Annotated in this window: 58 protein-coding genes, 1 tRNA gene and 1 other RNA gene (2 of these 60 cut by a window edge); 22 read left to right on the top strand and 38 right to left on the bottom strand. The window is 56.5% G+C overall.

Annotated elements, in window-relative coordinates; genetic code table 11:
* From rny to GF1_RS11060, 5 genes are all read right to left on the bottom strand, one after another.
* Positions 1-105: the start of a ribonuclease Y gene (rny, locus tag GF1_RS11040; protein ID WP_267929140.1), read on the bottom strand. 1419 nt of this gene lie to the left of the window's left edge; only the first 105 of its 1524 coding nucleotides appear in the window; its start codon is at positions 103-105; its stop codon lies off the left edge, out of view.
* A 476-nt stretch (positions 106-581) separates the two neighbouring features.
* A non-coding RNA gene (gene ssrS, locus GF1_RS11045) (6S RNA) lies at positions 582-754 on the bottom strand.
* 78 nt (positions 755-832) lie between these two features.
* Positions 833-1117 (bottom strand): cell division protein ZapA, encoded by a 285-nt coding sequence (locus GF1_RS11050; RefSeq protein ID WP_267926608.1) that lies wholly within the window; start codon positions 1115-1117, stop codon positions 833-835.
* A gap of 15 nt (positions 1118-1132) precedes the next feature.
* Positions 1133-1465, bottom strand: a complete 333-nt coding sequence (locus GF1_RS11055) for a cell division protein ZapB (protein WP_267926609.1) — start codon at positions 1463-1465, stop codon at positions 1133-1135.
* Between the two features lie 191 nt (positions 1466-1656).
* A complete protein-coding gene (locus tag GF1_RS11060; RefSeq protein ID WP_267926610.1) occupies positions 1657-2142 on the bottom strand; it encodes an NUDIX hydrolase in 486 nt (161 codons plus the stop codon).
* A 192-nt stretch (positions 2143-2334) separates the two neighbouring features.
* On the opposite strand from GF1_RS11060, the gene GF1_RS11065 reads away from it, so the two are divergent.
* The 7 genes from GF1_RS11065 to GF1_RS11095 all read left to right on the top strand — a co-directional run bounded on the left by GF1_RS11065 (position 2335) and on the right by GF1_RS11095 (position 11150).
* Entirely contained in the window at positions 2335-3702 is a 1368-nt protein-coding gene (locus GF1_RS11065; protein WP_267926611.1) for a lytic transglycosylase domain-containing protein, read from the top strand.
* 147 nt (positions 3703-3849) lie between these two features.
* Positions 3850-4212: a molybdenum cofactor biosynthesis protein MoaE gene (locus tag GF1_RS11070; protein WP_267926612.1), complete on the top strand. Its 363-nt coding sequence runs from the start codon at positions 3850-3852 to the stop codon at positions 4210-4212.
* A 110-nt stretch (positions 4213-4322) separates the two neighbouring features.
* Entirely contained in the window at positions 4323-5168 is an 846-nt protein-coding gene (locus tag GF1_RS11075; protein WP_267926613.1) for an HDOD domain-containing protein, read from the top strand.
* 10 nt (positions 5169-5178) lie between these two features.
* Complete coding sequence (locus tag GF1_RS11080) at positions 5179-7338, top strand: response regulator (protein ID WP_267926614.1); 2160 nt, start codon at positions 5179-5181, stop codon at positions 7336-7338.
* The gene (locus GF1_RS11085) at positions 7335-8798 is read left to right on the top strand and encodes a YihY/virulence factor BrkB family protein (RefSeq protein WP_267926615.1); all 1464 of its coding nucleotides are present in this window, start codon (positions 7335-7337) and stop codon (positions 8796-8798) included. The genes GF1_RS11080 and GF1_RS11085 overlap by 4 nt, the downstream gene beginning before the upstream one ends.
* Positions 8776-10509, top strand: a complete 1734-nt coding sequence (locus GF1_RS11090) for a ParB/RepB/Spo0J family partition protein (RefSeq protein WP_267926616.1) — start codon at positions 8776-8778, stop codon at positions 10507-10509. Before GF1_RS11085 ends, GF1_RS11090 begins: the two co-directional genes overlap by 23 nt.
* Before the next feature lie 47 nt (positions 10510-10556).
* The gene (locus GF1_RS11095; protein WP_267926617.1) at positions 10557-11150 is read left to right on the top strand and encodes a tetratricopeptide repeat protein; all 594 of its coding nucleotides are present in this window, start codon (positions 10557-10559) and stop codon (positions 11148-11150) included.
* Here GF1_RS11095 and GF1_RS11100 read toward each other — a convergent pair.
* From GF1_RS11100 to urtA, 14 genes are all read right to left on the bottom strand, one after another.
* Entirely contained in the window at positions 11083-12273 is a 1191-nt protein-coding gene (locus GF1_RS11100) for an aldo/keto reductase (RefSeq protein WP_267926618.1), read from the bottom strand. The two genes, GF1_RS11095 and GF1_RS11100, sit on opposite strands and share 68 nt — an antisense overlap.
* A 48-nt stretch (positions 12274-12321) precedes the next feature.
* A complete protein-coding gene (locus tag GF1_RS11105; protein ID WP_267926619.1) occupies positions 12322-14289 on the bottom strand; it encodes an ASKHA domain-containing protein in 1968 nt (655 codons plus the stop codon).
* A gap of 353 nt (positions 14290-14642) precedes the next feature.
* A complete protein-coding gene (gene ureG, locus GF1_RS11110) occupies positions 14643-15257 on the bottom strand; it encodes an urease accessory protein UreG (protein WP_267929141.1) in 615 nt (204 codons plus the stop codon).
* Positions 15258-15269: 12 nt separating this feature from the next.
* Entirely contained in the window at positions 15270-15977 is a 708-nt protein-coding gene (locus GF1_RS11115; RefSeq protein WP_267926620.1) for an urease accessory protein UreF, read from the bottom strand.
* On the bottom strand, positions 15934-16386 hold the full coding sequence (gene ureE / locus GF1_RS11120; RefSeq protein ID WP_267926621.1) for an urease accessory protein UreE: 453 nt from the start codon (positions 16384-16386) through the stop codon (positions 15934-15936). The genes GF1_RS11115 and ureE overlap by 44 nt, the downstream gene beginning before the upstream one ends.
* 2 nt (positions 16387-16388) lie before the next feature.
* Positions 16389-18092, bottom strand: a complete 1704-nt coding sequence (gene ureC, locus GF1_RS11125) for an urease subunit alpha (RefSeq protein ID WP_267926623.1) — start codon at positions 18090-18092, stop codon at positions 16389-16391.
* Entirely contained in the window at positions 18089-18406 is a 318-nt protein-coding gene (locus GF1_RS11130) for an urease subunit beta (RefSeq protein ID WP_267929142.1), read from the bottom strand. Before GF1_RS11130 ends, ureC begins: the two co-directional genes overlap by 4 nt.
* A 17-nt stretch (positions 18407-18423) precedes the next feature.
* Positions 18424-18726 (bottom strand): urease subunit gamma, encoded by a 303-nt coding sequence (gene ureA / locus GF1_RS11135; protein ID WP_267926624.1) that lies wholly within the window; start codon positions 18724-18726, stop codon positions 18424-18426.
* 155 nt (positions 18727-18881) lie between these two features.
* Entirely contained in the window at positions 18882-19718 is an 837-nt protein-coding gene (locus GF1_RS11140) for an urease accessory protein UreD (protein WP_267926625.1), read from the bottom strand.
* 13 nt (positions 19719-19731) lie between these two features.
* Complete coding sequence (gene urtE, locus GF1_RS11145) at positions 19732-20427, bottom strand: urea ABC transporter ATP-binding subunit UrtE (RefSeq protein ID WP_267926626.1); 696 nt, start codon at positions 20425-20427, stop codon at positions 19732-19734.
* Between the two features lie 2 nt (positions 20428-20429).
* Positions 20430-21260 carry an urea ABC transporter ATP-binding protein UrtD gene (urtD, locus tag GF1_RS11150; protein WP_267926627.1) on the bottom strand — a complete coding sequence of 277 codons (831 nt, stop codon included), beginning with the start codon at positions 21258-21260 and terminating at the stop codon, positions 20430-20432.
* Positions 21257-22345 carry an urea ABC transporter permease subunit UrtC gene (urtC, locus tag GF1_RS11155; protein ID WP_353740412.1) on the bottom strand — a complete coding sequence of 363 codons (1089 nt, stop codon included), beginning with the start codon at positions 22343-22345 and terminating at the stop codon, positions 21257-21259. Before urtC ends, urtD begins: the two co-directional genes overlap by 4 nt.
* Positions 22243-23985 carry an urea ABC transporter permease subunit UrtB gene (urtB, locus tag GF1_RS11160; protein ID WP_435051699.1) on the bottom strand — a complete coding sequence of 581 codons (1743 nt, stop codon included), beginning with the start codon at positions 23983-23985 and terminating at the stop codon, positions 22243-22245. Before urtB ends, urtC begins: the two co-directional genes overlap by 103 nt.
* 91 nt (positions 23986-24076) lie before the next feature.
* On the bottom strand, positions 24077-25363 hold the full coding sequence (urtA, locus tag GF1_RS11165; RefSeq protein ID WP_267926630.1) for an urea ABC transporter substrate-binding protein: 1287 nt from the start codon (positions 25361-25363) through the stop codon (positions 24077-24079).
* 711 nt (positions 25364-26074) lie between these two features.
* On the opposite strand from urtA, the gene GF1_RS11170 reads away from it, so the two are divergent.
* From GF1_RS11170 to GF1_RS11195, 6 genes are all read left to right on the top strand, one after another.
* Positions 26075-29191 (top strand): DEAD/DEAH box helicase, encoded by a 3117-nt coding sequence (locus GF1_RS11170; RefSeq protein WP_267926631.1) that lies wholly within the window; start codon positions 26075-26077, stop codon positions 29189-29191.
* Positions 29192-29193: 2 nt separating this feature from the next.
* Positions 29194-29616 carry an 8-oxo-dGTP diphosphatase MutT gene (gene mutT / locus GF1_RS11175; RefSeq protein ID WP_267926632.1) on the top strand — a complete coding sequence of 141 codons (423 nt, stop codon included), beginning with the start codon at positions 29194-29196 and terminating at the stop codon, positions 29614-29616.
* Between the two features lie 675 nt (positions 29617-30291).
* On the top strand, positions 30292-31848 hold the full coding sequence (gene istA, locus GF1_RS11180) for an IS21 family transposase (RefSeq protein ID WP_267926633.1): 1557 nt from the start codon (positions 30292-30294) through the stop codon (positions 31846-31848).
* Entirely contained in the window at positions 31827-32612 is a 786-nt protein-coding gene (gene istB, locus GF1_RS11185; protein WP_267926634.1) for an IS21-like element helper ATPase IstB, read from the top strand. The genes istA and istB overlap by 22 nt, the downstream gene beginning before the upstream one ends.
* A 799-nt stretch (positions 32613-33411) precedes the next feature.
* Positions 33412-34059, top strand: a complete 648-nt coding sequence (locus tag GF1_RS11190) for a class I SAM-dependent methyltransferase (RefSeq protein WP_267926635.1) — start codon at positions 33412-33414, stop codon at positions 34057-34059.
* Between the two features lies 1 nt (position 34060).
* Positions 34061-35050 carry an HNH endonuclease gene (locus tag GF1_RS11195; RefSeq protein WP_267926636.1) on the top strand — a complete coding sequence of 330 codons (990 nt, stop codon included), beginning with the start codon at positions 34061-34063 and terminating at the stop codon, positions 35048-35050.
* A gap of 240 nt (positions 35051-35290) precedes the next feature.
* On the opposite strand, the gene GF1_RS11200 is transcribed toward GF1_RS11195, so the two are convergent.
* Both GF1_RS11200 and GF1_RS11205 read right to left on the bottom strand, forming a co-directional pair.
* On the bottom strand, positions 35291-35590 hold the full coding sequence (locus GF1_RS11200; RefSeq protein WP_267926637.1) for a hypothetical protein: 300 nt from the start codon (positions 35588-35590) through the stop codon (positions 35291-35293).
* Positions 35580-36230, bottom strand: a complete 651-nt coding sequence (locus GF1_RS11205; RefSeq protein WP_267926638.1) for a nucleotide-binding protein — start codon at positions 36228-36230, stop codon at positions 35580-35582. The genes GF1_RS11200 and GF1_RS11205 overlap by 11 nt, the downstream gene beginning before the upstream one ends.
* Before the next feature lie 260 nt (positions 36231-36490).
* Between GF1_RS11205 and GF1_RS11210 the strand changes: the two genes are divergently transcribed.
* The gene (locus tag GF1_RS11210) at positions 36491-37015 is read left to right on the top strand and encodes a BCAM0308 family protein (RefSeq protein WP_267926639.1); all 525 of its coding nucleotides are present in this window, start codon (positions 36491-36493) and stop codon (positions 37013-37015) included.
* 278 nt (positions 37016-37293) lie between these two features.
* Here the strand turns inward: GF1_RS11210 and GF1_RS11215 are convergent, their stop codons facing one another.
* The 8 genes from GF1_RS11215 to GF1_RS11250 form a co-directional block, all read right to left on the bottom strand.
* Positions 37294-37704: a regulatory protein GemA gene (locus GF1_RS11215; protein ID WP_267926640.1), complete on the bottom strand. Its 411-nt coding sequence runs from the start codon at positions 37702-37704 to the stop codon at positions 37294-37296.
* A gap of 39 nt (positions 37705-37743) precedes the next feature.
* Entirely contained in the window at positions 37744-38253 is a 510-nt protein-coding gene (locus GF1_RS11220) for a DJ-1/PfpI/YhbO family deglycase/protease (RefSeq protein WP_267926641.1), read from the bottom strand.
* A 144-nt stretch (positions 38254-38397) separates the two neighbouring features.
* A complete protein-coding gene (locus tag GF1_RS11225) occupies positions 38398-39171 on the bottom strand; it encodes a slipin family protein (RefSeq protein ID WP_267926643.1) in 774 nt (257 codons plus the stop codon).
* A gap of 1 nt (position 39172) precedes the next feature.
* Positions 39173-40621 (bottom strand): NfeD family protein, encoded by a 1449-nt coding sequence (locus GF1_RS11230; protein WP_267926644.1) that lies wholly within the window; start codon positions 40619-40621, stop codon positions 39173-39175.
* A gap of 41 nt (positions 40622-40662) precedes the next feature.
* A complete protein-coding gene (locus tag GF1_RS11235) occupies positions 40663-41928 on the bottom strand; it encodes a TRAP transporter large permease (RefSeq protein WP_267926646.1) in 1266 nt (421 codons plus the stop codon).
* On the bottom strand, positions 41925-42452 hold the full coding sequence (locus GF1_RS11240) for a TRAP transporter small permease (protein WP_267926648.1): 528 nt from the start codon (positions 42450-42452) through the stop codon (positions 41925-41927). Before GF1_RS11240 ends, GF1_RS11235 begins: the two co-directional genes overlap by 4 nt.
* A 49-nt stretch (positions 42453-42501) precedes the next feature.
* Complete coding sequence (locus GF1_RS11245; RefSeq protein ID WP_267926650.1) at positions 42502-43530, bottom strand: TRAP transporter substrate-binding protein; 1029 nt, start codon at positions 43528-43530, stop codon at positions 42502-42504.
* A 9-nt stretch (positions 43531-43539) separates the two neighbouring features.
* A complete protein-coding gene (locus GF1_RS11250) occupies positions 43540-44397 on the bottom strand; it encodes a TRAP transporter TatT component family protein (protein ID WP_267926651.1) in 858 nt (285 codons plus the stop codon).
* 24 nt (positions 44398-44421) lie between these two features.
* On the opposite strand from GF1_RS11250, the gene GF1_RS11255 reads away from it, so the two are divergent.
* Positions 44422-44643 (top strand): hypothetical protein, encoded by a 222-nt coding sequence (locus GF1_RS11255; protein ID WP_267926652.1) that lies wholly within the window; start codon positions 44422-44424, stop codon positions 44641-44643.
* Between the two features lie 181 nt (positions 44644-44824).
* Here GF1_RS11255 and GF1_RS11260 read toward each other — a convergent pair whose 3' ends face one another.
* Positions 44825-45859 (bottom strand): M28 family peptidase, encoded by a 1035-nt coding sequence (locus GF1_RS11260; RefSeq protein ID WP_267926653.1) that lies wholly within the window; start codon positions 45857-45859, stop codon positions 44825-44827.
* The gene (locus GF1_RS11265; protein ID WP_267926654.1) at positions 45856-46680 is read right to left on the bottom strand and encodes an alpha/beta hydrolase; all 825 of its coding nucleotides are present in this window, start codon (positions 46678-46680) and stop codon (positions 45856-45858) included. The genes GF1_RS11260 and GF1_RS11265 overlap by 4 nt, the downstream gene beginning before the upstream one ends.
* A gap of 329 nt (positions 46681-47009) precedes the next feature.
* On the opposite strand from GF1_RS11265, the gene GF1_RS11270 reads away from it, so the two are divergent.
* Both GF1_RS11270 and GF1_RS11275 read left to right on the top strand, forming a co-directional pair.
* Entirely contained in the window at positions 47010-47459 is a 450-nt protein-coding gene (locus GF1_RS11270; protein WP_267926655.1) for a CBS domain-containing protein, read from the top strand.
* Between the two features lie 93 nt (positions 47460-47552).
* Positions 47553-47900 carry a TraR/DksA family transcriptional regulator gene (locus GF1_RS11275; RefSeq protein ID WP_267926656.1) on the top strand — a complete coding sequence of 116 codons (348 nt, stop codon included), beginning with the start codon at positions 47553-47555 and terminating at the stop codon, positions 47898-47900.
* Between the two features lie 21 nt (positions 47901-47921).
* Here GF1_RS11275 and GF1_RS11280 read toward each other — a convergent pair whose 3' ends face one another.
* The 7 genes from GF1_RS11280 to GF1_RS11310 all read right to left on the bottom strand — a co-directional run bounded on the left by GF1_RS11280 (position 47922) and on the right by GF1_RS11310 (position 54861).
* On the bottom strand, positions 47922-48509 hold the full coding sequence (locus tag GF1_RS11280; protein ID WP_267926657.1) for a VIT1/CCC1 transporter family protein: 588 nt from the start codon (positions 48507-48509) through the stop codon (positions 47922-47924).
* Between the two features lie 14 nt (positions 48510-48523).
* Positions 48524-48796, bottom strand: coding sequence for a DUF211 domain-containing protein (locus tag GF1_RS11285; protein ID WP_267926658.1), 273 nt, complete (start codon positions 48794-48796; stop codon positions 48524-48526).
* A 213-nt stretch (positions 48797-49009) separates the two neighbouring features.
* Positions 49010-49084, bottom strand: a tRNA-Arg gene (locus GF1_RS11290).
* A 79-nt stretch (positions 49085-49163) separates the two neighbouring features.
* Positions 49164-50453 carry a glucose-1-phosphate adenylyltransferase family protein gene (locus tag GF1_RS11295; RefSeq protein ID WP_267926659.1) on the bottom strand — a complete coding sequence of 430 codons (1290 nt, stop codon included), beginning with the start codon at positions 50451-50453 and terminating at the stop codon, positions 49164-49166.
* Positions 50450-51709: a glucose-1-phosphate adenylyltransferase family protein gene (locus GF1_RS11300; protein WP_267926660.1), complete on the bottom strand. Its 1260-nt coding sequence runs from the start codon at positions 51707-51709 to the stop codon at positions 50450-50452. Before GF1_RS11300 ends, GF1_RS11295 begins: the two co-directional genes overlap by 4 nt.
* 255 nt (positions 51710-51964) lie before the next feature.
* Complete coding sequence (locus tag GF1_RS11305) at positions 51965-52993, bottom strand: DHH family phosphoesterase (protein WP_267926661.1); 1029 nt, start codon at positions 52991-52993, stop codon at positions 51965-51967.
* A gap of 266 nt (positions 52994-53259) precedes the next feature.
* Complete coding sequence (locus GF1_RS11310; protein ID WP_267926662.1) at positions 53260-54861, bottom strand: ASKHA domain-containing protein; 1602 nt, start codon at positions 54859-54861, stop codon at positions 53260-53262.
* A 154-nt stretch (positions 54862-55015) separates the two neighbouring features.
* On the opposite strand from GF1_RS11310, the gene GF1_RS11315 reads away from it, so the two are divergent.
* The 5 genes in view from GF1_RS11315 to GF1_RS11335 are tightly spaced (at most 5 nt apart) and all read left to right on the top strand, a layout consistent with a single transcriptional unit that may run on beyond the window.
* Positions 55016-56098, top strand: coding sequence for an LptF/LptG family permease (locus GF1_RS11315; protein WP_267926663.1), 1083 nt, complete (start codon positions 55016-55018; stop codon positions 56096-56098).
* Positions 56095-56643 (top strand): hypothetical protein, encoded by a 549-nt coding sequence (locus tag GF1_RS11320; RefSeq protein ID WP_267926664.1) that lies wholly within the window; start codon positions 56095-56097, stop codon positions 56641-56643. Before GF1_RS11315 ends, GF1_RS11320 begins: the two co-directional genes overlap by 4 nt.
* A complete protein-coding gene (locus GF1_RS11325; RefSeq protein WP_267926665.1) occupies positions 56616-56849 on the top strand; it encodes a hypothetical protein in 234 nt (77 codons plus the stop codon). Before GF1_RS11320 ends, GF1_RS11325 begins: the two co-directional genes overlap by 28 nt.
* 5 nt (positions 56850-56854) lie before the next feature.
* Positions 56855-57520 carry an ATPase gene (locus tag GF1_RS11330; protein WP_267929143.1) on the top strand — a complete coding sequence of 222 codons (666 nt, stop codon included), beginning with the start codon at positions 56855-56857 and terminating at the stop codon, positions 57518-57520.
* Positions 57501-57671, top strand: partial view of a DUF362 domain-containing protein gene (locus GF1_RS11335; RefSeq protein ID WP_267926666.1) — the 5' end (the start) only. It continues 687 nt past the right edge of the window; only the first 171 of its 858 coding nucleotides appear in the window; its start codon is at positions 57501-57503; the stop codon falls past the right edge of the window. The genes GF1_RS11330 and GF1_RS11335 overlap by 20 nt, the downstream gene beginning before the upstream one ends.

Genomic DNA, 57671 nt, shown 5'->3' on the forward strand with positions numbered 1-57671 from the left:
TATGGCATTTTCAATGATCTGCCGGCTCTGCGCCTCGACATTGGCCTGATTCCCCTCGACCAGTTTCTTGCGCAGCAGAAAACCGATAACCGCGCCTGCAACCAGGCCTCCCCCAGAAAAAGCAGTATTGAGCCACTTAGTCCCATATGATACACCGTTATGTTATGCAGCGGATAGACCGAGCCCAGACCTCCGGCCTGGCATGCTCAATCGGCTGCGGACAATAAAAGAAAGAGGATGGAAAGGAAGGAGTGAGAACCGGCGCGAATACGGACCGGACAGGATGAGGCCGTCTCAGACGGTGCCCCGGAGGCAGGTCGAAAGCCGTACCATACTGCTCATCATACAAACCTGTTCAGGTGACGGGCAAAAAGTTCATCTGGGCCAGCACCCGGAATGTACCCACGGACGAAAAAGCCCACTGGACGGGTTACGCATATATGGAAAACCTGATCGTATCAGAATTATCGTACAGTTACCGGACCTGCGTCCGCCTGTGTCACTCGCAACCATCCTGTTTCGTAAAAAAACCAGCGATGGCCGTATATATTTACAGCAGTCCCGCTGCTGACCGTATGTAAAAAATCCCCGCCCTGCCGTGTCAACAAAATGATTAAACCTAATGGCAATTAGGTGGGCAATGCCATGCCTTGCGCAGGGAATCAGTGAAGATTTCCATTACAAGGCAGTGAGGCTGCCCTATCAATGAGTGTTTGGCTCAATACTTTGCTGATCACCAACAGCGCAGGGAAACTTTAACCTAGCTTTCTGTTTGCCTGTATTATAAGCAGAACTCAGGCAAAAGCAAAGAGTTATTTATCCATTGTCATTGTCACTCAATTCCGGAAGAGACCTTGTCTATGAGCTTGTCAATGGAACTTTCCTGGCTGCGCCGGAAGGCTTCGAATTCCTTTTCCAACTGCACGTAGCGTGCCGCTATCTGCAGGCAGCCAAGAACCAGTATCTTGCTCGACGGCACCGTGCTGCGGGAGGCCCCGTCCACGGATTCCAACTCTTCCCGGACCATCTCCACGACCCTGTCCACTTCTTCGGGCGAGGCATCACTGTAGAAGGTGAATTCCTGGCCAAACAGCGTGAAGCTGACAAGTCGTTCCATGGAGCAGATCTATGCCTACTGTTCCTCGGCCCGAAAAAGCGAGCCCTGTACGCCGGCCTGGCCCTCGTCGCCGGATTCGTTGCCAGTCTCCACGTCTTCGCCGGCCGGCTCCTCATCCTGCTCGGACTCCCACCGGGCAATCCGGTCGATGAGCCCGCTGACCCGCTGACCGACCTCGGACCGCTCGGTCTGCAACTCTTCAATGGTGGCTTTCAGCTCGACGATTTCCGCGTCACGGTCACGCAGGGTATCCTCCAGCCGGAAGAAGCGCTCTTTCAGGTCATTGTATTTACTCAGCAGTTTATCAACAAACTGTTCCAGGCGAATAAGTTCCGCGTTATTCTCCATGACATATGCTCCTGTGCGTACTGCCAGCCGCCCGGAACACACCAGACAACCAGCTGATTTTATAGTAAAACATATTCAATCTGTAACTATACAGAGGGTAGAGTGCAATGGCAAGTTTTTTAGGCCTCGATCAGCCGATTGGCCCGGGTTTTTTTACCAGTTGCCCTTTCCCCTCTCAGGATTCACGTTCCTCACATCCGACTGTAGCTCCAGGAGAGCGGACGCCCGTTCTCATAGGGCATATGACCATGAAAGATACGCGGATCCCCATCAAAAACCAGGGGAATGAAGTAGCGGTCCCCCTCCCACATGGGCAGTGAAAGCAGTGAATCCACCGGATGCCAGGCCAGATCACCCTCCTCGTTGCGACTCGAAGGCTCGCCGGTAAAACCGGTAACCAGAAAGATAAACCCCAGCCAGTCCTGGCCGTCCGGACCAAACCCCGGCCAGTTCACCGTGCCGCGGAGAACCGCTTCTGTTACGACAATGCCTGCCTCCTCCCGGATCTCCCGCACCAGGCAGGAATAGACATCTTCCCCAGGTTCCAGCTTGCCGCCCAGACCATTATATTTGCCCAGATGATGGTCGTCGCTGCGGGCGGTACGGTGTACGAGCAGGGTATTGTTTCCATCGGGTGAGAGGATATAACCAAGGGTTCCAAGGATGGGTCTATACATATTTTTCCTTTTTTTTCTTCGGTTACAAAGAAAGATCCCGCCGGATGCCGGTCTTGTGACCTCGAAAACCGTACATCTTTGTTGCCACAAGGACGGGACAATATGCTACAATAGCAGAGCATCGACTTCAGAGGCAACACTCCACTTGCCCTGAACCCCTCGCCCCCATTTTTCGCTGGACAGATACGTACCGTGCTCCTGCAACGACTTTCCATAGCCGTTCTCTGTCTCTTCTGCGCCCTGACCGGTCTTCTCGCGGCCACGGCCATGGCCGCTGAACCCTTTCCCGTCTACCCGGCCATCAGAGACAACATCCGGTTCTGGGAAAAAGTGTACAGCCAATATTCCACCCGCCAGGGAATCCTCCACGACAAGGAGGACCTGACCCGAATCTACGACGTCATCGAGCTTGTTGACTGGCAGACGCCGGGCGCGGCACGAATCAACCGGAAGATGATCAAAATGGCCCGCAAGCGCTACAAGGCCATCCTTGCTGACCTGGCGGCCGGAAAAAAACCGCTCACCAGGGAGGCCAGACGAGTCCGGGCCCTGTTTCCGGCCAGGACATCCCACAAGACCTTCCGTCGGGCCCGCAACAACATCCGGCTGCAGATCGGCCAGAAGGACCGTTTCCTCGAAGGGGTTATCCGCTCCGGCGCCTACATGGGGACCATCAGGAAAATTCTTCGTGCCCACGGCCTGCCCCTGGAGATCGCCTACCTCCCGCACGTGGAATCCTCCTTTAATCCCAAAGCCCACAGCAAGGCCGGAGCAGCCGGACTCTGGCAATTCACCCGGGCCACAGGCAAGAATTACCTGACCATCAACGAGGTCGTGGACGAACGCTACGATCCCGTTCTCTCCACAGTAGCGGCAGCCAGATTCCTTAAAAAAATCTATGCGGATCTGGAGGACTGGCCCCTGGCCCTGACCGCTTATAACTATGGACCTGCCGGGATGGCCCGGGCAAAGAAGCTCTATGGCAGCTATGAAAAAATCTTCTACAATCACAACGCCAGCCGGTTTCAGTTCGCCTCCCGCAACTTCTACTCCGAGTTTCTGGCCGCCATGCGGGTGGCCAGAAAGCTGGAAAAAGACCCGAGCGTCATCGTCGACCGACCCGAGGCTACCATAACCACCCGGCTGCCGGGTTACGCTCGGGCCAGTGACCTGCAACGTTATTTCCACCTCTCCCGGCAGGACTTCAGGCGGCTCAACCCGGCCCTGCGCCGTCCCGTGCTCGAGGGCAAAAAGTACGTGCCTGCCAAATACCTGCTCCGGCTGCCGGCGACCAAAAGAATCCGTCGACTGGTAGCCTCCATGCCCGGCAGCCTGTTCCACAGCCGGCAGATTCGTGACACCACCTACCGGGTCCGGCGTGGGGACACGGCCAGCGGGATCGCCAGGCGCTACCGGATCAGCCTCCGGGAACTCATCCGGGCCAATAGCCTGGACCGAAAAGCCACCATCCGGGTCGGCCAGAAACTCAAGATCCCGGATCCGCACCGACGCGGAGGCAGAATCATCATCCTCAAGGACAGCGCCAAGCGAAAACCCTGATTCCAACCCGGAGCGGATCCCCGGCAAGGCGATATTCTTCAGCGAGCCGGCCGCATATCCTACTTGCCTTTCTCCCGGCTTCCGGCGTACAATCAACATGTAACCTCTGGCAGCAGATGCTTTTTTTCCCACAAACGGAGCCTTTTCATGGATATTTCAAAAACCATTGCCGAACTGAAAAAACGTCCTGATTTCACTGAAAACGTTGGCATGATCCTGATCCACAACGGAGTGGTGCGCAACTGGTCGCGCCAGGACCACCGCCGGGTCCAGGCCCTGGAGGTCCAGGTCAACCAGGAGCTCATTGAGGAGTTACGTCAGCAATATCTCAAAAAGCCTGGCATCTATGAAATAATTATCCAGGCCAGATCAGGAAGGTTTCAACCCGGGGATGACCTGCTCTTCATCATCGTTGCCGGGGACCTGCGCGAGCACATCAAGCCGGTGCTTTCCGAACTGCTGGACCGGGTCAAGGCCGAAGCGGTTAGCAAAAAGGAAATCACAGTGTAACTGTCTGTTGAAAAACGCAGCGAGCGCAGTAGTTTTTCAACGGTCTGGTGAACGCATGGAATCCCGGCCTGGCAACATGCCCCATGTCCCGGAACCGGGAGGAGCCGCCCATGAACACAGCTGAAAAATTGATCAACAAATTCAATGAAATTAAAACGTTACCCCACATAGTTACCCGGCTTGCCGAACTGATAAACGACCCTGATTCCACCCTGCACGATTTCGAAGAGGTGATCCGGACCGATCCGGCCCTGGTGGCCCGGTTGCTGACCCTGGTCAACAGTTCCTACTACGGCCTGATGCGTAAGGTGGATTCCATCTCCCGGGCCGTGGCCCTGCTGGGGATGAAAAACCTGCACAATATCGCGGTCACCGATGCCTTAAACGAGATGTTCCGCTCCACCCGGGATGACTCCGACGGCTTTTCCCCCTCCCGCCTCTGGCTCCATTGTGCCGGCACAGCCATCTGCAGCAAGATGATCGCCGAACGCATCTTCTCCATCAACGGGGATGACGCCTATCTCTGCGGCATTCTCCACGACATCGGCCTGCTGGTGGAAAGCCAGGTGGCAACAGAAGAATTTCTTCAGGCTTACGAGGCCTGGGACGCCGAAACCTCCAGTATCATCATAGAGGAAAAAAGATGGTTGGGCACCGATCATGGTGTGATCGGCTACCTGCTTGCCAGGAGCTGGCAGCTGCCCGAGCCGCTGGCCGAGGCGGTGCGGAATCATCACACCTTAGCTGATGATATCCAGCCCCGGTCCCTGCTGGGGATCCTGCAGATGAGTCAGTACATCCTCGCCCAGCTCGATCTCACGGTGAAACCAGGGGAAACCATGCACCTGCCCCCTTCCCTGGCCACCCATATCCAGGAAAATGTCGAAGAATACCGTGTCCTGGCCGCCGACCTTCCCGAAGAGATCGAACGCATCCAGCAAATGTACAACCTGTGAGAGAGCGCCTATGTCCCCCCAGCCCCTGTTTACCGATCTTGTCGACCCGGCTGCCGAGCTCGCGGAGCTGTGCCGTCACCTGGAACAGGAGATAGAAACGGTTCTCTTCCTCTGCCTGGCCCAGGACAACCGCCATGTCGCCACCAGGGGCTTTCCCCTGGAGCCGGACGTGGCAGCCGCCCTTATCGAACAGCAGGCCAGATACTCCTCCGAGTCCTCCTTTGCCCACGGGGAGCGGCCATTCTTCTTTCTTGCCATCCCGGACCTGAACACCTCGCTGCTGGGCACCCCGGCCCGACCTGAAGAAGGGGACCAGGATAACCGGTGGCTGGCCACCTGTATCCGGCTGGCGGTCCAGCTTTTTCTCTCCCGGCTGGAAACCCGGGAGACACTCAGCCGCCTGCGGATCCAGAAAAAACAGTTTGAGCGTAAATTCGCGGTTCTGGAAAGCAAGTTCCAGGATATCATGGCCGAGAACGAACAGAACTATCTCAAGATCCAGGAACAGCAGCAAAGCTACAACAAGACCCTGCAGTCGGAGATCCGCCGGCAGACCGCGGAGCTGCGCAAGGCAAAGATTGCCGCCGAGGCGGCCAATGTGGCCAAGAGCGAATTCCTTGCCGCCATGAGCCATGAGATCCGAACCCCCATGAACGGGGTCATCGGCTTCACCGACATGCTGCTCGACACCAACCTGGATCCGGAACAGGAAGAGTTCGCCCGGACCATCAAGCGCAGCGCCGAGGCCCTCCTCTCTCTGATTAACGATATCCTGGATTTCTCCAAGATCGAGGCCGGCAAGCTGGACCTGGAATGGATCGAGTTTGACCCGGAGATAACGGCCCAGGATGTCTGCGACCTCATCCGCCCCAGGGTAGCCACCAAGCCGGTGGAAGTTTTATGCCGGATCGACAGCCGCCTGCCGGCCAACGTGGTCGGCGACCCGGGACGGTTCCGCCAGGTTCTGATCAACCTGATGGGCAATGCGGCCAAGTTCACGGAAAAGGGCGAAATAGAACTGGCCATCAAGGTGGAGGAGGAGGGAGACGAGACCATCACCCTGCACACCACCATCCGTGATACCGGCATCGGTATTCCACCCGAAAAGCAGGAGAGCATCTTCGAGGCCTTCCGCCAGGCCGACGGTTCCACCACCCGGAAATTCGGCGGCACCGGTCTGGGCCTGTCCATCTGCCGCAAGATCGCCCAGCTCATGGGCGGTCATGTCTGGGTCGAAAGCGAGCCGGGCCAGGGGTCTGTCTTCCATTTCACCGCAGTCTTCAAAAAGGCTGCCAAACGGCAGGCCAAGACCTTCCGCAAGGTCTCCCTGGAGGGCAAACGGATCCTGGTGGTGGATGACAACCGCACCAACCTGAGCATTGTCTCCCACATACTGGAAGCCGGCGGGCTCCATGTCACGGCCCTGGACGAGTCCGCCCGGGTCGAGGAGGTAGTGGGCAAGGCCATTGCCGCCGGTACGCCATTTGACCTGGCGGTACTCGATATCCAGATGCCGGCCCCGGATGGATACACCCTGGCCCGCTGGTTCCGGGACCACAGCGAAACCGCCACCCTGCCCCTGCTCGCATACACCTCATCCACGGAACGCAACGCCAACCGGTGCCGGGAAGCCGGTTTTGACGCCTTTCTCACCAAACCGGTGCGAAGGGAAATACTCTTCCGGACCATTGAAAAACTGCTGGCCCGGGAAGAGACCCCCGATGCGGCCAAGAGACAGGACAAGCTCATCACCCAGTACTCGGTGCGCGAAGAGATGAAACAGTCGGTGCGGATCCTGCTCGCCGAGGACAACCTGGTCAACCAGAAGCTGGCCACACTGATCCTGAGCAAGGCCGGCTACCAGGTGGAAGTGGCAGGAAACGGCCTTGAGGCGGTGGAGATGGTGAGCCAGGATCCGGATCGGTTCGACCTCGTCCTCATGGATGTGCAGATGCCGGAAATGGATGGTCTGGAGGCCACCCGGGAAATACGACGGCGCGGGTTCACGGATCTGCCCATTGTGGCCATGACGGCCAATGCCATGAAAGGGGATAAGGAAAAATGCCTGGAGGCGGGCATGAACGATTATATTTCCAAGCCGATCAAGCGGGAGATCGTCTTTGAAATCATCGAAAAATGGCTCCTGAGCGAGCTTGGCCGGCGGGCATGAAAGAAGACTGTTTTCCAGGCGCGAGCGGAGTCGGAACCAGAGAGAGACAACCCCCTGAAGGCGGACTGCGCGCCTATGCCTTTGCCAGGGTCCAGGACGAATCCAGATTGAAGGCCTTGATGCGTACCATCCTGCGTATCCTCTTTATCGTGCGCGAGGAGTTTTTCCGGGCCAGAATCACCCTGCGGGCCTCGGCCCTCACCTATACCATCATCCTCTCCATGGTCCCCCTGCTGGCCATGAGCACCGCTGTGCTCAAGGGACTGGGCAGCGACAACCAGCTCAAGATCGCGGCCTACAAATTCATTGATCAGCTCGGACCCGGACCTGACGTAAACAACACCACTGCCGACAACGCCCCGGGTTACGAAACCGGGGAGGAAGTCGTGGTCGGCCAGGCCTCTGGCCAAGACATGATCACCCATCTGCACAACGCGGTGGACATGATCTTTGACTATGTGGACCGGACCAATTTCGCCGCCCTCGGAGCCTTTGGTATCGTCGGACTACTGCTGACTGTGATTCTCATGCTCAGCACGGTGGAAGACGCCATGAACGCCATCTGGCATTCCAGGAAGGGTCGGCCGCTGTTGCGCAAGGTCATGGATTATCTCGGCCTGCTCATTCTTTTGCCGATCTCCATCAATGTCGCCCTGGCCGGTGACGCCGTCCTCGAGAGCCCGCGGATGCTGGCCGCACTGCAGGCGGTGATTCATTCTGCCTGGGTGATCAAGGTTCTGCTCAAGCTGCTGCCCTTTCTCTTCGTCATCCTCAGCCTGATGATCATGTATCTCTTCTTCCCCACGGTCCGGGTCCAGACCTCGGCCGCCTTCAGTGGAGCGGTGTTTGCGGCCGTATTCTGGTTCATTGTTTTACGGATCTATATCGTTCTCCAGATCGGGGTGGCCAAATACAACGCCATCTACGGTTCCTTTGCCACCGTTCCCCTGCTACTCATCTGGATTTACCTGGGCTGGACCTTCATCCTCCTGGGGGCTACCCTGGCCTTTGCGGTCCAGAACCGCAACCGTTACCATCTTCCCGGACAGCACCGTACGCCCCTGCAGAACCTGCAACTCTGCCTGGACATCCTCAAGATCATGTACGGTCATTTTTCCCAGGGCCAGCCGACCCCTCTGGACCGGTTAATCCGGGAACTTGACCGCGAGCAGGAGGCGGACATCCAGCAATGTCTCGATCTGCTCCTGGCAGGACAACTTATCTACCGGGTTGAGGCCAATGACGATCCGACACTGGTGCCGGCCAGTCCACCCCAGTCCTTCCGGGCAGTCGAACTGGTCCAGCTCGTTTTCGGGCGCCATGCCTCGCCCACGCCGGGCGGAGAGATTGCCGCCCGAGCCGTTCGGGCAGCAGAAGATACCATACGAGCGCTTGCCCACAAGCTCCTGACAACCACCCAAACAACCCGAAACGCCCATGCCGAACAAGACGCCAGCTGAAATCACCAAGATCCTTGGCAGCAACAACGTTATCCTCGTGGCCCCGGATGCCCACCAGGGCCGACAGACAGATAGTGGCTATATGGACCGACTGGCCCGGGAACTGGCCACAAAGCTGCACTGCTACGGGATCATCAACTCCAAGTACAAAAAGAGCATTATCGATTTCACCAATGTGGAGGAGATCAAGAAACGAAAAAAAGTCACCGATGACTTCCTGCGCCAGCTCAAAACCTTCAAGGATGAGATACGGGGCAACAGCCTGCTGCCCATGGTTATCATCCTCCAGCAGGGAGAGGACAACCAGGAAGCGGACCTGCTGTTTGGCTATGGCCAGGGGGAGCGGGGCAACCGGCAGCGGCCACACCGACCCACCATGTCGCCCTCCCAGCTTGGCAAGATCCGGTTGGCCCTGGAGGACCAGGGGCTTTCCACCGAAGTGGCCCCTCTGGACTCACCCTGGTGTGGACGGGAGCCCCACAGCCTCAACCAGCTGTTTCGCCAGAAGAATTACCTGGAAGGATTTTTTGACCCCGAAGTACGCTCTCTGATGATCGTCCTCAGGCCCGGGTTGCTTGACAGCCCGGAGGCAGCGAAAAGGACCGGCCAGTCCATGGCAGTGGCCCTGGGCGAACTGGTCCAGAACATGTCGCTGGTCCGGAAAATCGAGCTGGCCAACATCGACACCATGAGCAGCCAGGACCTGCGGTTCATCTTCCGGATCAACCCGGCGGATCAGTATGACGACCTGCTGCGGGAATCCTACATCGAAGACCTGGCCACCTCTATCCGCCGTAACGGCCTTCTCCATCCCCTGGTCCTGCTGCAGAAACAGGATGGGCGTTACAAAATTCTCTGCGGCTTCCGCCGCTTCCAGGCCATAAAAAGGCTCAACTGGCAGTGGGTGGAGGCCAAAGTCTACCACGAAGAAGACTTCACCACCGAGGACTTCTTCAACATCTCACTGGCGGAAAACACCAAGCGACGAAACCTCAATCCCATTGAAATCGGCAATTTTCTTGAATCCGCGGCCCAGGAAATGGGCCTGAACAACGCCCTGCTGGCCGAACAGTTCGGCGAGACCCTGGGTATCGGCCGACCGGGACAGAAGGTCTCCCAGTCCACGGTACATAAATATCGCAAAGTGAACCAGATCCGGGTCCGCGGCGAATCACCGGAGATGATTTCGGACGTGATCAACGACCGATTGCAGTTTTCCATAGCAGCCGAGATCCTGGCCCCGATCCAGAACAGTGCCGACCGCGACAGCCTCTACCTGGAGATCATCAAACCCCTGGCACCCACCCGACCGCAGTTGCTGCAGATCATGAAGCTGCTCCAGGATATTGATCCGCGGCTGCACGAGGCCATCCACTCACCCCAGGTTCGTGAAGCCCTGGAACGGGCCACCAATGCCGAACAGAAGGCGGCAGCCTTTATTCGTGCCCTGCAGACCAGGGACCAGTCGGGCGTGGAGAAAAAGAAAAAACAATTTGAACAGAAGGTGGCCCGGCTGAGAAAACAGCTCTTTGGCAAAAAGGCCGGCAAGCGGGATTTCAACATCACCGCCCCTTCCAGAATGGACAAGGGGGAATGCACCCTCCACATCCGCCTGAAAGACGGTCACCTCGAAGAGACTCTGACCCAGCTCCGCCAACTGCTCGAGGACCGGGACAAATTGACCGAGCTGGTCAACATGACCAGGAAATAGTCCTTCACCTCTTTCAGATCCGACAACCTGGAACCATGAATTTTCGCATGCGAAAAACAGCACCCTCTCTTCTGATCTTCATCATTCTGTTCAGCGGAGGCTTCTCATGGGGCGGGGGAAACAGTGATCCCCTGACAGCGCCCCTCAGGGAGCTGGCTGACAAAGGCGACGGCGAAGCCGCTTTTGCCCTCGGACTCAGGTATGAGTATGGGGACGGTGTGGAAAGGGACCCGGAAGAGGCCATGTACTGGTTTTCCCGAGCCGGGGAGAGTAACGTCCCCGCGGCCTGGCTCTACCAGGGAATGAAATACCTCACGGGCAATGGAGTGGAGCAGGATCGGGCCCGAGCCGAACAGTATCTGCAAAAGGCCGCCCTGCACGGCTGGCCCATGGCCCAGTTTCTCCTCGCCAACCTGTACCTGGAGGAAAACCGGGCCATGGAAGCCGCGATCTGGCTGGAGCTTGCCGCCGAGAACGGATATCCCGGCGCCCGGGCCCAGCTCGAGGAGCTGCGCCAGACCAATCCCCTGGAACAAAGCATTGTTGCCAGACGGCTGGCCCGGGTCCGAGAGCTTATGAACAGGAAGCGTCCAGCTCCCCGGAACCACCGAGCAGGTGATGGGCCTCTTCCAGCGCCCTGACAAGATCGTCCACCTCCCAACCTGCCCCTGCGGCAATATCCCGCCAGTCATAACTCCGGCACATGGAACCATTATTGCCCGCCACCCAGGGCATGTCACGGCCCAGTTTGCGGTACCTGGCGCGGGCAAAATCCACCAGGTTCCAGCCCCGGGCCAGGTTCCATAGCCAGAGGATAAAGGGGATATTGATATAGCCGGGGGTCTCCTCCCAGGAGGGAAATTTCTTCCACAGGGCGTCGGGCCGGGGCTGGCCGGTGGCTTCTTCCATGGCCCGGTGCCAGCGCCCGGCTATGTCGGTTATCAGGGATAGCTGGTCCAGTCGGGCAAGACCGTCCAGGTGGAGATCAAAATCCGTCGGCCGGGCCGCCCCGACACTGATGGTGTGGATTTCCGGTCGTCCCAGGCAGAAGAGGTCATTGAACTGCATGGGATGGAGAGGAGCCGACAGGCGGACAAGCAACGACGGTGGACTGTGAAGCATGCCGCCCTTGTCCGAAGGACTGATGATAAAGACCCCCATGTCCCGGTTCCTGGCGGCGCGCAGCACCGGGGAGTGGGCCTGGAGAATCATGTACCAGTGGAGATTGATGAAATCAAAGCCACCATCTTTTTCATGGCGCACGGCAGCCAGCTGGACCCCGGTGGAGCCATGGCCGGAAAACCCGACCCATCCGACCCGTCCCCGGCGCTGCAGTTCCCTGGCCGCCGCCAGGCAGCCCCCGGGCCTGCAAACCTGCCACAGAGAATGGTAGTCGTTAAGACCATGGATGGCCAGCAGGTCCACCCGCTCCACCTGGAGTCGATCCAGGGAATCCAGCACATTGGCGGTAAACAGTTCCGGGTCATCTTCGGGCCGGACCTTGGTCTGGAGGATATAGCTGTCCCGGTCGATACCGGCCAGCACCCGGCCAAGCTGACGCTCCGCGGTCCCGTAGCCGCGGGCGGTCTCCAGGTGCGTTATCCCCGAATCCAGCGCCCGGTGAACGATACCTTCCAGCCTGTGCTGGCTTTCCAGGGGGATCTGGCCTGGATCCATGTCCTTCCAGGAATGCATGGAGCGCATGAGGCCGCAGGAGAGCACCGGCATCCGCAGTCCGGTCCTGCCAAAGCAGCGGTAGATCATGGGACAAGACTCCAGACCATATTATCGCGCCTCTCCCCGGCCATACATTCATCCTTCATGTTGCAGGTCCTGTCCAAACCCATTCCGGGCCGCGATGGATGAGGGAAAGAGCGAGAGGTCGGTGTGGGGCAGAAAGAGGGCGGCCACATATTCATCCTTGAAGCTGGGCACCTCGGAGAGTTCGAAGCTGGTCATCTTGCGCACCACCTCGACCACGTCGCGGCGGATATGATTGGAAAGCGCGCTCATCCGGCAGCCCATGAGGGAACCATTGCCCACATAGACCACCTTGTCCACATCGATTTCTGGCAGCAGGCCGACGGTCATGGCAGAGTCGATATCAATGAAACTGCCAAAGGCCCCGGCCAGGACCACCTGTTCCAGATCAGCGACCCCGAGACCAACCTCCTGGAGCAGGGTCTTGACTCCGGCGAAAATGGCACCCTTGGCCCGCATAAAATTCTCAATATCCACTTCCGTCAGGACAATATCATGCTCCGCCCCTGATTCCTCCTGCCAGGCCAGGACAAACTCGTATCCGCTTCTGCCCTCGCGGATCCGTTCACAGTCACTGTCCCGTCGGTACTTGCCCCGCTGATCGATGACCCCGCGCTCAAAAAAGACCGCAATGATGTTGAGCAGCCCGGAACCGCATATTCCGATCGGCGGTTTACGCTCCAGGGTGGTGTTCATCGGCTCCCAGGTTTCGGGATGGATACTGCAGTCGGTGATGGCTCCGGCAGCGGCGCGCATGCCGCAGCTGATCCCTCCGCCTTCAAAGGCAGGTCCGGCGGAGCAGGCGGTACAGACCAGCCACTCGCGGCTGCCGATGACAATCTCAGCATTGGTGCCGATATCGATATACAGGGTCAGCTTCTCGGTCCGATACATGCCCGAGCCCATGACCCCGGCAACAATATCTCCTCCCACCCAGCTGGAGATGGCCGGGTAGACCAGGGCCACGCTGTGGGCGGGAAGATGGAGCTCGAGATCCGTGGAACGTATCGGGGGAAACAGCGCAGAAACAGGAACATAAGGAGAACGCCTGATATTGTTCGGTTCCAGACCCAGGAAGAGATGGGTCATCACCGTGTTGCCGGCCAGGGTGATGGAGGTGATCTCTTCGGCCTTGACCGCAGCCTGGGACAGAATCCGGTCAATGATACCGTTGATGGTTTTGGCCACGGCCCGGCGCATGGTTTCCAGGCCGTCATCCTTTTCACTATAGATAATGCGCGAAATCACATCTTCGCCATAGCTGATCTGACCGTTGTAATCCCCTGCCTCGGCCAGAACCTTGCCATGGTGGAGATCCACCAGCTGACCGTACACTGTGGTGGTGCCGATATCCACGGCCAGGGCGAAGTTCCGGTTGACCCAGTTGCCGGGCTGGACATCAACGATAAAGGTTCTTCCCCCGGAGGACACCGGCCGGGCCACGGTCACGGTGACCCGGAAATCATCCTCACGCAGGACACGGCGCAGCTTACGCAGGGCCGGCAGGGTCACCATCAGATGCCGTTCATTATACTGGTGGTTCATGCCGGTGACTACCCGGCCGGCATCGGCCATGTTGTCCACCGGACTTGGCCGGGGCAGCTCAAGGAAAAATTTTTCCACCGGTGGCTTGAAAATTCCGGCTTCCCGCAGCTCCTCGATATCAAAAAAACGCGCCGTGGCCCGGTGCCGCCTGGGCACGGTGGTGGTCAGCCCTCCCCGGCCAAGGCTGGAGGTGACCACAACCCGAACCCGGACATCACCATGCACGGTGGCGGTACAGGCCTGCCGTATCCCGGACCGGAGTTCCTCTGGAGAAAACTTCTCCGACATCCCGCCCTGGATCTCACCGTGTTCGACAGCCACTCTGCACTTGCCGCAGACGCCGCTGCCACCGCAGGAGGCATTAATATGGAGGCCTATCTTCTGGGCCGCCTCAAGAAGGGTTGTCCCCTCCTCCACCTGCACCTGCATCCCGGCGGGCAGAAACTCCACTGTGTACATCGGCCTGCTTGCCATACATGCTCTCCTTCCCTGCTTCCTGACGAAAAATACGATGGTCATGTTACCACCATTACCACACTGCTGGCAATTAACAGAAACAACCCCGACCATCTTTTTTCAGTCGCGGCGAGCTGGAACCTGATTGTGTTCCATCACCAGCCGGGAAGGCAGCGCCCCATGCCGTCAACCATCACCTGGACCAGGAACGTTGATACACAGTTACGCCGGGAGCCCCCCAGTCCCTGGGTCATTTTTTCACACAGGAACCGGGGTGTTGGCTGTTGCCGGAAAAGGCGTCGACAGAGGAGGCATCCAGACTGGAAGACTGCCGGATGAGAACAGCGGAGATGAAGACGAGAGAGAAAAGGTCAAGCACCGGCAAGCATGCCTTCACGTTCGATAAAGGCCAGAACTCCGTCCACGCCATCACCGCTTTTCAGGTTGGTAAAGAGAAAAGGACGCTCACCCCGCATTTTGGCGGCATCCTCCTCCATTACAGCCAGCGACGCGCCGACCATGGGTGCCAGATCGATCTTATTGATGACCAGCAGATCGGAGCGGGTGATACCGGGACCGCCCTTGCGCGGGATTTTGTCTCCGGCGGCCACGTCAATGACATAGATCGTCAGGTCAGCCAGTTCCGGGCTGAACGTGGCACTCAGGTTGTCACCACCCGACTCCACAAGAATCACATCCAGGTCGGGAAAACGCAGACTCAGATCTTCCAGGGCGGCCAGGTTCATGGAGGCATCTTCCCGGATTGCCGTATGGGGACAGCCCCCGGTTTCCACGCCAACGATCCGCTCGGACTCCAGGGCCTGGTTGCGAATCAGGAACTGCGCATCTTCCCTGGTATAGATATCATTGGTAATGACCGCAATTTCATAGCGCTCCCTCATTCTGAGGCACAGAGCCTGGATCAGGGCGGTCTTGCCGGAACCGACCGGACCGCCGATACCGACCCGCAGAGGTGTCTTGTTCATCATGTTCTCCTTTCAGGAACGGTAAAGTCTGGTGTACTGCATCTCATGACCACAGCAGGCCAGGGCCAGGGCGGGCATGGCCGAGCCGATGTCCTGCTCCTCAAATTCCAGTCCCCTGGCGACAACAGCGGGAATACGCCCGGCCAGGTCAAAGAGGATCCGCTGGCCTGCTGTCTGTCCCAGGGGAATTATCTTTATTCCGGCCAGGACCTGATTTTCCAGCCAGCTCCATACATACCCGGCTGCGGCCTGACGTACCGGGATGTTCCAGGTAACAGCCGCCAGAGCATATCCGGCCAGCTGACACAGGGCAATGCTCTGGTGCCAGTCTGCTGCCCGGCCCACCTCCATCTGGCGCAACAGGGTGGCCAGGGCCCGGCCGCGATTCTGTTCTTCAAGCCGCAGCTCGCTGGTTTCCCGCCAGGCAAGCAGCTGCTCACTCCAGTGAACCAGCGCCTGTTTCTCTCCCTGTTCACAGGCAGCATACATACGGCGTAAAATGGGAATATCCACCCGGGACATGGCGTGTTCAAGCAGGTCTTCAAGCCAGTGCTGAAGATCCGCACGGTTCTGGATCCAGCCCGCCTCCACAGCCCACTCGATTCCCTGGGAATAGGAAAATCCGCCCGTGGGAAGGGAAGGACTGATCAGCTGAAACAGGCGCAGCAAAGCGGTATCATGCATGGTGATGTCCATGGCCTTCAGAAGCGTAGGCTCCATGTTCCGGTTCAAAGGGCGCCAGCTCACGGGTGACCGTAAGTCCCAGTCCGCGCACCATTTCGTCCAGAACATGATCGTGGAGATAGCGCACCCATTGACGGTCTATCTGCAGGAAGACATGGCGATTCCCCAGATGGTAACAGGCTCTGGCCAGGTGCAGGGTATCATGGCACGAAACCTGCGATACTTCCTCGGGTGCCGCCAGGATGCGGACCACGCAGGAAGTGCTGTCATCCACGAGCAGGTCGCCACCGCGCAGCACCGTCCCCCTGGGCAGAAACAGTCCCGCCTCCTGGCCATTGTCAAGCTGCACCCGCAGCCTGCTCTTGATCCGTTTTTCCCAGGGCAAAGTCAAGGTAAGGGCTTTCCGGCCCGGGTCACTGTCTGTTTTTCGAGTCAGGCAAATCATGATCAGAAAAGAAAATAACGCTGGGCCATGGGCAGGACCGCAGCCGGTTCACAGGTAAGCAGCCGGCCGTCGGCCCGCACCTCGTAGGTCTGGGGATCCACCTCAATGACCGGTTGATACCGGTTATGGATCATATCCGCCTTGGAGACCTGCCGGCAGTTTTCAACCACCGCTATCCGACTGGCCAGCCCCAGCTCCTCATGGATGCCATCCTCAAAGGCGGCCCTGGACAGGAAGGTCAGCTTCGTGGCAGCCCGCGCCCCGCCCAGAGCACCGAACATGGGCCGGTAATGCACCGGCTGGGGCGAGGGGATGGAGGCGTTGGGATCGCCCATGGGCGCGGCCGCAATCATGCCGCCCTTGAGAACCAGGCTGGGCTTGACCCCGAACATGGCCGGTTTCCAGAGCACAAGATCGGCCAGCTTGCCCGGTTCCACGGAGCCGACCTCATGGGCGATGCCATGGGCAATGGCCGGATTGATCGTGTACTTGGCCACATAGCGCCTGGCCCGCTGGTTGTCATTCCAGGCCGGATCACCATCCAGACTGCCGAACTGGACCTTCATCTTGTGGGCTGTCTGCCAGGTGCGGATAATCACCTCGCCTACACGACCCATGGCCTGGGAATCCGAAGCGATCATGGAAAAGGCGCCCAGATCGTGGAGAATATCTTCCGCGGCAATGGTCTCCCGCCGGATCCGGGACTCGGCAAAGGCCACATCCTCTGGTATACCCGGATCCAGGTGGTGACAGACCATGAGCATATCCAGATGTTCATCCACCGTATTCACCGTGTAGGGCCGGGTGGGATTGGTGGAAGAAGGCAGAACATTTGGCAGAGAGCAGGCACGGATGATATCCGGCGCATGACCGCCTCCGGCGCCCTCGGTATGATAGGTATGGATGGTCCTGCCCTTGAAGGCGGCCATGGTCTGTTCCACAAAACCCGATTCGTTAAGGGTATCGGTATGGATGGCCACCTGGATGTCCATGGCCTCAGCCACGGCCAGACAGGTATCAATGGCTGCCGGGGTGGTGCCCCAGTCCTCGTGCAGTTTCAGGCCCATGGCCCCGGCCCGCACCTGTTCCTCAAGGGGCGCGGCCTGGCTGGCATTGCCCTTGCCCAGAAACCCCAGGTTGACGGGCAGCTCATCGGCGGCCTGCAGCATCCGGTGAATATTCCAGGGTCCGGGGGTACAGGTGGTGGCATTGGTCCCGGTTGCCGGACCGGTGCCCCCACCCAGCATGGTGGTGATGCCTGACATGAGGGCCTCTTCCACCTGCTGCGGACAGATAAAGTGGATGTGCGCATCGATGCCGCCGGCAGTGACAATGGACCCCTCGGCCGCAATGGCCTCGGTGCCCGGGCCGATGATGATATCCACCCCGCCCTGCACGTCCGGGTTGCCTGCCTTGCCGATCCCGCTGATCCGACCGTCCTTTATCCCGATATCAGCCTTGATAATGCCCCAGTGATCGAGAATCAGCGCATTGGTAATCACCACATCCACTGCCTCGCGGCTGGTCCGCTGGCTCTGTCCCATGCCGTCGCGGATCACCTTGCCGCCGCCGAACTTGACCTCATCCCCGTACAGTGTCCGGTCCTCTTCCACCTCGATCCACAACTCGGTATCAGCCAGGCGAACCCGGTCTCCCGTGGTCGGCCCGAACATCTCGGCATAGGCCCTGCGTGCAATAGTTGTCATTTCTCTTCCTCCAAAGGCCCCATGACCAGTCCCTGAAAACCGTATATCAGCCGATCACCGCCATAGGCCACCAGCTCCACCTCGCGGCTCTGCCCGGGCTCGAACCGCACCGCTGTTCCCGCCGGAATATTGAGCCGGAACCCACGGGTCGGTTCCCGGTCAAAAACAAGGGCCTCATTGGTCTCGTAAAAATGATAATGGGAACCCACCTGGATGGGCCGGTCGCCGGTATTGGCCACGGCCAGCCGCAGAGTTTCCCTGCCCCCATTGAGTTCTATCTCTCCGTCCTGTGTAACCACCTGTCCCGGAATCATCATGATGCAGCCTCCTTTCAGACAATGGGATTGTGAACGGTTACCAGCTTGGTGCCATCGGCAAAGGTGGCCTCCACCTGCACCTCGTCAATCATCTCGGCCACCCCTTCCATGACATCGTCACGGCCAAGGAGCGTCCGGCCGTAATCCATGAGCTCCGCCACAGAGCGCCCCTCTCTGGCCCCCTCCAGGATGGCGCCACTGATGTAGGCGACCGCCTCGGGATAGTTCAGCTTGAGTCCCCGCTCCCTGCGCCGCTCGGCCAGGAGTGCCGCGGTAAACAGCAACAGCTTGTCTTTTTCTCTTGGTGTCAGTTCCATGATCGTGATTCCTGAACTTTTTGTTTTTTCAGAAAACCCTGTCCTCAGATCAGGGTCGGAGATGAACGGCTTTGCAGTACAACAACGTGCTCATGCCCTGCGGGCTTCATTCAATACCAGCCCCTCTGGGTCGGTTTTTATTTTTCCAAAGGCTGCTACGTCGCCCAGATCCTTGGCAGACAGACCTTCCGGCCCAGAAGCGATGGACGGAGCCTCTCCCATATTCCAATAAAAAACCGTCGCGCCTCTTCGGTGGAATACCCCAGATACCTGGCAACCAGCACCCCATCAAGCAGAGTCATGCCCGTACAGGCTCCTTCCATTGTTTCCTGCTTTTTTCCCCGCAGGGATTCCAGCAGATCCTCTCCCACGCCGACCGCGAGCATGGTTGCCGTGACCGGCAGGGAACGAAGCCCTGGCCTGCGCTGCAGATCTTCCTTTCCTGCAACCCGGAGTTTCTCCAGGACAAGTGGCCTTCCGTCACGATACAGCTCGAGTCCGGCCAAAAGGGTTCCTGAGTGAAACTGCTCATCGATAACCGGACGCCCGAGACAAAGAATCTCCCAGCCCAGAAATTGCGCTGATCCCTGCAGATCTATCCGTGTCAGAAGCTCTGCCAGGGCTCCGGGAAAAACAATATTTTCCTGGGGCAGCCATTCCAGACAACCGCCCTCAGCCACCTGGAACCGCTGCCTGACCCTGGCGGTGTTCAAGATCGACCGGTACAGCTTGGTTGCCCCGGGCGTGGTGAGCAGGGCCGCACCGCCACTTTCCACCTTGACCCGAAGATCCAGAACGTCACCCCCGACCACCCCGCCGGGCGGATGAAGAATATATGTATGACAGACCCCATCTTCCGGATAAAAAGGCCTCTGCACGGTCAGGGGACCGAGACGGCGGGTTCGGCACAGCTCGGTACGGCCCGGGCCAGGCCCGTAGGTCAGCTCAAGCCGGGCCTGCCAACCCGTTTCAACTCTCTTTTCTGCCAGCACAGGAACGCTCACCTCACACCGTCAGGTAGTCACGGACCAGGTCATCGGTCAGATCATCCAGATGCCCCCGGGCCATGACCCGGCCCCGGTCCATGATGAAAAACCGGTCCGCCACCTGACGGACAAAGGGCAGTTTCTGCTCGACGAGCAGGACCGTCATCCCGGCCTCACGCTGCAGTCGACGAATGATTTCACCTATTTCGTGGACTATGTTGGGCTGGATACCCTCGGTGGGTTCATCAAGGATGAGCAGGCTCGGTTCCAGGACCAGGGCCCGGCCAATGGCCAGCTGCTGCTGCTGGCCGCCGGAGAGGTCGCCGCCGCGCCGTCCGAGCATCTCGGCCAGGACCGGGAAGAGCTCAAAGACCAGCTCAGGAATCTTTTTCCGCTTTCGCCGACCGGTATTCAGGCCAATACGTAGATTCTCCTCCACCGTGAGCAGGGGAAATATCTGCCGTCCCTGGGGTACGTAGCCTATCCCCAGCCCGGCCCGCTCTTCTGCCGCCAGTCTGACAATATCCTGCCCGTTGAAAACGATCTGGCCGGATCGCACGGGTACAAGCCCCATGATGCAGCCGAGCGTGGTGGTTTTGCCTACCCCGTTTCGGCCCATCAGACAGGTGCATCTGCCCTGCTCCACCTCCAGATCCACATCCCACAGGATATGGCTTTCGCCGTAATACTGGTTGAGATGTTCAATGGTCAGCATGATTATTCCCCCAGGTAGACTTCGATGACCCGCTCATTGTTCTGGACCTCGTCCATGGTTCCTTCGGCCAGCACACTGCCCTGATGCAGCACGGTCACCTTCCCGGCAATGGAACGGATAAAGTCCATGTCGTGCTCCACTACCACCACGCTCCGGGTTCCGGCCAGGGAGGTCAGCAGTTCACCGGTACGCTCCATTTCCTGCTGGGTCATACCGGCAACAGGTTCATCCACCAGCAGCAGCAGGGGATTCTGCATGAGCAGCATGCCGATTTCCAGCCATTGCTTCTGGCCGTGGGAAAGCGATCCGGCCCGGTGGTGGACATGCTCCGTGAGGCCGATGATGCCCAGGACCTCGTCGAGCTGGTCCTGCTGCTCCGCGCTGAGACCGGAGGTGAGCAGTGGCCAGATGGTCCGTTCTCCGGCCGCTGCCAGTTCGAGATTTTCATAGACCGTGTGGTGTTCAAACACCGTTGGTTTCTGGAACTTGCGGCCGATACCGGCACTGGCTATCTCTGGCTCGCTCATCTTGAGCAGATTGAGCTGCTGCCCGAACCAGACCGAACCGGTATCCGGCCTTGTCTTGCCGGTGATGATATCCATCATGGTGGTCTTGCCGGCCCCGTTGGGCCCAATGATGCAGCGCAGCTCTCCGGCCTCGATATAGAGATTCAGATCATTGATGGCCTTGAAGCCGTCAAAACTGACCGTGATATTTTCAAGATAGAGGATGATGCCATGGCTCAGGTCCAGGTCCGGCGGCACATCAGGCACCAGGAAGTCAAAGACCTGGTCCCGGCGCATGTAGTTTCGCATCGCGTCCAGTACAGTCATCCGTTCACCTCTTTTTTACGAACCAGACCAGCAATCCCGCGGGGCAGAAACAGGGTGACCAGGACAAAAAGCGCCCCCAGAGCAAAGAGCCAGGCATCAGGCATGGCCCCGGTCAGCCAGGTTTTGGCATAGTTGACCAGTAAGGCACCCACCACCGCTCCATACAGGGTTGCCCGGCCACCCACGGCTACCCAGATAACCATTTCGATGGAAAAAAGCGGGGCAAACTCACCAGGGTTGATGATGCCCACCTGGGGCACATAGAGGGCCCCGGCGATACCGGCCAGCACGGCGGAAAAGGCAAAAATCACCAGTTTGAACCGCTCAACCCGGTAGCCGATGAAACGGGCCCGGTCTTCTGCATCCCGAATGGCAGTGCATAATCTTCCCAGCCTTGAGGAAACGATCCAGCGACAGCTGAGATATCCGGCACCAAGAGCAATGGCCGTAACAACAAAAAGCGCCGCCCTGGTGGTGTCCGCCTGGAGGGAAAATCCCAGGATATCCTTGAAATCGGTCAGGCCGTTGTTGCCGCCAAATCCCATCTCGTTACGGAAAAAGGCCAGCATCAGGGCATAGGTGAGGGCCTGGGTCATGATGGACAGGTAGACTCCGGTGACCCGGGAGCGGAAGGCGAGAAAACCAAAAACAAGCGCCAGCAGCCCCGGCACCAGCACCACCATGAGCATGGCAAAGGGAAACCAGTTGAAACCATGCCAGAACCAGGGCAGCTCCTGCCAGTTGAGAAAGACCATGAAATCAGGCAGCAGTGGATGCCCGTACACACCGCGAGGGCCTATCTGACGCATGAGGTACATGCCCATGGCATAGCCGCCAAGGGCGAAAAAGGCACCATGCCCGAGGCTGAGAATCCCCAGATATCCCCAGACCAGATCCATGGCAATGGCCAGCAGACCGTAGCAGAGATACTTGCCAAGGAGTGTCATGGTATAGGTGGACACATGCAGAGCGCTGGAACTGTCTACACCCAGGTTGAGCAGTGGCACCAGCACGGCTGTGGACAGGAGGAGAACAAAAAAAATCTGTCCCGGCCGGTCCTGTAGGAAAAAAGAACGTGCTTGCATGACATATTACCCCGCAGCGCGGCCCTTCTGGGGAACAGTCCCTGGGGCCGTTTCTGGATAAAGAGAATAATGAAGACCAGGATCAGTATCTTTGCCAGTACGGCACCGGCCCACGGTTCGAGAAACTTGTTGGCCACCCCCAGGGAAAGCCCACCCACAAGTGTGCCCCAGAGGTTGCCCACCCCGCCGAAGACCACCACCATGAACGAGTCAATGATATAGGCCTGGCCGAGATTGGGCCCGACATTGGTCAACTGACTCAAGGCCACACCGGCAATGCCGGCAATACCGGAACCCAGGCCAAAGGTGAGCGCGTCCACCCGGGCCGCCCGGACCCCCATGGCCATGGCCATGGCCCGGTTCTGGGCTACGGCCCGGACCTGCAGGCCCAGAGAGGTCTTCTTGAGGATGAGAAAAAGCACCGCGAAGACCAGCATGGAAAAACCCAGGATGGTCAGCCGGTTCACGGTCAGTGACAGCACGCTGTTGATCTGCAGGGAGCCGGACATCCAGGCCGGAGTCTCCACCGAACGGTTCAGGGGTGAAAAGATGGTGCGCACGGTCTGCTGCAGAATCAAACTGATACCAAAGGTCGCGAGCAGGGTTTCCAGTGGCCGGCCATAAAGAAAACGGATCACACTCTTTTCGATCACAATGCCGACCAGACCCGAGACAATAAAGGCTGCCGGAATGGCAAGCAGGACAGCCAGACCGATGGAATGGGGCATGAGCTGCTGCATCACCCAGGTAGTATAGGCACCAAGCATGATCAGTTCTCCATGCGCCATGTTGATCACCCCGATCACCCCGAAGGTGATGGCCAGGCCGATGGCGGCCAGCACCAGGACCGATCCGAGGCTGAGCCCGAAGAACATGGTCTCCAGCAGCCGGAAAAATGAAACCCTGGCCTCTATCCGATCCAGGGCCGCCTGCGCCTTTTTCCTGAGTTCCTCATTATCAGAGACCTGTATCACCTGCCGGATCGCATTGGCGGCTGCAGGGTTCAGGGTGGAGCCGAGGCGTTCCAGGGCCTTGAGCTGGAGAGACGGGTCCTTTGCCTTAAGGTCCACCAGCGCCACGGCGATTGCCAGAGCTTTGCGCACCCGGGAGTCCGCCTCCCCGGCCAGCCGCTCCCGCAGTACTCCGGCAAGGGCTGGCTGCGGATTGGCCAGCATCCTTGTTACTGCGGCCAGACGCCTGTCCGGATCGGAATGGGTGAGATCCATACTGGCCAGCACTGACTTGATCTGTGTGCGCAGACTGTTGTTAATGGTAATTTTCTTGAGCGCCCGTTTCTTCACCGTGCCCAGGGACTGGCCGCTGATCACATCGGTGATGTGATATTTGCGTCCATCTTTTTCCCCCTGGACAAGAACGCCATCCTTTTTTGTGTAATAGAGGTTGCCCTCAAGCAGCATCTTAAGAATTTTTTCAGCCTTATCGCTGCCGCTTATCCCGAGCTTTTCAATGCCCTCGGCCTTAGCCTGGAAACTCTGCTGCCTGAGCAGAACGATTGCTTCGTCAAGGCCTGCGTTCTCGGAGGCGGCAAGACACGGCAGGACCGCAAACGCTGCAAGCAGCAACACGGCAACAAACAGCCTCAAGGCGTATCCGCTGTATGGAAACGGGTAACAGTTCATCTCGACCCCTGGGGTATCCTCTCCCAAAATCAAACAGTACAGAAAGACGGGGGCGGCAGAAGACCGCCCCCGTTACAGCTGGCCGGTCAGATTATTTCTGTCCCGAACATTTGCCGGTTTTCACGTTGTAGTTGCCGCAGGCAAGGGGCTTGCGCCAGTCAGAGATAATATCTCTGGAGCCTTCCAGGTAATCCGACCAGGCATCACCCACCACACTGCCGGGGGTCTGCCAGACGACCTCGAACTGGCCATCACCCTGGATCTCACCGATCAGAACCGGCTTGGTGATGTGATGGTTGGGCATCATGGCCGCATATCCACCGGAAAGATTGGGTACGGTCACGCCGATAATGGCTTCCTGCACCGCATCAGGATCGGTAGTCCCGGCCTTTTTCACTGCCTCGACCCACATGTTGAAGCCAATATAATGAGCCTCCATGGGATCATTGGTCACCCGTTTGTCACTCTTGATGAACTTCTGCCAGTTCTCGATAAAGGCATCGTTGATCTCAGTATCCACACTCATGAAGTAGTTCCAGGCAGCCAGGTGCCCGACCAGGGGTTTGGTATCAATACCGGAAAGCTCCTCTTCACCGACCGAGAAGGCCACAACCGGAATATTGTCAGCCGTTACACCCTGATTCCCCAGTTCCTTGTAAAAAGGAACGTTGGCATCGCCATTGATGGTGGAGACAACCGCTGTTTTCTTGCCCTGAGAGCCGAACTTCTTGATCTCGGCCACAATAGACTGCCAGTCGGAATGACCAAAGGGGGTATAGTTGATCATGATATCTTCCGCAGCCACTCCCTTGGATTTGAGGTACGCCTCAAGAATCTTGTTGGTGGTCCGGGGATAGACATAATCGGTACCGGCCAGGACCCAACGCTCAACCCCCAGCTCGTTCATCAGGTAATCAACCGCCGGAATAGCCTGCTGGTTCGGCGCCGCGCCGGTATAAAAGACGTTTTTCGAGGATTCTTCACCCTCGTACTGGACCGGGTAGAAAAGCAGACCATTGAGCTCCTCAAAAACCGGCAGCACCGATTTGCGCGATACCGAGGTCCAGCAGCCAAAAACAGCGGCCACTTTCTCTTTTTCCAGAAGCTCGCGCGCCTTTTCGGCAAAGAGCGGCCAGTTGGAGGCGGGATCAACCACAACAGGCTCCAGCTTCTTGCCCAGCAGCCCGCCTTTCTTGTTCTGCTCATCAATGAGCATGAGCATGGTGTCCTTAAGGGTGGTTTCACTGATGGCCATGGTGCCGGACAGCGAATGGAGCACCCCGACCTTGATGGTATCAGCAGCCTGGGCCACAGAGCCCAGAAGACTTCCCGCCAGCATGGCACAACCGGCGGCAACGGTAAGCAGTTTGTTCTTCATAACTCTTGTACCTCCTTGTTCTGGTTTGTTTATATTCCTGCCCCGAACAACCGGTTTCAGGCATTGTGCTTCAGCCACAATGACTCCAAAAGATGTGCCAGGAGGTAATTCTTTGATTCGCATCAAGCCTTTTCCCTGTTTATACGAAGAGAATAATGATCCTGTTTTATTTCGACAAAAATGAACAACAGCGTACACACATATACATTTTCGTGAAAACGACAGACAAAAACGTTCATTGTCTAACAATTTTGTGCAAAAAATTAAGGATCGATTGCCAGGTGGAAAACTGAAATGCGATATCAGAAAAGTTCAGCAGGGCAACCGGGGGAAACAGGAAAATTTAGCGTGAGAAGTAGCGGGAACGGGAGATTAAACGTGGCAAAGAATCATACCGTATCAAATCAAATCAGATCAGATCAGATCAAATGATATGATATCAAATTCAGAGTAATTCACCCGGAATCACCCATACAGATGTCCCGGGAACATGCGCGCTAATCCGTTAGGCTGGTTACCTCTTGCCACAGATCACCGATACGGAGCGAGCGCTGTGTTTTCAGTTGTCCCACCGCATATTTGATACCAAAAAGGAGAATTTCTCTTTTACGATGTACTTTTATGGTACAATCCAACAAAAACAGGCAGTAAGCACATCTGTCACTCTTCGCTTCCGCCGACATAACATTACCACAAAACTCGTCCTCCGTTATGATTAAGCCTGGCTTATATGAACAACTGATCACCGAAGCACTGCAGGAAGAATTAGACCAGCTCCATTCCCGGTTCGAGATTATTCAATCCCGGATTGACGCAGGAGAAAGCCACTCCGTTCTTGCACAATTCATGGAGAAATTCCTGGAAAGTCTTCTCTCGCAGGCAAAAGGTCCGAACAAGATCAATGCGCAAATAGAAATATGCAATAAGCTCATAAGGCTGGCTGCCAGGGAACTGGAAAACATTTCTGACGGCTGGCCGCAGATCAGGCAAAGTGGAAAACGTCTGCTGCAGATACATGACCCGGCTTTTGCCAGACACCCGAAACCTGAAACGCCCCTGTCTGTCTCCTCGTTACTCACAGCCACATCAGGCGACCCGACCCTGGTTTCACAGCTCAAGCAGGAGATCCTCCACGCCGACCATGTTGACATACTGGTATCTTTTATAAAATGGAGCGGAATCCGGATTATCAAGGACGAACTGGAAGAGGTAACCAGGCAGGGAAGACTGCGCATCATCACAACATCCTACCTTGGCGCCACAGACCTGAAGGCCATTGAGTACCTGCTCCAGCTTCCAAATACCGAAGTCAGGGTCTCCTTTGACACCAAACGAACCAGGCTCCATGCCAAGGCCTATATTTTTCACCGCGCGAGCGGCTTTGGCACCAGCTATATCGGGTCATCAAATATTTCCAATCCCGCAATGACCGACGGTCTGGAATGGAATGTGAAAGTATGCCAGTACGAGTCAGAACATCTCTGGGAAAAAATCAACGCCACCTTTGAGACCTACCAGTTATCCAAAGATTTTGACCTGATTTCCCTTGCAGACCTGCCCCGGCTCGATGATGCCCTGAGCCGTGAAAAAAAGGGTTCCCCTGCCCCGGAAGAACATCTGGCATTTTTTGACATTACCCCCTACCCCTTTCAGCAGGAAATTCTCGACAAATTAGAAGCAGAAAGGACCCTGCACAACAGGACAAAAAATCTTGTTGTAGCGGCAACAGGAACAGGCAAAACCGTGATTGCGGCGTTTGATTTCAAGCGATTTTCCGCCAATACCAACGCTGCCCGCCTGCTTTTCGTTGCCCATCGGGAAGAAATCCTCACCCAGGCACGGGCTGTATTCCGAAATATTTTACGGGATGAAAACTTTGGAGAGTTGTGGGTGGGCAACCATACGCCGCGCCACAAAGAGCAGCTCTTTGTCTCTGTGCAGACCTTTCACCGCCAGGAACTCTGGAACCAGCTTGATCCTGATTTTTACGACTTTATTATTATCGATGAATTCCACCATGCCGCAGCGTCCAGCTACGAAAAACTGACTGATTACTTTTCACCGAAAATTTTACTTGGCCTGACCGCCACCCCTGAACGGGCCGACGGAAAGGACATCCTCAAATATTTCGATGGCCATATCAGCGCCGAAATCAGGCTACCCGACGCGATCAACCGCAAACTCCTCTCCCCTTTCCAATATTTCTGCATAACCGACCGGGTTGATTATTCGCAGGTAACCTGGCGCCGGGGAGGATATGACAAAAAAGAGTTGGAGGCATTGCTTGTCACCGGAGATGACATGCGGGCCAGGCTGATCATAAACAAGGCCAGGGAACTGCTCCTTGACGTGTCCCAGACGCGCGGACTCTGCTTTTGCGTCTCAAAAGAACATGCAGAGTACATGGCCGGGCAATTTACCAAGCATTGCATTCCCGCCCTGGCGCTCACCACGGACACACCGGACCACGAACGAAAACATGCCGTCCGGCAACTGAAAAACAGGGAAATCAACTTCCTCTGTGTTGTTGATCTGTTTAATGAAGGGGTGGATATCCCGGAAATAGACACGGTCATGTTCCTGCGCCCCACGGAAAGCCTTACCGTGTTTCTCCAGCAGTTAGGCCGTGGCTTGCGGCTCTGCGAGGGAAAAGACTGTTTGACGGTTCTTGATTTCATTGGCCAGGCCCATCAAAAATTTAACTTTGAAATCAGATTTCGGGCCCTGCTTGGCCAGACTGCCCGAAAAATTGAAGACGAGGTGGAATCGTCCTTTCCATCACTCCCGTCCGGATGCGTGATCGAGATGGAAAAGGAGGCGCAACGCTATATTCTGGAAAATATCAAAAAGGCCCTCACCCATGCCAACAAAAATCAAATTGTCAGCCGCATTGCCTCCTTTACCAATGACACAGGTCTTCCCCTCACCCTTGAGAACTTTCTCGAACATCACGGCCTGGATCTTGACGACATTTACAAGAAAGCTTCCTGGGCAAGACTTTGCGCCCTGGCCGGCGAGAGAAGCGATTTTCACGACCCGGATGAAATAATCCTGAGCAAGGGCCTGCGCCGGTTCTGCCACAACAACTCCGCGCCACAACTCAACAAGCTCTTGTCATTTTTGCAGGACAAGCAGACCGAATTTGCATGGACCAGCCTGCCCGATGAAACCCGGCTCTTACTGACAATGTTCTGCTTTTCTATCTGGAACAACAGACCACCCGGACAAAGCTTGGAAGAAAACATCACTGCCTTGAAAAAAAACCCGGTGCTCTTTGCGGAAGCCATCCAGTTGATCCGATTGCTGCTCAAAAAAGCAGACACCCTGGTGCATGAAACTTCCCTGCCATTCCCCTGCTCTCTGTCTGTCCATGCCTGTTATACCAGGGACGAAATTTTATCTGGCCTTGGTTTCCTCACTTTTGAGCACAGGGTCAATGTCCGGGAAGGAGTAAAATATCTTTCTGAAATCAAAACCGATGTGTTTTTCATCACCCTCAACAAGACAGAAAAGGATTATTCTCCAACCACGATGTATAAAGATTTTGCCCTGGACGAGACCACCTTTCACTGGCAGTCCCAAAGCACGACCAGTGATACCTCGCCAACAGGCCAGCGGTATATCAACCACCGAAGACTTGGGAACCATATCCTTCTGTTTGTCAGGGAACACAAAAAGATAAACGGCCTGGCCTGCCCCTATTCCTTTCTCGGGCCGGCCACCTATGACAGCCACACTGGCAGCAAACCCATGTCAATCATCTGGAAACTGCACTATCCAATGCCGGGTAAACTTGTCAGAACAACAGCACGCCTGGCGGTGGCCTGATCATGACACAGGCAAGACCCAAAATCATCGATGTTGCAGCCGGTGTTTTTGCGAAAGATAACCAGGTGCTGGTTGCCCGCCGCGCCAAGGGACAGCACCTTGCAGGAAAATGGGAATTTCCCGGCGGCAAGATTGAGCATGGAGAGACACCGGAAGAATGTCTGTGCCGCGAATTCAAGGAAGAGTTTGATGTGACGATTACGGTTGGAGAATATGTGGCCGAGAGTATCCACAAGTATCCAGACAAAAATATCCGACTCCTGGCCTATTACGTTACCTTGATTTCCGGCAATTTTACGCTCAAGGTCCACGACGCGATCAAGTGGGTGGAAATTAAACATCTCTTACAAATAAATCTGGCTGAGGCTGATATTCCCATTGCTGCTGTTCTGGAGCAACAGGAAAATCAACCGGTCCAGCCATAGCCTGCAACAGTGATAGCCAGTAAGTGGACAAGCGATTTTTCCAAACGCATTTCCTCAGAAAACCGTTGCGCTGCAACCTTTTTGAACGAGTACAAAAAAAATACTTGATTATTCAATAAGTTACACATAACAACCCATTGAAAAACTCTTCTTTTCCCGCAAAGTAATTGAACCCATCGGTTAATCGGCTAAAATGCCGAAAAGAGCTATCATACAAAGAAGTTCCGATGGCCATAGGCAAACGCAACAAGCCAGAACAGAAACCGCTCTGAATAGCGGCCAGCGATCTGCCACCCAGGAGCGGACATCCTTTTTATACCCGCCTCAACCGGCTTCTCGAGAAAGACGGTTTCGACGCCTGGCTGGAAGAAAAATGCGCTCCATACTTTGCCAAAGGCGGACGTCCTTCCATTCTTCCAGGTGTTTATTTCCGGATGCTGTTAATGACACTCCATATAGAGCCACTTCATGATCACCTTAATCGGGCCACCCGATGATCGCCGTAATGGAGCCACCCCGTGATCATCATAATCGAGCCAGCCGGTGATCAGGTTAATCGAGCCACTTTACCGGTCGTAACCGGTTCTCGGACTCCCTGACAATCTGGTATATCTCCGTGGAACAGAGCACAATCGTTTCCAGGGAGGTGTACCAATGGCCAACAGGAGGTTCGAGATGTTCCAATACCGTCAGATCCTTGCCTACATGCGCTCCGGCCAGTCGGATCGCCAGATTGCCAAAGCCGGTCTCATGGGACGAGCCAAAGCTTCGGAATTCCGTCGTATCGCAACGGAAAAGGGCTGGCTCTCCCCAAAGAGGCCTTTGCCGGATGACCACACCCTGGCTGCAGTTCTCAAGCGTCCCCGGCGCCCTGCTTCAGGTTCCATTCTGGCGCCCTACCACGAGAAGATCAAGTCTTGGCACAGGCAGGGAATCTCCGGCACCACCATTCATCAGGCACTGGTACGCGATCATGGTTTTTCCGGCAGTTATTCAGCGGTACGCCGGTACCTGCAGCAGCTGAAGAATGACTCGCCAGAGGCCACGGTCATGCTCGACTTCAAGCCGGGCGAGGTGGCCCAGGTCGACTTCGGCAAGGGGCCGAAAATCACGGATACGACCACCGGCGAGGTGTTTTCCACCTGGTTCTTTGTCATGACCCTGGCCTTCAGCCGGCATCAGTATGCCGTGATCGTCAGGGACCAAAAAATACAGACCTGGCTTGGCTGTCACCGACGGGCCTTTGAATTCTTCGGCGGTATCCCGAAAAAGGTGGTGGTCGACAACCTGAAGTCCGCCATCACCAGGGCATGCTGGCGGGATCCCAGGATCCAGCGTTCCTATGCTGAACTGGCCGAAGGCTATGGTTTCCTGGTCTCGCCCTGTCCGCCCAACGAGCCAAGGAAAAAAGGCAGGGTCGAGGCCGGAGTCAAGTATATCAAGCGCAGCTTCCTGCCTTTACGCCGATTCAGAAGCCTTGGTGATGCCAACCGCCAACTGCGCGAATGGATCATGGAGAGCGCCGGCAACCGTGTCCATGGCACTACCAGGCAGAAGCCGCTTTCCCTCTTTGCAGAAGCGGAAAAACACCTGCTCAAGCCCCTGCCGGCCAAGGTGCCGGAGCTGGCGGTCTGGTCTGCACACAAGCTGCATGGCAACTGTCATCTGCAGTTTGAAAAATGCTTTTACTCGGCACCCTACAGGCTGGTCCGCAAACAGCTCTGGGTCAAGGCCACGGAAACGACCGTCAAGATCTTTCACGATCACGAACTGGTGGCGGTTCATCCCCGGAAACACAGGCCCGGCGAGAAATCGACCATCATCGGTCACCTGCCGCCCGATGCCGTGGCCTACCTGATGCGTGACCCGCAATGGTGCCTCAGGCAGGCTGGTGTAACAGGCCCCAACTGTTTACGTCTCATCGAGTCTCTTTTCGCTCACCGAGTCCTGGACAATCTCAGGGCTGCCCAGGGAGTCATCGGCCTTGCCGGGAAGTATGGTCAGGTCCGCCTGGAAGCCGCCTGTCGGCGTGCTCTTTTCTTTGACAGTCCAAAGTACATCACGGTCAAGACCATCCTGGCAAAGGGGCTCGATCAACTGCCCGACGATCCCGTTCCCACACCCCTGCCGGCAACCTATACCGGCAAAGGACGTTTTCAAAGAACATGCTCGAGAGTGGTCACAACCTCTTCGTCCAAGGAGGACTCGATATGCATCCCATGCCCGAACTGATCCCCATGCTCAAGCAGCTGCGCCTCTCCGGGATCATGGATTCCCTGGAGATCCGGAACCGGCAGGCGATCGATGAAAAAATGGCCTATACCGACTTCCTCGCCCTCCTTATCCAGGACGAGGTGGCGCGCCGTACGCAACGAAAATTCGACATGCGGATCAGGCGCGCCGGGTTCCGCAATCAGAAAACCCTGGAGGATTTCGACTTTTCCTTCAATCCCGCCATCAACAAGGCCCAGGTAATGGACCTGGCCACCTGCCGTTTCATGGAGGAAAAGGCCTGTGTCCTGATCGTGGGCCCCTGCGGCACCGGAAAGAGTCACATCGCCCAGGCACTCGGCCATTGCGCCATCCGGCTGGGTCGTGATGTTGTCTTCACGACCCAGACAAAACTGCTCGGTCAGCTCCAGGCCGCCCGGGCCACCAACACTTACGACCGGCGCCTGAATACCCTGGCCAAGGTCGACCTGCTGATCATCGACGATTTTGGACTCAAGCCTCTCCGCACACCCCAGGACGAGGATATCCACGACCTGATCGGCGAACGGTATGAACGACGTTCGACCATCATCACCAGTAACCTGGATCTGTCCGAATGGCGTGACGCCTTTCCCAACAAACTGCTGGGTGCAGCCACCATCGACCGCATACGCCATGGCGCCTATTGCGTGGTCCTCGATGGCAAAAGTTACCGGACCACAAAACCACTGCCAAAACCCCAAAAAAAGGAGGTGGAAAAAACAGAAAAATCGTCTAAAAATTAACCACGTTCGAGAGCCCAAAATGACCACCTGAAAGTGGCCTCATTAACCCGATCATGGATGGCTCCATTAGGTGATCATTAACAGATGCTCTTTGTCGGTTACCTTCGAAGGGTTCCAGTCCGAGCGGTCCATTGCCTGGCATTGCGCCGACCGGATGTCTCTGAAAGAGTTTCTCGGCTATCAGCTGCATGAAAAGCCCCCCTGATCAGTCCAGTTCACGGTTCCTGAACGAGAGAACAAACAGTGGCGGCGCTGACATGGAGCCCAGGTTGCCTGCCGTGAGTTTCTCAAGAATCGTCACCGTTCCCGTGGCAAGGTGGCAAGCGCCTTGGCCGACTCCGATCCGAACTGGCGGAGCGCAGCTTTGCCCTGTCCGGCTGTGATGACGGAGCCGGTCAACGGATGATCTCCCTGGCCGGGGTAGGTGTTTTCAACGGACTGTTAAGATATACAGCGCAGTGTATGGATCACAATCGCGCCTCACAATCTCTATCGCACAGCGTATGCCAACAAAAATGTTTCTGATTACCATCAATCTTCAGCATTGAAGTCGGTGTCGACCTCCCTTGTTTCACGGGACGCCATAAACCCGTCCCTGGGGGCTTGACTGTGGCCATCCAGGCCACAGAAACCCGTGAAACAAGGGAGGCCGACACCTTCATCCATCGGTGGCTGAATTTCAGTGGTAATCACAAAAATGTTTGATTCCGTTCCGTTTTCGCAGGAAGCAGTGAAGATACGAAGAAAATTTAACGAGACAGCAGATAAAAGCTTCAATATTGAAAGCTAACAGACAGATATGCTGCCACTCCCGGCACTGCCGGAAAGGAGCTTTTTCAAGATGCTCGGGCACCAGCAAAACACCCCTGATTTCTACCACACCCATGCCCGGAAATACTTTGAACAAACCCGGGCCATTGATTCATCCCGGTTTCTTGGAGTGCTCGCACACAGGCTGCCCAAAGGGGCCACTGTCCTGGACATTGGCTGCGGTTCCGGGCGTGATCTTCTCTATCTGAAAAACAGTGGGTTTTGCGCAACAGGATTGGAACGTTCTGCAAAGCTTGCCGAACTTGCCCGCAAGTTTTCCGGTTGTCCTGTTATTGAGGGTGACTTTACCTGTTATGATTTTTCCAGTCTCCGGTGCGATGCGCTTGTCCTTGTCGGCGCCCTGGTGCATCTGCAGAAGCCGGAACTCGGCCCGGTACTTGGCCGGATCAGCCAGGCTCTGGAACAGGATGGCCTCATCTATCTTTCCCTGAAACATGGCAATGGACAATACAGGAACGATGATGGCCGCATCTTTACCCTCTGGCAGCATGAAGAGCTGGAAAAAATTTTTACTGGGTGCGGGTTTGTCAATCTCGATTTTTCCAGGAACAGATCTGCAATGAACCCGCACGATACCTGGCTGGGGTATCTGCTGCAGAAACAGGATACCATGTAAAATGACCGGAAAACTTGCCCATTACCTGCAATCATTATCCACCCTGCGGACCGACAAAAACAGAAACCGGTGGTCAGCCGCCACCTGTTTCAGGGCGCCGCACAAATCTTTCCTGCTCCTGTCTATTTTCGATCTGATTGCGTCAGGGTCGATTACAGAAAATTTCATCGAACCGTCGTTTGAGCTGGCAGAGACGTTTGCAGGCTACTGGTCGCTGGTAATGGCACCTGGAACATCCGGTTCCATGTCGTATCCATTTTATCATCTTGGCACCTCCGGGTTCTGGCATCTCCAGCCCCAACCTGGTTTCTCGCATAAAAGAGGACGAACCATCAGCTCGGTAAAACGACTGCGAGAGCTCTACCTTGGCGCACGGTTTGATGACGATCTCTTCCATCTGCTGATCATGGAAGAGTCCCGGGAGATACTGCGCAAGATCCTGATCACAACTTTTTTTGCGCCAGAGGTACAACCTGTCGTGACCAGGCAGGGTCTCATAAACCGTGATGCCGCACAGTACAGTGCCCACCTGTTAGCTGCAGCAGAACCGATGCCAGCCTATGTCACAGCCAGTGAGACGGATGAACAAACCAGATGCAGGGTTCGTGACCAGGGATTCCGCAGGGCCATTGTCACGCTCTATGAACACCGCTGCGCCATGTGCGGCATCCGCATGCGAACCCCGGAAGGGCACACCATTGTGGAAGCCGCCCACATTGTCCCGTGGAGCCGGAGCCACAATGACAGGCCCCAGAACGGCATGGCCCTGTGCCGGCTGTGCCACTGGTCTTTTGACAAAGGGTTAATGGGCGTTGGCAAAGAATATGAAGTGTTGATTTCGCCGGCAGTACGCCGGAACAATAACTTTCCCGGCCACATGGAAACCTTATCCGGCCGAGGTATATTCAAACCAGGTGATGCAACCTTCTGGCCGGACCAGGAATACCTGCAAATACATAGAAAAGAGCGATTCAGAAGGATATCTCACTGACAATTTCCGGGAGGGTATATTTATTTTACATTCCGTATTAAATCAAACCAGATCATGCGATATGATATCATACCATATTACATACGCAATCTCCTTCAATCGCGGCCTCAACCACTGGTTCCGGTGCCTGCTCCCTGCCGGTTATGTGACCGCCGTACCGATAGAAAATCAATTTACCTGATCTGAACATTCAATGAGTTGCTTACTTTATTCTGCGCTTGTTCAGATCAGGGTATCCTTTCAACTGGTCAGCTTCACAATTTCATCTTCAATTTCCTGCGTGAGCCGTTCCAGGATAAAGGAGTTCATACTGTATGGGGTATGATCGGCAATATATTTCAGCTTCATATAGAGTGGCTCCGGGATCCTGAGGGGAATATTCTTTTTGACATCTTCCCGAATATGCGGCTCATCCCAGGGATAAACCGTATCGGTAGTGGTTTTGGACGTGCCGGCACCTGCAGCAAAGGCATCAAGATCGATCTCTTTTTTCCTTGCCGGGGTTGAACGGAGCGGAGTTTTCTTTTTATCAGCCACCATACACCTCTTCAAATAACTGGTTCATTTCTTGAGCCGCTTTCTTGTCCTGTTTCCGTTCAACAACGGATAAACCGTCCCGGGCAGACTTGCGAAAAGCGATACGGTCGCGGATAAGCGACTCTGCCAGGGACAGGTGCTGAAAATCTTCTGCCCTGAAAAAATCCCTGGCCTCCTGGTCCTCATGGACTGCAGGATTGGTGGATACCCTGTTCAGAACTATAAAGACCTGCAGATTTTCATTTAAGCTCCGGGCCATCTCCACCAGATCATCCATTTGCTTGATCGTCCAGATATCAAACTGGAACGGCTGCACAGGAATATAGGCCCGGTCACAGACACCGAGGGAATAACGCAGCTCCATGGAATCGCGTCCACCGGCATCGATAATGATTTCATCGTAGCGCCCGGCCAGGTCACGGATCTGCGACGCCAGGCCCTTGCCGAATTTCTGTACGCAGGCAACCCTGGGTTCAACTTCTGTATCCTCCCGGACCGTAGCCCAGAAAGACGCTGTTCCCTGGCGATCTGTATCCAGCAATAGCACATCTTTTCCCTGCAGGGCCAACATGGCCGCCACATTAGTTGCCAGGGTCGTTTTACCTGTACCTCCTTTTTCGCCACCAAAGAGTACCACACTCATAAAATCATCCCGTTTCAAATAATATCATACCATATCAACCCAAACCAGGTTATACGATATAATATCATATATCATAAACAATGCAACCTGAGATAAAAAAAGCTATCCCGGAAGGAGGAGGCAGCAGGAAATCTGGCATGATGTATTCCTGAAATCCCCCCTCCCTTCAGTCCGTCCATCTAAAGCGTTCCAGGTTCATTTTCACCTTTCATGGAACTCCCTGCTGTCATATAATTGTACTATAAGGAGCTCCGGCCAAAATGAACCGGCAAGGTTCGGACATACAAGGAGGATGCCCAGTGGATAAGAGTCAATACGGACGACGAGACAGGTTAGTGCAGGAAAAACGCCATGATACGTACAAAGAAAACAAAAAATGGGCGGAACCGACCTCCTGTACAGAATGCCATGCCGTGTACATTGAAGGCCGCTGGACCTGGAATGATCTCCCCCCTGAGGCCAACGAGGTGATCTGTCCCGCCTGTCAACGTATCGCCGAAAACTACCCGGCAGGTTACCTGGAGCTGAAGGGATCCTTTTTCAAGAAGCACCAGGAGGAAATGCTCAACCTCATCCATAATGAGGAAAAGCTGGAAAAGGGTGAGCACCCCCTGGAAAGAATCATGGCAATAACCAGGGAAAATGAGCACACCCTGATAACGACTACCGGCGTTCATATTGCCCGCCGCATCGGCGAGGCAATCTCCCGTGCTTACCAGGGCGACCTCTCGTTCACCTATGGCGACGGTGAAAAAAGCATCCGCGTATTGTGGGACCGTCCCTGAAACAGATAGGGCAAGCCGGTTTGCCGGAAGACACGGAAAAATGACACTCCCACAATAAGCCCGCATGGTTTGCGAGTGACCTGGTCAAGATAAAGTGGGCCTTTTTTCAAGCGACCATTCTCCTCCGCCACTTTGCGGCAAATAGTATCGGCCCCAGATAGCCCGGCAGGGCGTGTCCCTCCCCTGCCGCCTGCTGCCCTTATTCCGTTTTGTGCCAGCAGGCATCTATGCAGACCTGGTTCCTCTCTTCGTCGGAACCGATACGGATGCCGATGCGGTCAGTCCTGTTCATGACTTTCCTCTGTTGCCCTGTCCTCCCGGCTGTGCTTGAGGATATTCTTCAGCGACTCGATGACCTTGCTGGCCTCCTTTTTAGTCAATGCATCGATTCTAAACTTCCTGTAATACTTGTTCAAAAAATTGCTGAAATGGCGCTCATCCCAACCAAGCTCGGCAACAAGATGCCGGATGAACAGTTTCTGCCTGAAGGTGAGGCCATGCCGGTTGAGCCGGTAATATCCGCTCCGGGCAAAGTAGCGCATCAAACGCCTGAACCCTTTCTCGTCCAGATCTTTTGCTGAACGTACACCGGTCTCACGCTCCAGGATATCCCGGTACTCGTCATCGGACAGACCGAGCTCCCGCTTGACAATATGAATTACGGCAAGCTTTTTTCTATCCAGTGCCATAACTGTGGCTCCTGTTCTCTTCGTATGGCAAACCGCAGATCAGTCCCTTTTCCTGCATTTTTTCATAATTTCCCGCATAAAAACGGGCAGGTCCCCCGGCACCCTGGAGGTGATCAGGTTGCCGTCCACCACCACCGCCTGATCTTTATAGTCGGCCCCTCCACTTTTCAGCTCTTCCGCCATCCCCCTGTAGCAAGTGACACGCCGTCCGGCAAGCACTCCGGCCGAGACAAGTATCTGGGGTCCATGGCAGATGGCGGCAACAGTCTTGTTCTCTGAGAAAAAATGACGGACAAGGGCAAGCAGTCTCTCATTTTCTCTCAGTTTTGCCGGGGCCTTGCCGCCGGGCAGGATGAGCAGGTCATAGGAAGACGGATCAATCTCGTCCAGGGATTTTTTTGCAGTGACTTTATACCCATGTTTGCCGGTGATGGTCCCAGCCCTGATGGAGGCGATATCGACATCAATATTTTCCTCAAGAAGTCGGTACCAGGGCACCAGCAGTTCGGTATCTTCAAACATGTCTCCACTGATGATGAGTACTTTCATGGTCCCTTGCTCCAGTACTTTTTTCTGAATTGAGCGAATGTAACCCGTCCCATCTCCTGCCTGCTCCATGGCCCCACTGTCGATGTCTTTTGGACAGAGCCTGATCGTTTTTTTCAGTATTGATGATCCATTGCCTTCAGCGGTTCACCCGGGGTCTTTCTCTTTCCCTGGTAATGGTCTGTGAAACACGGCCTTGATTGTCTCAATGGGCAGGGGAAAGACAATGGTTGTCGCATTCTCATTGGAGATATCACTCAGGGTCTGCAGGTACCTGAGCTGCAGGGCCTGTGGATTCTGGGCAATGACGTTTGCCGCAGCCAGGAGCTTTTCAGATGCCTGCAGTTCCCCTTCGGCATGGATGATCTTTGCCCGCCGTTCCCGCTCCGCTTCGGCCTGCTTGGCAATGGCCCGGATCATGTTTTCATTGAGATCCACATGCTTCATCTCGACGTTGGTCACCTTGATCCCCCATGCGTCCGACTGTTTGTCGATTATCTGCTGGAGATCGGCATTCATTTTTTCCCTTTCCGATAGCATCTCGTCGAGCTCATGCTGGCCCAGCACCGAGCGCAGAGTGGTCTGGGCAAGCTGACTGGTGGCATTGTAATAATCCTCCACCTGGATAATTGCCTTTTCCGGATCGACCACCCGAAAATAGAGGACCGCATTGACCCGAACTGTAACATTATCCCGGGAGATCACATCCTGGCTTGGCACATCCATGGTGATCACCCGCAGATCCACCCGCCGCATCTGCTGGATCCCAGGGATAACCAATCTCAACCCCGGCTTTTTCACCGTCTGAAAACGGCCAAGGAAAAAGACCACCAGCCGTTGATATTCTACGACAATCTTCAACGAAAGGGCTATCAAGGCAAAGACCAGGGCGATTGGAAAGGCTACGTATGCAATTGTCATATCACTCCACCTCCTTTAAAGGTTCCACGGATAGTTGCAGGCCTTCCTGAGCGAGGATCCTGACCTTTTCTCCCTTTTTCATGGGAGTCGTACTGCGAGCCTGCCAGGATTCACCAAGGACCCAGACCCGTCCATTTTCTGTAAAATCGTCCATAACCACACCAACCGCATCGAGCATTCGCTCCTCGCCGGTTGTCACCCTCCTGCTTCGCATGGTCAGCAGCTTGCCCATAAGCCAGAGGATGCAGCCAAAAGAGACCAGGGCAGTGCCTCCGATCAGCAGCAGAGAAATCTGCTGTCCCTTTTCATCCATCAGAATGACAGAACCAAAGACAAAGGCGGTCAGACCGCCTATACCCAGGACGCCGAAGCTTGGAGTAAGGGCCTCACCAACCATAAAGGAAAGGCCAAGAAGGACGAGAGCAAATCCGGCGTAATTGACCGGGAGTACCTGGAAGGCATACAGGGCCAGGAGCAGTGCGGACCCTCCCACAACCCCGGGCAGGATATATCCCGGGTTGGCCAGCTCGAAAATGAGACCATAAATACCAAGAAGCATGAGGATATAGGCGATATTGGGATCGCCAATTACCATCAGCAGCCTGGTTCGCCAGTCTTTCTCTACATGAACAAGACGGAGATTGCCTGTATCCAACAGTTGACGGCCTGACTCCAGTACCACCTCCCGGCCATTGAGCTGGGCGAGCAGGTCTGCAACACTTTCTGCCATCAGGTCAATAACCCCCAGGCGCAAGGCTTCTTCCGCGCTTATACTCACCGCCTCCCTGACCGCTCTGGCAGCCCACTCCCTGTTCCTGCCGTGTCTTTCCGCAAGAGATGTGATATAGGCCTCGGCGTCATTCACTATCTTCTGGTCAAGGGTAGTTCCCTGCGTTTTCTGATTCTTCTCCCCTTCCGTGTCATCCCGAGGCCCGCGTTCTTTCTCCATACCCGGCAGGGTGATGATACGCACCGGGGTCGCGGCACCAAGATTTGTGGCCGGGGCCATGGCCGCCACATGGCTTGCATACAGAATATAGGTACCGGCACTGGCCGCCCGTGCGCCGGCCGGGGCGACATACGTCACCACCGGCACCGGGGAGGCCAGGATATTCTTGATGATTTCCCGCATGGCAAGGTCAAGTCCGCCCGGGGTGTCAAGCTGAAGGATAAAGAGCCGGGCCCTGGCACTTGCGGCCTTTTCAAGGCCACGTCCCACAAAATCGCTGACACCGGGACCGATGGCTCCCTTGACTTCAAGAACAAAGGCGGTTGGCTCACTCTCTGCGCTCCATCCGCTTGTTACAGGATACTGGGCAAAGAGAGCCATGGTGAGCAAGGCGGGAAAGAAAACAGCTCTCAGGGCATGTTTTAAACGCGCGGCTGAAAAGATAATCAGCAACTGAGCTGTGGTGAAATAATGTCTCATCATGGGAGGCCTGTGTTTCATTTATGATTGTCTTTTCATCCCTATCCCCTCTTCCCTGCTCATCAGCCCAGGAGACGGACCAGAAAAAGGCTCAACAGGGGAAAATAGGTGATAATGACCAGGGTGAGCATCAACAGGGCAAGGAAGGGCATGGTTGCGCTGTAGAGCTGAATCACCGGCCGTTCAAAGCGGTAGCTGGCCAGAAAGAGGTTGAGTCCCACCGGCGGCGTACAGTAGCCGATCTGCAGGTTGGTCAGGAAGATTATGCCAAGGTGGATCAGGTCGACATCGTAGCCCCTGGCAATGGGGACAATGAGCGGGACCACCAGCACCAGGGCGGAAAAGATATCCAGCATCGAGCCGACAACCAGCAGGAAGATGTTCAGCAGCAGAAGAAAGGTGTACTTGCTGGATATATACTGGCGGATAAGTTCAAACAGCCGCATGGGCACCTCCTGGTCCACCAGGAAGTTGGTCGCGGCCATGGATGCGGCGAGGATCACCAGGATACCGCCAAAGAGCATCATGGACTTTACCATGAGCCGAGGCAGTTGCTGCAGGTCGATATCCCGGTACAGAAAGACCTCGACCACCAGCACATAGAGGGCGGTTATAGCTGCCGCCTCTCCGGCCACCAGGAAACCACCGTAAATTCCTCCAAGAACAATAACAGGCAGGGGCAGTTCCCAGGCAGCCTCTTTCAGGCCGGCGAGTATTGCCAGGCCGGTTATCCGTTTCTGCTGCTCCCTCTTGCGAGGGTTCTTGTACATGGAGTAGGCCACCAGCAGGGTGAGCATAAAGATCCCCGGCACGATACCGGCCAGAAACAGGTGGTCGATCCGGGTCTCGGCAATGACGCCGTACAGGATCAGCGGCAGACTGGGCGGGAACAGCAGACCGAGACTGCCGGACGAGGTAATCAGGCCCAGAGAAAATTTTTCCGAGTACCGGTCCCTGATAAGTGCTGGAAACAGCAGACCGCCCAGGGCAAAGATGGTCACCCCTGAGGCGCCGGTGAAGGCGGTAAAGACCGCGCAGACCAGCAGCGAGACAACGGCCAGCCCGCCGGGCAGCCATCCCAGCAGAAGGTGGGACAGCCTGAGCAGACGTTTGGGCGTGCCGCTTTCGGACAGGATGGTACCGGCAAAGATAAACAGGGGCAGGGCAAGTAAAAGTGGAGTATCCGCCAGGCGTGACATCTCAATGATCACCACCGAGATGTCGATATCCACACTGGAAAACGAGAGCAGGGCCACACCTGCTATCACAATAAATAACGGACTGCCCAGCAGAGCCAGAACCAGAGTGAGCAGCTTGAGACCGTTCACGGTCCACTTCCTGCTTCGTTGCCCCGGGAGGATTGGGAGGCAAGTAGCCGGATATCAGCTGCAATTGCCAGGAGAAAGTGTATGGTGATCAGCCCAAAGGCCGTGGGGAAAATCAGGTTCCAGATCCAGGAGGGGACGGTCAGCAGGGGGTAGCTGCCAAAGAGCACCTCGTTGCGGACAAAGATGACCGCCGCCCAGGTAAGGACTGCGGCGACAAGGGAGGAAAAGAGGTCAATAACCAGCCCTATCCATGGTTTTACCTGCTCCGGCGCCAGGTAGCCAACCACATCAATGGCAATATGCTTTTTTTCCCTGGTTGCCACCACTGCACCGAGCATGCCGCACCACAGGACGAGGTAACGCAGCAGCGGGTCGGCCCAGAGCAGACCGCTTGAAAAGAATGTGCGCAGGCCGATCTGCAGGCAGGCAAGCACGATCATCGCCACAAGCAGCAGGCAGAGCAGGCCGTCTATCAGCCGCTTTTCAAAGGTCAAAATCTGACGGGCAACCTGTCTGTGGCTCATGGGATACTTCCGGCTCAGTTTATGAGGTCTTGTGGTATCCTGCTTCCCTCTATTTTCTCTTATAGGCCTGGTTCCTGTAGTCGTCCAGCAGTTTCATGGTTGTCTTATAGATTTGCGGACTGAAGGCTGTGCCCTGCACCCGCTGTACCGTTTCTTCGCGCATATTGCGCAGATCTTCAACATCTCCCGGATCAGGAAGGACCATGGAGATCCCGTTATCCTGTAACACCTGCCTGGAGTCGCTGTTGCTTTTTCTGGTATCGGTGATGAGCAGGCTGAAATGCTTTCTAGCTGTTTCCTTGATCATCGACCGATAGGATTCAGGCAGCCTGGCAAATCTTTTACGATCCAGCAACAGGCAACCATAGGCGTAGGCAAAGGGAATGTCCGAGATATATTTTGTTTTGGTGAACCACTGCAGGACAATGGCGCCGTACAGGGAATTAAAGACCGTTTCCACCATGCCGGTCTGCAGGGAGGTGAGCACATCGGGAATGCCCAGGGGCAGCGGAGTGATACCCAGGGTTTCAAGATAGGCTATACTGACGGGATCACCTTCCGGGGCCCATATCTTGCTCTTTTTCAGCTCGCTCAGAGTGGATACCGGCGAAATGGACATGGAGTAGACAAACCCCACCTCGGTCATGGCAATGAGTTCCAGGCCCTTCGCGGCAAAGGCCTTGCTGAAAAAGGGCCAAAGCCCCTCCATCACATGATCGACCTCCTCGTAGGAACGAAAGAGAAAGGGAATACCCATGACTCGGAAATCCGGCACCACGGTGCCGATGCCGGTCATGGTAAAGCCGCCGCCATGCAGCTGGCCTATCCGCATTTTACGGTACATGGCCCGGTCATCTCCCATGATACCGCCAGGGTATACCTTGAACCCCACCTCACCGTTACTCTTCTCCTCGACCTCTGCAGCGAAATCGTGAAACCGCTTGGTCCAGATACTGCCTTCCGGAGCAATGGTCGCCACCTTGAACAGATATTTGGTTCTGGCCTGCGCCTGGCTGCAGATAAGCAGAGCACAGAACAGAAAGGCCAGCAGTTGGAAATTTCGCTTACAGCAATACACGGTTCCCTCCTAAAAAAACTGGTCTGTCTGGTCGAGCAGCCTGGCTGCATTCCGTTTGGCCACCTGATTGGCAAGGGCAATATCCGGCTGGCTTTCCAGGGGAAAGTCAAGTACCTCCTGCAGCAAATCGACAAAAAGCTCACGGTCAAAGGCCATCCGGGCGTAGGTTTGGGCATAGAGAACAAGGGCCGGAAGAAACTGCCTGTTGCTGATGGCAAGGGCCTGTTCAAAATGGCGGCGGCTTGCCTCGGGTTTTCCCCCGAGAAGCGGCGGTTTGGAACCATAATATGCGCCAAGAAAGAGATGGGCAGCGCCGTAGTAGCAGGTCTCGTCCAGTTCAAGAACCCGCAGCATGATCTGCTCCACCCGGACCAGCTGCGCCAGGGATTCCGGTGACCCTTCCTGATGGCGAATCCATGTCGCCCAGCCGTTACCGGCCCAGAACAGCAGGTCTACGTCACCCCTGTCCAGATCGGTCAGGGTCTGCTGCAGGTCGGATAAGGGCAGAGTGCAGACTCTCTGAAGATCATCACTGTTCCACAGCAGAGACAGGCCGTACAACCTGGCCTTGATGCTTACCGTGGCTGCCCGGTCCGGTTTGCTGCAGGCATCAAGGGCGGCGGCATAACCGGTAAAGGCCTGGGTGGCTGTTATCAGCAGTTTTTTGTCATTGGGGGCGGATGCGACCATGCTGTCAATCATCAGCAGGAAGGCGGGCGTTCCCTCACAGACAAGGTCAATATCCGTCTGGCGCTGCAGGTTGGCCACTGTCGGACGCATGAGCGAACCGATCACCATCCTGGCGCAGCCGCTCAGGATGGGAAAAAGAGCGAGAAGAACGATTATCCGTAAATATCGAATTATCATATAAAATTTTATCAGCCGCAGAGCATGCTTGTCAAGATAAGTCAGCAAAAGGCCGTGAAAATGGCAACGTTATCATTAAATCATGCCCATGGAGAAACGGAACTTTCATTTATTCGGCAGTCGCAGAGTAAGGAGTTCGACAGGCAGGGAATTACTCCCTTTGATCTCAAGACCCGCTACCCAAATTCGGGAAAACCGGGAGACAACAAATCAGGAATATTAACCTTTATTCATGAGTCAGGTTAGTCTCCCCAGAACTACCTCCGATGCAGCATCACATTTTCACGGCCTTTTTCATTTCCCAAGTGGCTGGTTCGCCAGTTTCCCCCTCCACTGCCAACCATACCAGCGCCATGGCGATGCTCAAGAACAAGGCGGATATCCGGGGCATGAAGAAGCTACCTGGTCACACAGTAAAAGTTGGTATTCACTCCTGTCCAGCGAGATCCTCAATGGTGCGGGCAAGACCGGTCACCACCCGGGCCAGCCGTTCATAGTCGAGTTTTTCTGGAGTGTCCGCAGGGGTATGATAGGGGGCATAGCGATAAAAAGCGGTATCGGTGACCATGATGGCAGGATAGCCTTCCTTCCAGAAGGACGAATGATCGGACCAACCGACCCCGGTGATAAAACTGATAAAACTCGGCACCGCTATACCCTGGGATGGGAAAGAGGCATGACGACGAAATGAGCCGATGGCCCGGCGGACAAGGTGGTGTGAGCGGAGATTGCCGACAAAACCTATGAAATTTGCAGTGTCAGGATAAAAGAGGGAAAGAGGAAATGGGTACTGCTGGCTGCCGGGCTCGTCACGATAATAGCCCATGGTCTCCAGGGAAAGCATGGCCACGATCTTTTCCTGCCGCTTACGGGTCCTGGCCGCATAGTGGCGGCTGCCCATATCCTTGCTGAAGAAAAAAGGAGGTTCCTCGTTGGCAAAGGCCACCAGACGGACGGTGCGAAGTGGCCGGACGTCGGCAAGCAGCCGGGCCAGTTCCAGCAAGGCAGCAACGCCTGAACCGTTGTCATTGGCGCCGGGACAACCGGAGACCGTGTCGTAATGGGCCCCGATCACCACTATTTCCTCCGGCTGGAGGCTGCCGGCGATCTCGACCTCCAGGTTGACCGCAGTGACATTGTACGCGGTAAATTCCTGCTGCCGGACCGTATATCCCAGGTCGGCCAGCACCTCCTCCAGGTAACCGGCCGTGGCGGCCATGGAGGAGGCCCGCCAGATATTGCGGGGACCGATATCCCGGGCCAGGGTGGAGACATGGCGTCTGAGCAGTTCGGATGTTTGCCGCTCCTGCGGGGTCAGCGGCGGCAACGGGCCGCTGAAGGAGGAACCGGGCATGTGGCTGAAGAAAAAAATACCGCTGCCAGGCACCAGGGCAAGAATGACCAACCGGGCCAGGGCCGCCAGCCATTGTCGGGCACCATGCGGATACAGTGAGAATTTCATTTGACCCACGCTGACAAAAATCCATCCAGCTCCTGCGTATAGGTCCGGCCGGCCAGGAGAAAACCATCGTTATGGCCGCCGCGGAGTTCCAAAAACTGCTTCGGTTCATTGGCTGCTGCGTACAGTGCCTGGCCATGACTGAAAGGGATAATCTCGTCGTCCCGGCTGTGCACCACCAGTACCGGGCACGACACCCTCTGCAACTGCTGCTGAACATTGTAGTCAAGCCGACTCAACCATCTGGCTGGCAGGAAAGGATACAGTTCTGCCGCTATGTCGGGCACGGAGGTAAAACATGATTCAACGATCAGTGCTCCGGGGGTGTGCACAGTGGCCTGATGGGCCGCCACAGCAGCGCCGAGCGAACGGCCGAACAGAATGATGCGCGACGGTGCTATGGAGCGCTCCCGGGTCAGATAGAGCCAGGCAGCCTCCGCATCCAGGTAGGTGCCTGCCTCGGAAGGCCGGCCCTGGCTGCGGCCGTAGCCCCGGTAGTCAAAGATCAGGGTGCTGAACCCCAGCCTGTGGAACAGCAGCAGTGAATCAAGGCGGTGGGAGATGTTGCCGGCATTGCCGTGGCAGAACAGGATAACACCCCGTTTTTCAGGCGCGGGAATGAACCAGCCGTCCAGGTGGATGTTGTCGCTGGTCACCAGGTCGACCGGCTCATAGGCCAGTCCCACCGCAGACGGTGATCTCTCCACGGCGCGGGAGGGGAGGTTTGGCAGAAACAGCAGCCGGCTCTGGTAGAAATACAAAAAAACCAGGAAAAGACCGTAGCCGAGCACGGCCATCAGCAGGATGTCGGCCAAACCGTTCATTGCCATGCGTCCACGCATTTACCCTGTCCGGACCATAATGATTCCCTGACTGCAGAACGAAATTATTTTTTTGGTCTATCACCTTGATACTGCCCGGAGAACAGTTCAGAACTGTCCACCCGCTCCTGGGAGACAGAAGACCACCTTGAGAATTTTATCTTTCAAAGTACCCGTCAAAACATGAACATCGCTGCCATACTGGTAGTTTCACCTGCTGCGTATCCATATGTCAAGGTATTAACGATGTTTTCCCTGTCCCTATCGTCCGAAGGCAACTATACTATAGGTATAACCTTACCGGTTCGGTTGCCAATTAAGGAGGTGGACGCATGACTGTCAGGGAATTCTGTACAAGAGATGTCGTTATCACGAACAAGGGAAGCAGTATCACCGAGGTGGCGCAGCTGATGCGCAAATACCATGTGGGCGATGTGGTGGTGGTTGAGCGAAGGGATGAACAGAACATTCCGGTGGGCATCATCACGGATCGTGATATCGTTGTGCAACTCATTGCCCGGGGGATGGCTCCTGATGCGGTTACCGCCGGCGAGGTAATGAGCTCTGAGTTGATTGTTGCCAGGGAAAACGAGGGCATCTGGTACACGATGCAGCAAATGCGCGGCAAGGGGGTTCGCCGGATTCCCGTGGTGAATGACGATGGAGGTCTTGAAGGAATCCTGGCGGTTGACGACCTGGTTGAACTGCTTGGTCAGGAACTCACCCTGCTTGCCAGAGTAGCGGCTCAGGGCCGGGCCATGGAGAGACTGCAGCAGGAATAATTTTTCACGAGGACTGGGCAGACAAGCGAAATTTGTAGTCGAACTGGGGCGCCCTTATGCTGTCAACAAATAAACAATCAGCGAGGAGGGGGTATGACTGAAGTCGATTTGCAACGATTAAAAGAAAAGCTTTTAAGGCAAAGACAGGAAATCTTCACAAGCCTGCGGGACCTGGAAGCCGAATGGGAGGTTCTGGGCGAGCGTGATATTGAACCAGAGGATGCGGCACAGAAAGCTGCCTTGACTTCTCTATTTGACCAGATGGATACGCGTGAAAAAGACAGGATCGAGGAAATCGATCTCGCCTTAACAAAAATGGAATCAGCATCTTACGGGACATGTGAAGAATGCCATAAACCGATCTCCCTGCAGCGGCTGGAATCACTGCCGGCAACCCGCTTTTGTATAAAGTGCGCAGGTAAACAGGAAGAAATACATTAAAAAACTCTGTAAATCAGTCCGTTACTGGCCGGAATTAAAAAGCAGAATAATCATCAGCGTCAGCAGGGCAACTGCCAGTGAACGCAGGCCGGACCAGAGCCAGAACGTCCGGCTCACCTGGCCGAGAAAAACCCCAAGCAGAAAGATAACTGCCAGCGCGATAATAATGGCAGTGACAAGAGGGGGAAAGTATATGGGAAAGCCCTGCTGTGCAAACCACAGGGGAGAGATGATCACCAGGGAAATCAGCAGCGGCGACAGACCGTTAACCAGGGCCACCATCACCGGAACATAGCGGGTGGCCCGGCCGTAATCGCTATCCTCCAGGTCCGTTAATACAGCTTGCTCCAGCTCCTTCAGCTCTTTTTTCCGTTCCGCCGATTCGCTGAGATAGGCACTGGAAACGCCGCTCACGAACAGGGCAATGGCAGCCCCCAGACAACCGCTTATGGCTACAGAGACAGGCACCGTACCACTGCTGTAAAATCCGGTCAGCAGCCCCAGCATGGTCAGTGCGCCATCAAATCCATTGGTGATGAAATAGCGCCTGGCAATGCCCCGGGCGCGATAGAGATGGAGCAGCAGGTGACGGAAGCCTGTCCTGTTCATGCCAGCCCTGACTCCTACTCGGGAGCAGGACCGGTGGCGCAGACCTCCACTTCATCGATACTGTGGACCGAAGCGCCCATCTGTTTGATGGCTGCCAGAATGGCCTCGAACTCTATGTTCTGTCCCGTGATGACCAGCACCGTGCTCTCGGTCTTTTCATCCATCTCCGTGACCGTGAGCCGAACCCGGTAATCCGCTCCCTGTTCCGCCAGGGTGACCGCGAAATCCAGGGCATTGGGTTGGTGGGGCTTTAACACATCGAGAACCAGCCTGCGTATGACCGCCATGCGCTCTCCTGAAGTTGAAAAATGTCACAACGCGCCCGCACCACCAGAACAGCCCCTGCACCCATCCCCGACAACCTCGTCCTGTTATTAGATGATCTCCCGGGGCGACACCATCGGTGGTCGGTGCGGAGAACCCGAACTGCGGTTCACAGGGGACTGAGAACAAATGTGGACGACTACTTTTTGGGGAGCGCCTCGTAACTCGTTGATAAATGGTGCCCCGGCAGGATTCGAACCTGCGGCACCAGGATTAGGAATCCTGTGCTCTATCCTACTGAGCTACGGGGCGCAAGAGATGTGAAAGAAAATGAAAAAGATCTGTTTTCCGGGCAGAGATATTACCCAAATCGCAGTGGAAAGCAAGTGGTTATTTTTTCCCTGCCCCATCACCCAGAGTCTCTCCGTCGGCCAGCCGCGAGATCCCCTGCCACTGCTGCTCACCGGAGTCGGGACTGATGATGCAGTTGCGCCCCACCCGGACGTTTTCCGGGACCAGGGCCTTCTTGCCCACGAGGGTGATCCCGGTATAGAGATGGGTGGGGTAGTCAACATTGGGACATCCCTTGTTGTCCCCATCGCCCACCCGGGCCCCGGCCCCGATACGAACCCTTTTGTCGCAGATGCACAGGTCCACCACCGCGTTTCGTTCGATGACCGAATCCTGGAAGATTACCGAGTCGCGGATCACCGCCCCCTTTTCCACCCGGACACCGGGCGAGAGTATGGAGTTAATCACCGTGCCCTCGATAACACTGCCGGCGCAGACCATGGAGGACTCCACCCGGCAGCCGCTCAGGAAACGGGCCGGAGCCCGGTCCATGGGCAGCCCGTCGGCCTCGACGTTGGAGCGGATCCCCCACGCCTCGGGTGTTATGTCGGAATCGGGCCGGATCACGTCCATGTTGGCCTCCCAGTAGGCCTGGATGGTTCCCACATCGCGCCAGTAGCCATAAAAGGGATAGGCAAACACCCGGTCTTGCTCGATGGCCCTGGGGATGATGTGCATGCCGAAATCTATCTCCTTCCGGTCGCGCTCCAGCGTCCGGAGCAGATACTCGGTATCAAAGACATAGATACCCATGGAGGCAAGGTTGGTCCTGGGCTCCCTGGGTTTTTCCTCCCAGTCGATGATCCGGTTCTCCCGGTCGACGATACCGGCTCCGAACTGATGGATCTCGCTCTTGGGCACCACCATCATGCCGATGGTCACATCGGCCTTCTTGACCTGGTGATAGACCTGCATGGCGGCGAAATCCATCTGGTATATATGATCTCCGGACAGGATCAGGACCTGTTCCGAGGGATTGGCGCGTATGAAATCGATATTCTGGCGGATGGCATCGGCCGTGCCCTTGTACCAGTCGGAATCGCGCTCGCCGGTGCGCGGCGGGAGGATTTTGACCCCGCGGGTCCGGCCGATGAAATCCCAGGCCTCACCGGTGCCGATATGCCGCATCAGGGAAAGGGGCTTGTACTGGGTCAGCACCCCCACCCGGGTCAGGCCGGAATTCATCACATTGGAAAGGCTGAAATCAATGATCCGGTACAGGCCGCCAAAGGGCACCGCCGGCTTGGCCCGGTGACCGACCAGGATATTGAGCCGACTGCCGATTCCACCGGCAAGCAGGAGTACCAGGGCGTCGGGAACATCTCTCACTGCAGCACCTCCTTATCCTCCACCCGCCGGTTTGATGGCCATTTTTCCGGGTCCAGCCGGGGATAAACCGTGCAGCCCCGGCCAATGACTGTGGTATCGGGCACCTGATTGTTCCAGCCAATCACGGTGATCGCCCCGTTACCGGCATGTTCATCCAGGCTGCCCACCCGGACGTCGCGGCCAAACACGGTGTTCACATCGCTGACCACCCGGCCGAGCCTGGCGCCCGAGCGTACCGTGTTGTTGAAAAAGAGTACACTGTCACGCACCTCGGCCCCCTCCTCCACCCGGACCCCTGGAAAGAGGATGGAGTTGACCACCCGTCCCTCGATGATGCAGCCGTTATAAACCATGGAGTTGTCCAGTACTCCCCGGGCCCCCACCTTGAGCGGCTGGCAATCGCGGATACCGCGGTGTTCAAGATTGGTCCGCAATCCCCATTTCTCCATGTCGATCTTCGGCTCCGGCCCCAGCAGGTCCATGGAGGTCTGCCAGTACTCATCAATGGTCCGGGTATAGCCCCAGTAGCCGCGGAACTTGTAGCCGTACACCTTGTACTTTTCCCGCATCATCATGGGGATGATATCGCGGCCGAACTCATAGGAGGTTCCTTTCTGGTTTTCCTCAAGCACCTCGTACATCACTTCTGGCCGGAAACAGAGTACGGTGAGAGAGGCCCAGCCGCTTCTTGGTCTGGCCGGTTTTTCCTCGTAGGAGAGCAGCCGGCCGCCCTCTTCGTCCCGGCCTTCGATCTCCGCCACCCCGAACCGGTGGGCCGACTCGACGGGGACCTCGATGAAGGCCGCAGTCAGATCGGCGCCCTTGCTGTAATGGTAACGGATCATGTTTCGGTAATCCATCTGATAGATGTGATCACCGGAGAGAACGAGAATCTCAGCGGGATTATGATAGCGGACAAAGTCCAGGTTCTGGTAGACCGCATCGGCGGAGCCCCGGTACCAGTGCGGGTTTTCATAATCCTTGAACGGAGGCAGGATGTTAATCCCACGATATCGGCCGATCATGTCCCAGGCCGCGCCGGTACCGATATGATTGATCAGGGAATAGGATCGATACTGGCTGAGGATGGCCACCATCTCGATCCCGGAGCACATCAGGTTGGAAAGCGGGAAATCGATCACCCGGGCAAAACCGCCAAAGGGAACCGCTGACTTGGGTCGATAATGGGTAAGCACACCCAGTTCATCAACCCGACCGCCCGCAAGAATCATTGCCAGAGTGGAGGGTTTATACATGCGCGCACCTTTCTGTGCTGAAGAAACAGGATTGGTACCTGTTATTCTATTGTATAACCACCTGACGCTGCAACATATTTAACCGAAAAACTCCGGCGCCAACACGAAGATAAAGCCCCTGTTGTCCCTGGGCGCTCATCACTACACCAGTGTATCTCTGGAAAAAAAGAGGCGGGCAGATTCTGATGGAAGGTCCGCTACCCGGCCCCGGGCTGGGCCGGCAGGCTGCGGCAGCCAAAAAAGGCCGCCGGGTGATCAGCGCATATGGCGGGTGGCCAGTCGCATGAGGGTATGGGTGGAAAACTCGTGATTCTCGCGCAGGGGCAGATTCTTGAGCGGCACCTCGGCCCGGGCCGCCTCCTTGTGGCCGCCGGCCGAGCCGAACTCGCCAAAGGTCTTCTGGGCGAGCTTACCGGCATTCTTGCGGTACCCGTCGCAGCGGAAGATGACGATCAGTTTCTCGCCATGGATACCCGAGACCAGAACCCAGTCGATCTTGTCGACCCGGTTGAAAAAGTCGGCGATGATCACCTGAATATCCGGGGTCCCCACCCGGCCGAGATGGATATAGGCCCTCCCTTTGGAGACCTTGAGCTCGTTCAGGGCGATTTTGAAATACTTGAGCTCCGAGCGGCGCAGTTCGGTGAGCTCGAACTTACGAACCAGGTTGCGGTTGGCAAACTTGAATACGTAACGAAAGGCAATACCGTCGGCCAGGAGCGAACTCTTTTCAAAATTCTGGGTGTCGACCTTGATCCCGTAAAACAGGGCCGTGGCCAGGGCCACCGAGGGCTTGATTCCAGCCGCGCGCAGGTACTCCACCATCATGGTGGAAACCGCGCCGTATTCGGGCCGGATATCGATGAACTTCGCGTCCCAGCCTTCGGTTACCGGATGATGGTCGATGACCGCATCAAACTCCAGTTTTTCAAAACAGGGCTGATGGGTGGGCTGGGAATCGATCAGGATGCGCTTGGAATAGTCCTTGACCGGCAGGGTATGGAGCCGCTCGATGGGAATCTTGAGCCGCTCCACCATGGTCAGGTTGTTCAGCCGCCGGATTTCATTGGGATAGCCGATGGTCACCGAGCCGACCCGGTAGCTCAGCAGCCGTTTCATGGCCATGGCACTGGCCAGGGCATCGGGATCGGCGCTGATGACAATCAGCACCTCGTCGTCCCGGTCAAAAAGTTCCCACAGGCCGTTGAGACGATCCCGGGCCGAGTTACGGCTGGCGCTGCGGGTAATGGTATCGGCTATCTTTTCAAGTCGTTTCTGCTGCAAATGTGTACCTGCAAAAAAAAACCACTGCAACCGCACATGCGGTCTGCAATGGCTACTTGGTGTCTATCAGCCGAGGGTAACAGCGGTGCCGGCCGGGATTACCCCCCGTACTTTGTTGTGGCTACCGGCATCAAGAGCGGATGAATTCTTCATGGCTGACATTTTATCCAGTTGCCTGGGAGATCGGATCGGACACAGGCAGGCAACAATTTAGGCGACTATACCATACCCCTTCCAGAAAAAGCAAGCCGGGACGCACCAGCCTCTCAGTCGCCGCTAAATACGGGAACTGACGGAAAAAGTGATGGATCTGTATGGGGAATAAACCGGGAACCGGAAAAACATATCATGAAATCCTGGTTCACATTGAGCTCGATATAGGTGATCTTCTGGCCTATCTCCAGGCTCCGCTGCCGCGCGCTCTCCTGGAGCAGAACCAGCTCGGCCCCCTTGAGTGAACTGTTGCCGATCCCCTGGTAGGTCTCCAGTGGAAGATCGGGCAGCATCCCCAGCACTATGGCCTGACGGGGGTTGATATGCTTGCCAAAGGCTCCTGCCACGTAAATCCGCTCCAGGTCCTCGAACCGTACCCCCACCTGGCCTGTCAGTGTGGTCAGAATGGCATACATGGCCGCTTTGGAGCGCATCATCGCATCCAGGTCCACCTGGCTCAGGACCACCAGCTCACCGGTACCCGACTCGGCCGCCGGGGCGATGACAAAACAGGTCTCCCCGTCCATGGTCGTCAGGTGTTTTTCGACAAAACGGTGAAAGCCGGGAGGATCCGACGGGCCGCCCCGACGGAACTTGCCGCGCAGGTCAATGACCCGGGCCAGGTAGAGCTCGGCCACCAGGTCGATCATGCCGGAACCGCAGATGCCCACCGGCGGCGCATTGTCAATGGTCCGATAGCCGAGTTCCCAGGTATCGGTATCGATATGGACATGCTCCACCGCTCCCGGACCGGCCCGCATGCCCATTTTCGCCACCCCACCCTCCAGGGCCGGACCCGCAGCCCCGGCACAGGCGATGAGCCACTCCCGGTTACCAAGCACCACCTCGGCATTGGTGCCCACATCGATGAGCATGCTGACCCTGTCCGCCTGATCCAGGCCGGAGGCCAGGATACCGGAGATCAGGTCACCACCGAAATAGGAACCGATGCTGGGCAGGATCACGACCGGGGCCCGGGGGGCCAGCCCGAGGCCCAGCTCTTCGGCAAAGAGTGGGTCCGGAGCGTTGATAAGCGGTATATAGGGTTCGCGGCAGATATGATAGGGGCTGAGCCTCAGCAGCAGATGAACCATGGTGGTATTGCCGGATACCGACAGGGCCCGGATGTCACCGGTCTTGAGTCCGGCCTCCCGGGCCAGGTCCGCGGCCAGGGAGGTGATGGAACGGATCACGGCCTCCTGCAGTTCCCCAAGCCCGTTCCTGCCGTCGGGCCCGGACGAGGTGGCATAATGAATCCGGCTGAGGATGTCGGCCCCGTACCGGATCTGCTGGTTTTCCGCATGGCCATGACCAAGCCGCTCACCGGTCAGCAGGTCGATGAGGGTGGCCTCCAGGTGGGTGGTCCCCAGATCCAGGGCCATACCGGGCAGAACCTGCGGCCGTGACGGGAGAAAATCCACCAGCTCCACCCCGTGGGGCAGGACATTGACCACCGCGGTACCCCTGAACCCGCTGTCCCTGAACCCGGCCGCCACCTCGGCGCAACGACCATAGGGCACGAGCAGCGGCCTCTCCCGGCAGGAGGGTGGCAGCACCAGGGCCCGGCGCAGCCGGTCGATATCGGCGGTATTATCCTGCAGGCTCGGCACCTCGGCCGTCACATCCACATATGTAACCAGGGGCTGATCATCCATGACTTGAGCGTGATTCCTGTTATTCTTAAGCCCTCTTGCGGGCCGGTTCTACTTGACGCGGACCGTTTGAATTGATACTACATGCGCACAAACCAGACAACAAAAACCACCCAGCTCTCCAGCCCGGAGCAGTTCCCCTGCAAACACAAATTCAGTGAAACTCCTTGACCGGTACATACTGGCCCAGTTCACCAGAAACCTGGTAACCATCACGGCCAGCTTTATCGCCATCTATGTCCTGATCGATTTTTTCGAAAAGATCGACAACTTCATGGAAAAGGGCAAACCCATGCTCCTGGCGATCCGGTTCTTTCTCCTCAACATTCCCTTTATCATCGAACAGCTCGGGCCGGTCTGCATTCTCCTGGCCGGGGTGGTGACCCTTGGCATCCTCAATCACTCCAATGAGCTGATAGCCCTCAAGGCCTGCGGCATTCCGCTGAAAAAGATCGCCGCCCCCATTATCGCCGGCGGCCTGGCCTGTACCCTGCTCTTTCTGGCCATGTCGCAGTTCATCCTGCCGATCACCGTCGCCACCACCAACACCATCTGGAACAAGGAGGTCCGCGGGCGGGTGGCCACCGGCATCTACCGTAACGGCCGCTACTATTACCGGGGCCGGGAGGGCTTCTACTCCTTTGGCCGGCCCGACCTGAAGGCAAACGAGTTCCTGGACTTCTCCTACTCTTCCTGGAACGACCGCTACCAGCTGACCAGGCTGATCGCCGCCGAGCGGGCCCTGTGGCGGGACCAGACCTGGACCCTCTTTAACGGCCAGATCCAGACCCTGGAAGATGACGGCAGCTACCAGAGCCGCCTTTTCACCAGCCAGCGCTTCGAGTTCCCCGAGAAACCGGCGGATTTCTTTGTCCCGGAGTACCGCAGCCTGGAACTCTCCCTCACCGGGCTGTACCGGGAAGCGAAACAGAAGGTATCGCCCGAGGAAAAAGCCCGGGCCTGGGCCGAATTTTATGGCCGCATTTCCTACACCCTGCTCGGGTTGCCCCTTCTCCTCCTGGGGTTGCCGCTGCTGCTCATGGTCTACCGGAAATGGGGTCGGGACCTGTCCCTGGCCATTCCGGTATCCTGCGGCCTGGCCTTTGCCTGCTGGGGCATCTGGGGCATCCTCCAGTCCCTGGCCAGAGCCGCTTACGTGAGTCCGGTGCTGGCGGCCACGGCAATCCATGTTGTGGTGGGTACCACGGGTGTTGTTCTGCTTTTGCGGGAGGATGTATGATGAAGGAGAAACGGGCCGGAATCGTCGGGGTACCGCCGCTGTCTGTCATTCGCACTCTTCACGAAGAGCGCTTTAACATTTTTGACCTGGACGAGCCCCAGGTGCGGGTCTCCCTGGACCTGACATCGCGCTACCTGCCCCGCGTTTACTGCGCCATCCTGCGCACCGTGGTGCTCAATGCCATGCACCTGAAACTCGATGTGGTCTACATCGACGTGGGCCCGGGTAAATGTGACTGCGCCCTGCACGTGGCCACCATTCTCGAGGATATCCTCGACTGCCCGGTGATCCAGACCCGCAACACCGACACCACCGGCTTTGGCACTCCTGTCTGCCGGGCCCGGATGAAACTGGTGGACAAGTTCCTGGCCATCACCCGCAGTGTCCAGTCGCCCCTGCCCCATGATGATATCCCGGCCTGCACTCCCACGGCCGGTTTCTGGGGGTACCGCCACGGGATTTCTCCATCCTCGAGCTCTTTCCCGACACCACCCATGTCTATGGCTGGACCCGCTGCATGGAAAACAAGACCCCGGCCGACCTGAGGCTGGAACATCACATCAACCCCGAGGTACCCACCGTGTTCTTTGCCCAGTCGTTCTGTGCCAAAAACGCCTTGGCCCATCACCTGGTGGAGCACCATCCCCGGGCCCTGTACCTGGACTGCGACGTAACGGCCTCCAGTTCGGTGCGGGCCAAAATCGAGGCCTTTCTGGAACTTTCCGGGGTCAAACCGGCAGGGAGCAGGTGAACGACATGCTGCTGGCTGATTTTGGCACCTCATACTGCAAGATTCTCGATACCGAGTCCGGAAAACCGCCGACCATCCTGGCAACCCGGGACCTGGACCGGAATTTTCTCGCCGACCTGGCCACCGGCCATAATGCCCGCCGCCGGAGCCGGCGCCATGTCAACGAGCTGACCGCCCTGGCCCGGGGCGGAGAAACCCTGATCAGGGAGAAGGACTATGTCCTCCTGGACTGCGGCAGCCGTGACATCAAGTTTGTCCGCTACGAGGACGGCAAGGTGACCGACATGGGCTGGAACGCCGAATGTGGCGCCTCCATGGGCTTTACCATCGAGCTGCTGGCCAGCTATTATGATATCGACTATGCCACCGTCCCGGTGCCGGAGAAGGGTTTCTCCATCACCTGCGGGGTGCTGGGCATGAGCCATATCTTCGATGCCGTGGTCTCAGGTTCGTCCGAGACCGAGGCCGTGGCCCGCTTTGTCCGCGGTATCGCCCTGAACGGCTACCGCTTTGCCGGCTCCCCCGATCATCTCTACCTCTCCGGCGGGCTCTGTGACAACCCCCTGTTTGTCGCCAGTTTTCCCTGCTCGGTCACCCCGCTGGGTCGATTCGTTCTTCTGGACGGCCTCAGGGCCATTGCCTCGGCAGAACATGGAACGGAAAAAAACTGAGAGAGGCCGGGTCTGGACCACCGGGTTTTCCAGCTGGGGCAAGAGCCTGCCCCCACTCCTTGAGCAGGCGAACCTGGCCGGACACCTGGCCGCAACCGATCCTCCCTGTATCCTGATCAAGCCCAACCTGGTCGAAGCCATACCTCCACCG

Origin of the sequence: Desulfolithobacter dissulfuricans (assembly GCF_025998535.1) — a bacterium.
GTDB classification, from domain to species: domain Bacteria; phylum Desulfobacterota; class Desulfobulbia; order Desulfobulbales; family Desulfobulbaceae; genus Desulfolithobacter; species Desulfolithobacter dissulfuricans.

Coding starts and splice junctions, on each gene's coding strand:
- GF1_RS11285 (WP_267926658.1), bottom strand. CDS start 48,796: ATGGCGGTCATACGCAGGCTGGTTCTCGATGTGTTAAAGCCCCACCAA.
- GF1_RS11190 (WP_267926635.1), top strand. CDS start 33,412: ATGCTGCCACTCCCGGCACTGCCGGAAAGGAGCTTTTTCAAGATGCTC.
- GF1_RS11215 (WP_267926640.1), bottom strand. CDS start 37,704: ATGGCACTGGATAGAAAAAAGCTTGCCGTAATTCATATTGTCAAGCGG.
- urtA (WP_267926630.1), bottom strand. CDS start 25,363: ATGAAGAACAAACTGCTTACCGTTGCCGCCGGTTGTGCCATGCTGGCG.
- GF1_RS11075 (WP_267926613.1), top strand. CDS start 4,323: ATGAACACAGCTGAAAAATTGATCAACAAATTCAATGAAATTAAAACG.
- ureE (WP_267926621.1), bottom strand. CDS start 16,386: ATGATTTGCCTGACTCGAAAAACAGACAGTGACCCGGGCCGGAAAGCC.
- GF1_RS11095 (WP_267926617.1), top strand. CDS start 10,557: ATGCGAAAAACAGCACCCTCTCTTCTGATCTTCATCATTCTGTTCAGC.
- GF1_RS11230 (WP_267926644.1), bottom strand. CDS start 40,621: ATGAAACACAGGCCTCCCATGATGAGACATTATTTCACCACAGCTCAG.
- GF1_RS11085 (WP_267926615.1), top strand. CDS start 7,335: ATGAAAGAAGACTGTTTTCCAGGCGCGAGCGGAGTCGGAACCAGAGAG.
- GF1_RS11060 (WP_267926610.1), bottom strand. CDS start 2,142: ATGTATAGACCCATCCTTGGAACCCTTGGTTATATCCTCTCACCCGAT.
- GF1_RS11325 (WP_267926665.1), top strand. CDS start 56,616: ATGGAAAACAAGACCCCGGCCGACCTGAGGCTGGAACATCACATCAAC.
- GF1_RS11220 (WP_267926641.1), bottom strand. CDS start 38,253: ATGAAAGTACTCATCATCAGTGGAGACATGTTTGAAGATACCGAACTG.
- GF1_RS11115 (WP_267926620.1), bottom strand. CDS start 15,977: ATGGAGCCTACGCTTCTGAAGGCCATGGACATCACCATGCATGATACC.
- ureG (WP_267929141.1), bottom strand. CDS start 15,257: ATGAACAAGACACCTCTGCGGGTCGGTATCGGCGGTCCGGTCGGTTCC.
- GF1_RS11090 (WP_267926616.1), top strand. CDS start 8,776: ATGCCGAACAAGACGCCAGCTGAAATCACCAAGATCCTTGGCAGCAAC.
- GF1_RS11240 (WP_267926648.1), bottom strand. CDS start 42,452: ATGAGCCACAGACAGGTTGCCCGTCAGATTTTGACCTTTGAAAAGCGG.
- urtD (WP_267926627.1), bottom strand. CDS start 21,260: ATGACTGTACTGGACGCGATGCGAAACTACATGCGCCGGGACCAGGTC.
- GF1_RS11300 (WP_267926660.1), bottom strand. CDS start 51,709: ATGTATAAACCCTCCACTCTGGCAATGATTCTTGCGGGCGGTCGGGTT.
- urtC (WP_353740412.1), bottom strand. CDS start 22,345: ATGCAAGCACGTTCTTTTTTCCTACAGGACCGGCCGGGACAGATTTTT.
- GF1_RS11265 (WP_267926654.1), bottom strand. CDS start 46,680: ATGAACGGTTTGGCCGACATCCTGCTGATGGCCGTGCTCGGCTACGGT.
- GF1_RS11210 (WP_267926639.1), top strand. CDS start 36,491: ATGAACCGGCAAGGTTCGGACATACAAGGAGGATGCCCAGTGGATAAG.
- GF1_RS11275 (WP_267926656.1), top strand. CDS start 47,553: ATGACTGAAGTCGATTTGCAACGATTAAAAGAAAAGCTTTTAAGGCAA.
- mutT (WP_267926632.1), top strand. CDS start 29,194: ATGACACAGGCAAGACCCAAAATCATCGATGTTGCAGCCGGTGTTTTT.
- GF1_RS11105 (WP_267926619.1), bottom strand. CDS start 14,289: ATGGCAAGCAGGCCGATGTACACAGTGGAGTTTCTGCCCGCCGGGATG.
- GF1_RS11225 (WP_267926643.1), bottom strand. CDS start 39,171: ATGACAATTGCATACGTAGCCTTTCCAATCGCCCTGGTCTTTGCCTTG.
- ureC (WP_267926623.1), bottom strand. CDS start 18,092: ATGACAACTATTGCACGCAGGGCCTATGCCGAGATGTTCGGGCCGACC.
- GF1_RS11200 (WP_267926637.1), bottom strand. CDS start 35,590: ATGGTGGCTGATAAAAAGAAAACTCCGCTCCGTTCAACCCCGGCAAGG.
- GF1_RS11270 (WP_267926655.1), top strand. CDS start 47,010: ATGACTGTCAGGGAATTCTGTACAAGAGATGTCGTTATCACGAACAAG.
- GF1_RS11330 (WP_267929143.1), top strand. CDS start 56,855: ATGCTGCTGGCTGATTTTGGCACCTCATACTGCAAGATTCTCGATACC.
- GF1_RS11280 (WP_267926657.1), bottom strand. CDS start 48,509: ATGAACAGGACAGGCTTCCGTCACCTGCTGCTCCATCTCTATCGCGCC.
- GF1_RS11255 (WP_267926652.1), top strand. CDS start 44,422: ATGCTTGTCAAGATAAGTCAGCAAAAGGCCGTGAAAATGGCAACGTTA.
- GF1_RS11050 (WP_267926608.1), bottom strand. CDS start 1,117: ATGGAACGACTTGTCAGCTTCACGCTGTTTGGCCAGGAATTCACCTTC.
- GF1_RS11310 (WP_267926662.1), bottom strand. CDS start 54,861: ATGGATGATCAGCCCCTGGTTACATATGTGGATGTGACGGCCGAGGTG.
- istB (WP_267926634.1), top strand. CDS start 31,827: ATGCATCCCATGCCCGAACTGATCCCCATGCTCAAGCAGCTGCGCCTC.
- GF1_RS11080 (WP_267926614.1), top strand. CDS start 5,179: ATGTCCCCCCAGCCCCTGTTTACCGATCTTGTCGACCCGGCTGCCGAG.
- GF1_RS11195 (WP_267926636.1), top strand. CDS start 34,061: ATGACCGGAAAACTTGCCCATTACCTGCAATCATTATCCACCCTGCGG.
- istA (WP_267926633.1), top strand. CDS start 30,292: ATGTTCCAATACCGTCAGATCCTTGCCTACATGCGCTCCGGCCAGTCG.
- GF1_RS11100 (WP_267926618.1), bottom strand. CDS start 12,273: ATGATCTACCGCTGCTTTGGCAGGACCGGACTGCGGATGCCGGTGCTC.
- GF1_RS11205 (WP_267926638.1), bottom strand. CDS start 36,230: ATGAGTGTGGTACTCTTTGGTGGCGAAAAAGGAGGTACAGGTAAAACG.
- GF1_RS11055 (WP_267926609.1), bottom strand. CDS start 1,465: ATGGAGAATAACGCGGAACTTATTCGCCTGGAACAGTTTGTTGATAAA.
- GF1_RS11070 (WP_267926612.1), top strand. CDS start 3,850: ATGGATATTTCAAAAACCATTGCCGAACTGAAAAAACGTCCTGATTTC.
- GF1_RS11250 (WP_267926651.1), bottom strand. CDS start 44,397: ATGATAATTCGATATTTACGGATAATCGTTCTTCTCGCTCTTTTTCCC.
- GF1_RS11320 (WP_267926664.1), top strand. CDS start 56,095: ATGATGAAGGAGAAACGGGCCGGAATCGTCGGGGTACCGCCGCTGTCT.
- GF1_RS11130 (WP_267929142.1), bottom strand. CDS start 18,406: ATGATTCCGGGACAGGTGGTTACACAGGACGGAGAGATAGAACTCAAT.
- ureA (WP_267926624.1), bottom strand. CDS start 18,726: ATGGAACTGACACCAAGAGAAAAAGACAAGCTGTTGCTGTTTACCGCG.
- GF1_RS11260 (WP_267926653.1), bottom strand. CDS start 45,859: ATGAAATTCTCACTGTATCCGCATGGTGCCCGACAATGGCTGGCGGCC.
- urtB (WP_435051699.1), bottom strand. CDS start 23,985: ATGAACTGTTACCCGTTTCCATACAGCGGATACGCCTTGAGGCTGTTT.
- GF1_RS11170 (WP_267926631.1), top strand. CDS start 26,075: ATGATTAAGCCTGGCTTATATGAACAACTGATCACCGAAGCACTGCAG.
- urtE (WP_267926626.1), bottom strand. CDS start 20,427: ATGCTGACCATTGAACATCTCAACCAGTATTACGGCGAAAGCCATATC.